We start from the raw sequence: 55,377 nt of genomic DNA, 5'->3' as shown, positions 1-55,377 counted from the left end.
GCTGCGTGTGCTGCGTGGTCTTCTTCTGCCTCGCCGGCTGCCAAGAGCTCGATTCCTGTTGACGCATCGATGATCTCTCCCGAGAAGTTTGAGGCAGAGAGAGCATCTGAAATCCATGGCTCAAGGTCAGCGCCGTTGATGACGACTGCATCCGCCTGGGAAAGGGCAAGCAGTTGCTTTGCAGAAGGGTCAAAGGAGTGTGCGCTTTGATTGGGCTGAATGAGTCCTGTCACTGTGCCCGTGTCCCCGACAACGGCACGCGTGAACTCGGTGACCTGAGTGGTGGTTGCAACTACCTGGAATTCTTCACTTTGTGCCGACGAAGATGAGCAGGCACTCAGGCTGCCGGCAATGAGCACACTGGCGGCAAGGATTCCAAGAACTTTCATACCTCGAAAGTATTCTTATTGAGAATGATTGTCAATATGAATAGTGCGATGTTCGCTTCGGGCGCGTACCCTTATATACATGGCAGTCCCCAAAGTTCTTCTGTATTACGCATTCGCACCCGTAGCTGACCCCGAGGCAGTGCGCCTGTGGCAACGCGACCTCTGCGAAGGCTTGAACCTGCGTGGACGCATCCTCATCTCCAAGCACGGCATCAACGGAACCGTCGGTGGAGACATCGACGACGTCAAGATGTATCTGCGTAAGACCAAGGAATACCCCGGCTTCAAGAAGATGGATGCCAAGTGGAGTGACGGCACCGGTCTGGACGAGAACGGCCTCAGCCTCGACTTCCCTCGTCTGAGCGTCAAGGCACGTCCAGAGATCGTGGCTTTCGGTGTTCCCGACGAGATTGAGGTCAATCACAAGGGAATCGTGGGTGGCGGTAAGAAGCTCAAGCCCCACGAGCTCGACGCATTGGTTGAAGAGCGTGGTGACGAAGTTGTCTTCTTCGACGGTCGTAATGCCTGGGAAGCAGAGATTGGCCGTTTCAAGAACGCCATCATTCCTGATGTGAAGACCACCCATGACTTCGTGCGTGAACTTGAGAGTGGCAAGTATGACCACATCAAGGACAAGCCCATCGTCACCTACTGCACCGGCGGCATCCGCTGCGAAATCTTGACCCCCATCATGAAGGCACGTGGCTTCAAGGAGATTTACCAAATTGATGGTGGCATAGTTCGCTATGGCGAAGCGCGCGGAAACCAGGGTCTGTGGGAAGGCTCGCTCTATGTTTTCGACAAGCGCATCTCGATGGACTTTGCTCCCGATGTAGCTCTGATCGGAACGTGTAAGTGCTGCGGCACCAAGTCAAACCATATGATCAACTGCGCGGACAAGATGTGCCGCGAACAAATGGTTGTCTGCGAAGAGTGTGCCGCTGTGGATGTGTTCTGTGAAGAACACTCGAAGGTTACGGCTTAACGCTCAGAGCCCGTTCGACCAGTAGGTCGACCATGGATTCGATGTTGATTTCTTCAGCAACGGCATCAACACGGAGCCCAAATGCTTCAGCATCTTTTGCGGTGCGAGGGCCAATCGCGGAAACCAGCGTCTTGGCTGGGATGTCACCGATCTGAATGGAGATCTGTTCAGCAACCGAACCTGAGGTCACCAAGATGTCGGTGATCTTGCCGGCACGCACATCGTTGATGACGCCTTCGGCAACATCAACACCGACCGAGCGGTAGGCAACAACCGACTTCACGCTGTGGCCGATACGGATGAGCCCCTCGGTCAGCACGGGAACAGCAATCTGTGAACGCAGTGTCAGAACACGAAGCGGAACGACACCACCAGTTGCTGTGGTCCATTCTTCGAGCAGACCGTGCGCCGTGTTCTCTTCGCTGGGAGCGAGGTCTGCTTTGTATCCAGCTGCAGCCAACGCGGTAGCCGTGGTTTCACCAACGCATGCCACCTTGGTGGTGGGAGGAATGACAGCCTGGTGCGCCATCAGCACATCCACCGTGGTGGCACTGGTGAGCGTAACCCAGTCGAACTCACCAGCAGCGAGTTCCTTGAGGGCAGTCTCGAGTGCGGGTGCATCATCGGTTGGTGCAAAGTTCACCATGGGTGCGATTACCGCAGATGCGCCTTTAGCGCGGAGAGCGGATGCGACAGAGTCGCCCCAAGGTCCACCGCGAGGCACAAGTACGCGATGCCCATAAAGGGGACGCGTCTCAATAGGAGAGGTAAAAGACATCGCCTCTATTGTCACCGACTGTTGCGCAAGACAACAAACTGAGAAAACAAGTTTCCGCCTTTAATGGCGGGACTGTAACCAAAAGGTTATCGACGACCCGAGCGGAATACGCCCACAATAATTGCACCTGCAAGAGCCACAGCTCCCACACCAATGCCGAGAAGAACCAGAGGCTGCTCCTGCTTCATCACCGTGAAGCGTTCCTGCAAGCGATCCTTTGCCTTACCCAATTGCTTGGGAACGTTCGCCTTGTCTTCCAGCTCATCCAATGTGGAGGAGAGCTTGTCGCGGGTGGCAGCAAGGTGTTCTTGCAGTTCAGCGTTGCTGAGTGTGGAAACAAATGAAGGCTCTGTAAAGAACTCGTCTTCTGAAACCTTAGAAAGCTTGGAGTTAGATGCCATAGTCGCCATCTCCCTTGAATGCGTGAGAGTCCTTCACAACACTGTCGAACGTCTCGGTGGGAAGAGGTGGGCTGCCCTTCTTGAACTGAAGAGCGGCAGCGCCGATCAGACCAAGAATCACCAGCAAGAGAATTCCGGAGACAGTGAGCGCTGCTGCCCAGGGTGGCATCACGAGCGCAAGCGCGAAGATGCCAGCCAGCAGCAGAGTGAAGGTGAGGAAACTCAACAGGACAAGCGCGATCACAACAAGGATTGCGCCAATGCCTAGGCTCTTGAGCTTGCGAGCCATCTCGCGCTTGAGCTGTTCAAACTCTGCGCGAACGAGGTCCATCAGAATGCCGGGCAGATCGCGCAGCAAAGTGAAGAGCGAACGCTCTTCTTTCTGAGTGCTCTCCTTGTCAGGAGAAGATGATGCAGTTGCCATGATTACTTCGCAGCAGGCTTAGGGGCTACCTTGGCAGCGGGTTCGGTCGCTGCCTTCGCAGCAGGCTTAGCTGCGGGCTTTGCTGCTGGTGCCTTCTTGGCAGCAGGCTTGTCGCCCGTGACCTGGTGGATCACGCGCTTGGCGGCGGTGATGGCTTCTTCAGCAACATCGCCGACGGCGTCCTGTGCTTGCTTGACCGACCACTGAACGGGTTCTGATTCCCAGATGTTCTGAGCTGCGGACTTGATCTGCTCGTAGCGCTTACGTCCAGCACGAGTACCAAAGACGTAGCCAATAGCTAGACCCACAATGAAAAGGAACTTGCCTCTCATGATTTCTTCCGTTCAATATGTCAAAAATCGCATATGTTGCGGTTATAGCCTAGCCCTCGAAGCTGAGAGTCCCAACGGGAGGTTTTTCAGGGTCACTCAAAAGGACTCTGCGCATGCTCAATGCGGCATGTTGAGAAGCGGGAATTGCCCGCTCTAAACCTGGGTTCTCGGAGGAAATACCCACTTCGGCAACCCGCTCGGTGTCGATGCCCTCAGGCAGCTCAACATCGCCGAAGTCTGCGAGCACGACGCCAGCTTTCTTATATCCCGATGCCAACTTCTTGGTGGGGTCAGCAACTCTGGTGACGGTGGCAGCGAAGTATTCAAGCTTGCTCGTCGCTGCCGCGGTGATTGCTTCTGTTCCGCCAGGAACAACAACACGTTGTGCAACGCGGGGGTCTTCGGCCAGAAGTTCGAGCACGCCATTACTCAACGAACCACCACGGGTCATTGCTTGAGAAAGTCCCTGCGCGACGGCGTCCACATTCAGTTCATCCGCAGGAAGACCGTAGCGCTCGAGCACAACTGGGTTGACCAGTTTCTCTAGGGCGGCATCACCCATCCGGGTGCGAACCAGTTTGCCTAGGTTGGGCTCGGTGCCGATGGTGAGCACCGGTTTGATGCGATCAAGATAAACCCGCCAGGCACCGCCCCAGCCGAGGGTCTTTCTCACACGAAGCGAGAAAGGGTTTCCAGGGATGCCACAGATTTCTTCTTCACCTGGTGCAGGGATGACGATGTCGTAGGAGACACCCAGTTGATCCAAGAGCTCGGCCACGACCCCGCCGCGGTGAGAAAAGTTAGCTGGTCCTTGATTCTCATCTGCCTGAGGGATCCAGACGTCAACCTTGAGCCCGATGCGCGCGCAATCCAATGCAGCGGCAAAGACAGCAAGGTCGCTGCCGATGGCCAGCACGTCACAGCGGTTCGCTGCCTTTGCTGCGGCCATGATGACTACCTGTTCTTATGCACCCTTGAGAGCAAGTGCGAGATACATGTGCAGGTCCTCGATGAGGATACGTTCCTGAGCCATGGTGTCGCGGTGACGCACAGTCACTGCCTTGTCCTCGAGGGATTCAAAGTCGACGGTGATGCAGAACGGAGTGCCGATCTCATCCTGGCGGCGGTAGCGGCGGCCGATAGCGCCGGAGTCATCGAAGTCGATGTTCCAGGACATGCGCAATTCCGCTGCCAGCTCCTTAGCCATGGGCGAGAGCTGCTCATTACGAGACAGAGGAAGAACAGCTGCCTTGATGGGGGCCAGACGTGGGTCAAGCTTCAAGACCGTGCGCTTGTCGGTTCCTCCCTTGGCGGTCTCGACCTCTTCTTCAACAAAGGCGTCCACGAGGAAAGCCATGAGAGAACGAGTCAGACCAGCCGCAGGTTCGATGACGTAGGGGGTCCAACGCTCGTTCTTGTTCTGGTCGAAGTAGGAGAGGTCCTTGCCGGAGTGCTCCGAGTGAGTCTTGAGGTCGAAGTCTGTGCGGTTCGCAATACCTTCAAGCTCACCGAACTCGCCGCTTTGGAAACCGAAGCGGTACTCAATGTCCACGGTGCGCTTGGAATAGTGAGAGAGCTTTTCCTTGGCGTGCTCGTAGAGACGCAGGTTTTCAGGATCAATACCCAGGTCGACATACCAGTTGAAGCGCTGGTCAATCCAGTACTGGTGCCACTCTTCGTCCGTGCCAGGCTCGACGAAGAATTCCATCTCCATCTGTTCGAACTCACGGGTGCGGAAGATGAAGTTTCCGGGAGTGATCTCGTTACGGAAGCTCTTTCCAATCTGGCCGATGCCGAAGGGAGGCTTCATGCGTGCTGCCTGCAACACGTTGGCGAAGTTCACAAAGATGCCCTGGGCAGTCTCGGGACGCAGGTAGTGCATACCTGCTTCTTCAGCCACGGGGCCGAGGTAGGTCTTGAGCAGACCAGAGAAAGGCTTGGGTTCGGTCCATGCGCCGCGAGTACCACAGTCAGGGCAGGGAACTTCTGCGAGTCCGCCTTCTGGAGCGCGGCCCTTGCGCTCTTCGAATGCCTCGATCAGGTGGTCTTCGCGGTGACGCTTGTGGCAGCTGGTGCACTCCACGAGTGGGTCAGAGAAAACCTCTACGTGACCGGATGCTTCCCACACCTTGCGGGGAAGAATGACAGACGAGTCCAGGCCGACAACATCGTCGCGGCGCTGAACCATGAAGTTCCACCACTGCTTCTTGATGTTCTCTTTGAGGGCAACACCCAAGGGGCCGTAGTCCCATGCGGAACGGGATCCGCCATAGATCTCACCGGCTTGGAAAACGAAGCCACGGTGCTGAGCGAGGGCAATTACTGAGTCAAGACGAGTGCTGGGGGCCATAACGAGCAATCTTACCGAGGACTACCAGATGCTGACGCGCTTGTCGGCGTCGAGCCAATGGTCATCAGTGGGTTGGACATCGAAAGCGTCATAGAACGCATCGATGTTGCGGATGATTTGGTTGCAACGGAATTCGTTGGGTGAGTGGGGATCAATGGCCAACAGGCGGATCACTTCTTCATCACGACCCTTCTGCTGCCAGGACTGGGCCCAGCTCAGGAAGAAGCGTTGTGCACCGGTGAGACCGTCAATCACAGGAGGCTCTTCACCCTTGAGGGAAATGAGGTAGGCCTTCCAGGCAATAGCCAGACCACCAAGGTCACCGATGTTTTCACCAATGGTGAGCTCGCCGTTCACAAAGTGGCCAGGGACCTGCTTGGGGGAAAGCTCGTTGTATTGATCAATGAGTGACGTGGTGCGCTTCTCGAATGCTTCGCGGTCAGCGTCCGTCCACCAATCGGTGAGCAAGCCATCCCCGTCAAAGCGTGAGCCCTGGTCATCAAAGCCGTGACCGATTTCGTGGCCAATGACGGCACCGATGGAGCCGTAGTTGGCTGCGTCATCCCAATCTGGGTGGAAGAAGGGGGGCTGCAGGATTGCTGCAGGGAACACAATCTCGTTGAAGCCAGGGTTGTAATAAGCATTGACGGTCTGGGGAGTCATGAACCACTCATCACGGTCAATGGGCTTGCCGATCTTGCCCAGCTCGCGCGCAAACTCGAACTCAGCAACGCGGCGCATATTGCCCACCAGGTCAGTGGGGCTCACCACGAGAGCCGAGTAGTCACGCCACTTGACGGGGTAGCCGACCTTGGGAGTGAACTTGTCGAGCTTTTCCAGTGCACGTGCTCGAGTCTCTTCGCTCATCCAATCCAGGTTGGTGATGGATTCGCGGTAAGCCTCAATCAGGTTGGAAACCAACACATCCATCTCTGCCTTGGCACGCTCAGGGAAGTGACGCTCCACATAAACGCGGCCCACTGCTTCACCCATGGATCCTTCAACCAGAGAGACACCGCGCTTCCAGCGCTCGCGCTGTTCAGGGGTTCCGGTGAGAGTGCGGCCATAGAAGTCGAAGTTTTCAGAGACAAAGGCAGCTGGAAGAAATGGGGCTGCCGAGTGGATGATGTTCCAGCTGAGCCAATCGCGCCATGCCTCGAGGTGCTCCTGGGTCAGCAGGGCGCCGAGGCCTTCGAGGAAGCTGGGTTCGCGCACCACGACAGTGTCCAAAGCGCCGGCAGGTGCTTCCAACGCGGTGAGCCAGATATCCAGGTCTGCCACGTGCTGGTCCACATCCGAGCCCACAGTTGCTTCGAGCTCAATGGCGCTGCGTGCACCCTTTGCTACGAGTTCTTTCACCTCTGCCCAGCTCATGGGGTTATAGGTGGCAACAGAGTCGCGGGTTTTCACGTTGTCCCAGTGCGCTGCGGCGAGCGCAGTCTCGAGATCAAACACGCGCTGGGCACGAACAGCGGCGTTGTCGAGGCCCGCCGTGGAGGGCAGGTGCTCTGCGGTCAGTTCAAACATGCGCTGGATGTGGCCAAGGTAGGCCTCACGAGCTGACGCGAACTTCTCCTCGCGGTAGTAGCTCTCATCAGGAAGGTTGAGACCACCCTGCTCGGTGAAAACGAGGTAGCGCTCAGGGTTCCCTGGATCGTTGTCCACGAAGAGCTCCATAAAGCCACCCACACCGTGACGCTCGAGACGAGCGACAGTGTCGAGCAGCTGGGAGATGGTGGCCACATTGCCAGCGAAGGCAAGCTGAGATTCGATGGGGGCAACTCCGAGAGATTCGATGAGTTCGGTGTCCATGAAGCTGGTGTACAGATCACCCACGGTGCGTTGCTGAGTACCTTCAGGTGCGTTCTGTCCCTCAATGATGATGTCGCGGACGGCCTTTTCTGCCTCCTCCGCGAGGATGTGGAATGAGCCATAGCGAGCCTTGTCTGCGGGAATAGGCGTGCGCTCTTCCCACTTGCCGTTCACGTGGCGATAGAGGTCATCCTGGGGACGAACCTTCTCATCAAGCTCAGTGATGTCGATTCCAGAGAGGGCAGTGTTTTCACTCATTCCACCAGCCTAGAAGTTGGCTGGGCGCACTTCGTGCATGTTCGCTGTTAGGTAGCCTGAAGTTATGGCATTTCCCCAGCTTCCCCCTTCGCTCACACTCGAGGGCAAGACTGCACTCATCACCGGTGCGGGCAGTGCCACCGGCATTGGCTTCGCTTCTGCCAAGGCGTTAGGTGAACTCGGTGCCCGTGTCATCATCACCGGTACGACCGACCGCATCCACGAGCGTGTGGGCGAACTCGAAGCACTCGATATCGACGCCGTGGGCATTGTGTGCCGCCTCGACTCGGAAGAGGGCGCTGCTGGTTTGGTCACTTCTTTAGCTAATGTTTCTGCCCAGCCCACCATCCTGGTTAACAATGCAGGCATGGTCACCGTCTCAGATGAGACCATCGCTCAAGGCAGCATCGACATGACCACTACTGAGTGGAACGACTCATTGGGGATGAACCTCACCACGGCTTTCCATGCCACCCAGACCGTGGTGCATTTCATGCGCTCTGCCAAGTGGGGTCGCATCATTAACATCACGAGCGTGTCTGGATCATCTATGGCCACTCGGGGAGACCTTGGCTATGCCGCCGCAAAGGCAGGCATGGTCGGCCTCACTCGTGGCCTTGCCGTTGACGAAGCCCACCACGGTATTACATCTAATGCCGTTGCCCCCGGGTGGATTGCCACCGGTAGCCAGCTGGAATCTGAGGCTGCCGAGGGCAGGCTGGTTCCTGCTGGGCGCAGTGGAAACCCTGACGAGATTGCCTCCGCCGTTGCGTGGCTGGCTTCTCCTGGCGCCAGCTACATCACCGGCCAGGTCATCACCGTTGATGGCGGCAACACCATTGGTGAGGAACGAGTACCCCGCGCATGAGTGAACACCCCGACGTCGTACACAACCCACCCACCACGGTTGAAGTTGATTACACCCCCGGACCCGTGCTGAAGACTGAAGGTCCTTGGACTCCTCTGCTCTGGGACATGGATGGCACCCTCCTGGACTCAGCAGTGGCCATTGTTCGTCGCTTGCGCGAGACCCTGCTGCACTTCGGTGTGACACCACCGAGCGATGACCAGCTCAAGTTCTTGATTGGTCCCCCGACCGGAACTTCATTACTTCGATTCATTGGCACAGCACGCATTGATGAATCACGTGCCTACTACCGCTCTCTGTCTGAACGTGATGGCCTCAAGGATCAACAACTCTTTCCTTGGATTCTCTCCACACTGAAGACGCTGCATGAAGCGGGCATCCCGATGGGTGTGGCCACAAGCAAGCCTCAACACGAAGCAGAGCGTCTCTGCGATGCCTATGGAATGACGCCCTACTTCACCGCAATCGTGGGCGGGAATGAAGAACGCAAGGACAAGGCCTCAGTCATTGCTGAAGTGTTGCGGCAGTTGGGCAACGACAACGCCCTGATGATTGGTGACCGTTTCTATGACACCGATGGTGCTGCACTCAATGGCATCCCCACGGTGTTGGTGCGCTGGGGCTATGCCCACGAGAAAGAGTTTGCTGGCGCGATGGCCACGGTCTCTAATGAAACCGAGTTGTTGGAACTTCTGTTGGGTTCAGGCAAAGTAGCCTAATTCTCATGCGTCTCGTTGTTGCTAAATGTTCGGTGGACTATGCCGGAAGGCTCAGTGCCCACCTCCCTTTGGCAACCCGTGTGCTCATGCTCAAGCAAGATGGCTCACTTCTTATCCACTCAGATGGTGGCTCCTATAAGCCCCTCAACTGGATGAGCCCGCCCTGCACCCTCGCCACAGAAGAGCCAGAGAAAGATCAGGCCGATGTCGGTGTGACCGAGATTTGGCGCGTGACGCATGCCAAGACAGCAGACATGCTCGTTGTGAGCATCTATGAGATTTATAACGACGTCGAACATGAGCTCGGTGAAGACCCCGGGCTCATCAAGAACGGTGTTGAAGCAGAGCTGCAAGAACTCCTCGCAGCCCAGATAGAACTCCTCGGCGAGGGTTACACCCTTGTTCGTCGTGAATACTTCACCGCGATTGGGCCGGTAGACATTCTTGCCCGCGATGAGAACGGCAACTCTGTTGCTGTGGAAATTAAACGCCGCGGAGAAATTGATGGCGTGGAACAACTCACCCGCTACCTCGAGTTGATGAACCGTGACCCCCACCTCGCACCAGTCACCGGTGTCTTTGCTGCTCAAGAAATCAAGCCACAGGCCAAGACTCTGGCTGAAGATCGTGGCATTCGAACCCTCATCCTCGATTACGACGAGATGCGGGGCATCGAAGACAAGCACGGTCGACTCTTTTAGTCCACAAGGTGGAAAAGCCTCACTCGGTTACCGTGGTTTTCAGCTCAGGCGCCTAAGCTTGCCAAGTTATGAATTCTGTCGTTACCCGCACATGGTCCTCTGTCCTCTTTGATCTGGATGGCACCATTCTGGACTCCGCCCCCGGCATCATCGATGCCTTGACGGACACCTTTAATCACTTAGGTCTACCCGTTCCTTCTCGAGAAGACTTCATGGCCTACATCGGTCCGCCACTTCTAGCCTCACTGCAAGAGCGCGCTGGTCTCTCAGAAGAGAAGGCCCGTGAGGCACTAGCGATTTATCGCAATGATTTCCGCAGAGACGGTGCTTTTGACTCCGCGATCTTCCCCGGCGTTATTGGCTTACTGGATTCGCTGCGCGATGCAGGAGTTCCCCTGGCTATTGCCACCAGCAAGCCAGAGACCCAAGCACGGCCTATCTTGGATCACTTTGGTCTCACCGACTACTTCACCGTGATTGCTGGTGCGTCAGAAGATGATGCACGCACTTCTAAAGCACATGTGGTGGGTCATGCCCTAACTGAGCTCGGTAAAGCAGGCGCAGATACCAGCCAAGCCGTTCTCATTGGTGACCGCATTTATGACGTGGAGGGCGCTGCAGCCCACAACGTTCCCACCATCATCGTGGAGTGGGGATACGGCTCACCGACTGAAGCCGTCGGTGCTATTGCCACGGTGTACTCGGCTGATCGCTTGCGTGAGCTTCTCCTAGGCAACTAGAAGTTAAACGGCTAACGGCCCCTCCCGTATTCGGGAAGGGCCGTTGCTTTTTTGGAGGCCGTGCTTGTTTTTCTAGGGGTACTTACTTGACGTTGACAGTGAAGGTGACAACCTGACCAGTGGTCTTATTGGTCAGCTCAACCTTGGTGGTTCCAGCTGCAGTTCCCTGAAGACCAGGGTTCATGACAGCGTCACCAGACTTACCACCAGCGGTGAAGGCTGCGACTGCGGGGTCTGAGATCACTGCAGACCAGTCAGCTGGGTCGGTGTCACCGGTGGTGATGTCGACAAAGCCACCGTTGCTAATGTCAATGGTTTGTCCGTCTGCGGTTGCGACGTCAATAATTGTGGGTGCCACTACCTGGCTGGTTTCGCTGGACTCGTCTGCACCAGAGCTGTCTTCGTCAGCAGCAGTTGAGCATGCCGAGAGGCTGATTGCGGTAGCAGCTGCGAGAGCGACAAATGCACTTGCTTTTGCGATGTTCTTGTTCTTCATCATGATTGCTTTTCTCCTTGGGTTGTGAAGTCTTTGCTGTGTGAGCGGGTTGCTCTTGAGACAACGTTATCTCTGTACCATTCGTTTAAGTTGGGATTTAGCTGTGTGTAGTCTGAGAGTTTTCTGGGAGCTATGTGAGTGGGTTAAACAACAAGAGGGCGCCCCCGAAGGGACGCCCTCTGTGTGTAAACCGAATTACTTCAGAAGTACCTGGATGTTGAGAACCTTGGGCTCTTCACCGGTAAAGGTAAAGGTCACGGTTGACTCGCCACCGGAGAGTGCAAGTAGACCCGCGGAGTACTGAGTGTCGTTTTCGTAAGCTGCGGCTGAGTACTCAACAACCTTGGGGTCAGAGATGTCGACAGTTACTTCTCCGTCGTTGATGCCGCCGTAGTTGATGTTGACAACCTGGCCTACAACAAGCTCCAGGGTCTGGCCGTCTATGTCCTGGTAGTTCAGTTCGATGGGAGCAACAATGTCTCCACCGATGGCTGACTGAGTGGGCTCAGGTGCGGGGGTTGCACAAGCCGAAAGACCGAAAGTTGCGACAGAAGCAATTGCTGCAACAACAGCAACCTTGCGCAGTGTGAACTTAGTCATGAAAATGACTCCTTAGTGATGAGGTGGTGCGCAACGGTGCGCACTGCAATTCTGGCAGTTAGCTGAGCAAAAGCAGACTATTGGTCGATAACGATGTGGTGAACACTTTGATGAGGGATTGCCCGTGGTCTTTATTGAGCGCCGAAGGATTAAGTGTCTATGAAGGTATTTGCTTTGGGAACTTGTTCAATTAAGCTTCATATGTAAAGCCTCTGGCCCTTCTCGCCAGAGGCTTTGCTTTTTGCTAGCGATTACCTTTAGCTCGGTTGTGCGTCTTACAAAGCAACTCGCAGTTTTCGGCCGAGGTAGCACCGCCCTTGCTCCACGCCGCAACGTGGTCGGCATCCATTTCCTCAAGCTTCCACATTTTGGCTTTGTTCGCGTCGTGCCCCAATGCACAGTGAGAACAGTTGGAACGCCCGGCATTCTGAGCGTCTTGTGTTTGCTCGGCAAACGTCGACTTCTTCGTGGCGTCGTCGAAGACCCGCACCTCAAGCAGCTTGGTTTCTTGAGAGCCGCCAAGCACGTATTCCCAGATGCCCTTGCGGTTCTTCACATATGAGTCGCCATAGAGAGCCTGCACGGCTTCAGACACCTTGCTGGGGTTGTAGGCAGTGCCATGGAACTGTTCATAAAGGCGACCCCATTCCAATCCCCGCATCTCGCTCTCCACATCAGTGAAAACGGAGGAAACCCAATCAATGACAGAAGTGAAGTAATTCTTCACTTCCGTGATCTCACGGTCATTACGGTGCTGGCTCATGTAACCGCCAATGTTGGCCTTGCCTTTGCTCACCCACTCCAGTGCACGTTCCCAGAAATCCTGACGAAGAGCAGAACCGCTGACGTAGGCACTCCACTTCATGATGTTGGAGTTCTGGCTGTTACTGAACTCTGCTTTACCTGCCGTCACAAACGGCCCTGAATACACAGCGTTGAGAAGTTCTTGGTCATTCAAAGGAACACCAACAGTGTTGATGGTCTTGAACCACTCTTTGATTTCGCTCTCGGTGCCTTCACATTCATAGACAAGAATCTCTGAGTTCAGGATGATTTCTTGTTTGTCCTTTGGGAGGCCAGAGAAATATTGCTCCATGCCACGTTCATCTTTGATAGCGAACTTGCCCGTGATGAAGCGGCCAAAGCTGGTGATGCGTTGCTGGCCATCAAGAACTTCGAGGTTGTCCTCGTGCACCTTGTTGAAATAGATCAATCCAAGTGGGTAACCCTTGAGCAGTGACTCAATCACAGCAACGTCTCTCTTGCCATCGGCATAGATGTAGTTGCGCTGGTACTCGGGCTGAATGGTTAGACGTCCTGCCAAGCCAAAAAGACCTTTACCCTCGAGCTCGTTATAGACGAAGCCTTCGGAGAGTTCCTTGACGGAGTAGTGGTTCAGGGTTGTCTTCACTTTTTTACCTGCTTGTGTTTGATGATGATGCGTTGATAAGGAACAACAACAGTTTCATCACGTCGGTAAACAAGGTTGTTCCACTTTGCGCTTATCTGGCCTTTGTTTCCCTGTGCGTAATAGTCGTCAACAAACTTCTGCCCAACAGGCTTGATTCCCAGTTCATTTGCCATGGTTTGTCCATTGCCTAATATTTCAAACTGTTCAGGGTTGTATTTACTGAGGAAACTTATTGGGACGCCCATCAATCCACTGAAGTCAGCAGGAATCGAATCTGTAAATGGAACCTCGATGGCATCAAAGTTTTCGTAATTGGTATACCCAACACCTTTGACTTCTTTGTGCTTACTGAACTTGATGTTGTCTTTTTCTGACATCAAAGAAAGTGGTTCATGGCGAAGACCATGATCCAGGTTCGTGAACCAGCGAATTCCTGGGACTCTCAGAAATACATTGCCATCCTCATCGGTCCTTCTTGATGGTGAGCGGGTGATGCTTGTTGGAGGAATTCGGAACTCTCTATCTCCTGAGTGAATAGAAGCACCAAGCCAGAGTTTGTTCTCCTTTATGAGCGGGAACACCTCTTTGTAAGTAATCGCATTCATATTGCCGAGAATCACATAGCTCTTATTTGCCTCTTCCAGCCAAGCCAGGAACTCCCTGAACAACGAAAACGGTGGGTTCGTCACAACGATGTCTGCCTCGTCACGTAACTTCGTGATCTCTTCGCTGCGGAAGTCACCGCCACCTTCGAGATATGACCACTCGAGGTCATCAAAGTTGATGACGTTGTCACCTGTCTTGTCGTGGGTGAGGGTGAAGATCTTTCCCTTGGTCTGGGTCTTCTCTGGGTCATACCCAGGACTTTCCATTTCGAACAGTGTGGGCTGGTAAGGAATAGCGTCTGGCTTGCTGTCCGGGGCATAGCTCGTGCTGATCAGTTTCTTGAGGCCTAGGGCCTCAAAGTTCTGCGCAAAGTACTTGGTGAAGTTACTCCACTCGGGGTCATCGCAAGGCAGAAGAACAGTTTTGCCCCTGAACACATCTGGGTTGAATTCCAGATAGGCATTCATTTCTTTCTGGATGTCGACGAACTGCGTATAGAACTCATCGCCTTTTGCTTTTCGAGCATTTCCCAGGTCTTCGTTGGCCACCGCATCCCCCTGATGCCGCGGCCGGCGCCGCGGTTAGGGGTTAAAAGTAGCGTTAATACCTCAGGCTTTTAAACTCTGGTTAATGAAGTGTGATGCCGGAACGCTTGAGGTATGGATTCAATTGCTTCTGCGGCGGCTCAAATACTGGGAAGCCGGCTCCGCGAACGCCGCGAAAGCCTCGGCTTAAGCCAGGAGGATGTAGCTCACATGTCTGCAATGCATGTGTCCAACTACGGCAAGATCGAGCGCGGTCGCGCGAATCCAAACTTGCACACTCTTCTGCGCATTACGAGCGTTCTCGAGGTTGACCCTGGCCTGATGATCTCTGGGCTCAGTGGCGACATGGTGACGGCAAAGCCACACAAACTGACCGCAGCCGAGCTCATCAAGGCACGACAGGGTTAGTTCAACTGTTCGACGACACCCAGCTACCAGGGTTTTTAGCTGAATGACAGTGGGTGGGTTTATATTGTTATTAGGACCAATCCACCCCCTTTGGGTGAGGGCGGCCCTAGCCGCCCCCGGGTTAAACCGGGGGCCTTTTTATGCCTGAAGTGTGACTATGGCTTTCGGCTCACCCAGTCGTACACCAGTTACTCGAGAGAGCAATGCATCTCCGTACAGGTCCCAAGAATCCTGGGGCACTATTTGCTGGACTTTTTCCGTCCCGGGATGAAGCCGCCTATAGGCGGCGTATGCGGCGAAATCCGCCATTTGAATGAAGTAGCTTGCTTGAGAGTCTCTGGAAACTGGATCTTCAACAAGATTCTTGAAAGGTCGAGCAATCAAACCTGAGCCGGTTTGAGATCCAGCTGTGAGCCGTCGTCGTGACCACCGAGCTAATTTCCGAATTGATTCATCTTCCCCGTGATCGTGTACAAGTTGAACTGTTGAGGCCCCTAAGGCATCACTCGTTCGTTCCAAGCGTTGGAACAATCGAACCCAAGATTCGTCGAACAGCTGACTACCGGTGAGGCGTCCGGATTTTGTTGCTACAACAGCAAATACGTGGAGGTATGGATTTTCAGCAACGAATTTCACGTGGCTTCTGAAAATTAGGCTGCGCTCCCCAGGAGATAAATTGAGATGTTTGAGCGTTCCAGTTCCTCGGAGCACATAATTTGCCTTCAGTTCCGACCTCATCGGTATTTTGAATTTACTTTTCAGCCTTCTTCTAAATTCAACAAACTCATCGAGGACGCCGCCCCAATGAGCGCTATTGATTACTACACAGCCCAAAGTGTAAGTAGTCGAAGACTGTTGTTTGCCAAACCCGGTATCTCCTGACTCATCGATATATGAAAGCAGGTGTCCTGGGTCGAGGTTCCTCATATCGCGAATATACCTAATGCCTCAGACAATGAGCGGTATGAAATTTATGCGGTGACTTTTCAAGAGCAAAAGAAAAATCCCCGGTATGACTACCGGGGATTTCGTTCGTGCGCGAGGGGGGACTTGAACCCCCACGCCCTTGCGGGCACTGGCACCTGAAGCCAGCGCGTCTGCCATTTCGCCACTCGCGCGAACTGGTCGAGGCTATCACGGAGTGATACCTGTGCGCCATTTGAGCACAAGAGAAGGTGGCTGACTCCCGGCGCGCATCCAGCTTGCTCCAAGCTCGCCGAGTACGATTTGGGAAGGAGTTTTACCCTGATGAAGGAGACCGGTGGGCATTCTCGACAACCTTGAGCGCGGCTTGGAGCGCGTTGTCAATGGTGCGTTCGCGAAGACGTTCCGCTCGGGCTTGCAGCCCGTAGAAATCACCGCTGCACTGCGCCGTGAGCTCGACACCAAAGCTGCCGTTGTTTCTCGCGATCGCATTCTGGTTCCTAACAACTTCACTGTTCGGTTGGCACCCGATGACTACGAACGCATGAAGGCAATGGGGGCAACGCTCACCGATGAGCTCATTCGCCTCGTGACGAAGCACGCTGCTACCCAGCACTACCAGTTCGCTGGTGGTATCAAGGTTGCTCTGCGTTCAGACCCCTCTCTTGCTGTGGGTGTGGTGCAGGTTGATTCTGAGAACGTCAGCGGCTCGGTGACTTGGGTTGCCGTGCTGGAGATTGCCGGTAAGCGCTATCCCATCTCAAAGTCGCGCACTGTGATTGGTCGTGGCACTGAAGCCGACATCACCGTTGATGACTCTGGTATTTCTCGCAAGCACGTTGAGGTGCTGTGGGATGGAACCCGGGCTCAGGCTAATGACTTGGGCTCAACCAACGGTTCTAAGCTCAACGGTCAACGCCTCGTCTCCGCCGCACTTGAAGCAGACTCGGTGATCACCATCGGCCAGACCTCGATAGTTCTTCGCTTGCTCCCCCAAGCCAGTGGTGGAGCTTCGACTCCCGCTACAGAGACTGTGCAGACACCTCGCGCTGCTGAGCCCGGTGGATTCTGGGGTCCCCGTGAGTGAGCTCACACTTCTGATCCTGCGCATTGGATTCCTCATTGCGCTGTGGGTTTTCGTCTTCTTCGTGGTCTATGCCGTGCGCAGTGATCTCTTTGGTCAGCGTGTACGCAAGATGCCCGCTGCCTCTGCCGCGCCTGCGGTCTCCCCGGATGCCAGTGCGTTCCTCACCTCGGCACAGCCACGGATTGCCGCACCGGTTTCTGCAACAGAACTCGCTCCAGCCGACGGAACACCACTGAAACTCGTTATCACCTCCGGTGCACTTCAGGGTCAGGAACTTCCTCTCCAGGGCGACGTCATCACTATTGGTCGCTCGCCTGATTCCAGCCTGGTGATTCAGGACGACTACACCTCGACCCACCATGCACGTCTGGAAACTCGTGGAGGTAGCTGGCTCCTTCGTGACCTTGACTCCACCAACGGCACAACCCTTGCTGGTGCTCGTGTGACAAGCCCCACCCCTATTCCTTTGAACACACCTATTGTTGTGGGCTCGATGACCTTTGAGGTTCGCCGCTAGGCGCCTGTTATGTCCAAGCACAGCGCAGCCGCCTCGAACGTGGGCATGGTTCGAGCATCCAATCAGGATGCTGGCTACGCAGGTACGTATCTCAGCGTTGTTGCCGACGGCATGGGTGGCCATGCTGGTGGTGACGTTGCTTCCCACCTCGTCATTCGTCACCTGCTGCAGCTGGATAAGAAATATGAGGACGTTGTCGCCGCCCAGCAAGATCTCATCGCCACGTTGCTGCAGGCCAACGACATGCTCTCTGATGTTGTCTATGAACACCCAGAGCTTGCAGGGTTAGGAACAACCGTCAGTGCCATGCTTCGGGTAGGCACACAGGTTGTCATCGCCCACATTGGTGACTCACGCATTTATCTCCTGCGCGAGGGAAACCTCTCCCAAGTCACTGTGGACCACACCTTTGTTCAGCGCTTGATTGATAGCGGACGCATCACCGAGGAAGAGGCGCACGATCACCCACGTCGCTCCGTGCTCATGCGCGTTCTTGGTGACGTGGATGCATCACCGGAACTCGACACCACTGTTCTCGATGTTGCCGAAGGTGACCGGTGGATGCTGTGCTCAGATGGTCTCACCGGTGTTGTCTATAGCGACCGGTTAAAGCCTTTCTTGATGGAAGCAGAAACCGCTGATGATGCAGCTGACACTTTGGTGCAGGCGAGCCTCACCGGTGGTGCACCAGACAATGTCACCGTGGTGGTGGTTGACATCACGGCAGGTGAACCAGAAAGTATTTCCGAACTCGTGGGATCAGCTGCCGGTCCGATGGCCGTGAAGGCGCCTGAGGCCAAGCTCATTCCCACACCCAACTTGAAGCCTCGGCCAAAGCCGAAGAAGCTACCCATCTCCACTGGTGGCATGAGTGTTCCTCCCACTGCCCTCACTGCTCAGCTCGATGCGGTCAAGGCCAAGCGCATTCGCCGTCGTGCTGTGTTGATTGGCTCCATGATCTTGGTCTTAGGTGTGATTGTGATCAGCGCCATCCTGGGTTATCGCTGGAGCCAGACCCAGTTCTATGTGGGTAGCGATACAGACTCCGTGGTGATCTATCAGGGCATCTCGCAGAACGTGGCTGGGGTGAGTTTGTCCCACGTCTATGTCGATACAGATATTCCTCTGGCATCCCTGACTGCTTACCAACAGCAGCAAATCAAGAACGGGATTCCCTTCGGTAGTTACACCGAAGCCCAAGACCTCGTTGCCTCGCTCACTTCAGGAGCCACTGGGTAATGTCTGCACCTGCTACTCCTGACTTTGTCGCCACCGGTTCCATTGGTCGACTCAAACGCGTGCGCTCCTCCCAACGCATGCGCAACGTTGAGTTGATTCTGGTTCTTGTCGCGAGCGCTATCAATGTTGCCTCCCTTGTTCTTGTGCAGTGGGGCGTGCTGGGCAAAATTGATGCCGGTCCGCTCGCCATTTGTGGACTGCTTGCTGTGCTTGTCATCGCCATTCACGTCGCCATGAGGTTTGTGGCCCCGCAAGCAGATGCCCTCATTCTCCCCGTTGCCACCGTGCTCAATGGTCTCGGTATTGCCGAGATTTACCGCATCGATTTAGCGCTGGGCAATGAAGGCTGGGATTCGCTGGCTAATAAGCAGATTGCCTGGACTGCTTTGGCATTGGGTGCGGCACTTGCCACCATCATCCTGATCAAGCACCAGCGCATTCTCCAGCGCTATACCTATGTGGCTGGTCTGTTTGCTGTGATTTTGGTTGCACTGCCCATGGTTCCCGGTCTAGGTATTTCCATCAATGGTGCTCGTGTGTGGATCCAGCTGGGTACGCTGACTTTCCAGCCGGGCGAGATTGCCAAAATTGCCTTGGCAGTCTTCTTTGCCGGCTACCTCGTTCAGCGCCGCGAAAGTCTGTCGATGGTGGGGCGCACCTTCCTCGGAATGCGCTTCCCCCGCGGCCGTGACCTCGGGCCCATTATTGTGGTCTGGGCATTGTCGATGGCCGTCATCGTATTCCAGCGTGACCTGGGAACCGGTTTGCTGTTCTTTGGCTTGTTCCTCGTCATGCTCTATGTCGCTACCGGTCGCGGCAGCTGGGTTGCCCTGGGTCTGAGCCTGGTTGGTCTCGGTGCCGTGGTGGCAAACCAAACCCTGGATTACGTCAATGGCCGCTTCGCTAACTGGTACGACGCATTCAATGACAACAACTTCTCTGCTGACGGTGGCAGCTACCAGCTGGTGCAAGGACTCTTTGGTCTAGCCCATGGAGGTGTGATCGGAACCGGTCTGGGCGAAGGAATGCCCGAAGTAACCCCGGTCTCTCAGAGTGACTACATCATTGCCAGCTTGGGTGAAGAACTCGGTCTGGCTGGAATCTTTGCCATCCTCTGCCTCTACTTACTCCTTGTCGGCCGAGGCCTTCGTATTGGTTTTGCTGGCCACGATGACTTCAGCAAGTTACTTGCTGTTGGCTTGTCTTTCACCATTGCACTGCAGTGCTTCATCGTGATTGGTGGTGTGATGCGCGTCATTCCTTTGACCGGTCTCACCACTCCTTTCCTTGCCGCCGGTGGTAGTTCACTGGTTGCTAACTGGATTATCGCTGCACTCCTGCTTCGCCTCTCTGATTCCATTCGGAGCGAGCCGAGGCTGGTGGTCGGATGAACCGGGAGCTCAAACGCGTCACCATGGTGGTGATTGGCATGTTTGTCGTGCTGTTCTTGGCGGCAAGTACGATTCAGGTCTTTACGGCAGATCTGCTCTACGCGGATTCCAGAAACACGCGCACCATCTTTGATAGCTACCGCTACAAGCGCGGCTCGATTTTGGTTGCTGGTGCACCCATTGCCGAATCTGTCCCCATCGAGGACAACTACCGATACCAGCGCACCTATCCCAACGCTGCGACCTATGCCAATGTCACCGGATATTTCACCCTGAACCAGGGCATGACCGGTATTGAAGGAACCCTCAATAACTATCTCAGCGGAAAAACTGGGTCGCAGTTCCTCAACCAGCTCAACTCCATCCTGACCGGTCAAGAACCTCAAGGAGCCACTGTTGCTTTGACGCTGGACCCTGTGATGCAGCAAGCCGCATTTGATGCTCTTGGGGACTATGAGGGTGCGGTTGTCGTGACCGAGCCCAGCACCGGCAAAATCCTCGTGATGGCATCCAAGCCAAGTTATGACCCCAACATGCTTGCCTCTCACAATGCCGACGAAGTTATTGCGACCTATGACGCCCTCAATTCAGATCCGCTTAAGCCCCTGATCAATAAGGCCATCGCAGGTGACATGAACCCTCCTGGTTCTGTGTTCAAGCTGGTCATGGTTGCCGCGGCTCTGGAATCGGGGAAATACACTCCCGAAAGCACTTTCGATAATCCTTCTCGATTCCAGCTCCCGGGCACCGACGTATTCATTCAGAACTCGACTTTCACCTCGTGTGGGCCTGGTGCCACTGTCACCCTGGCAACGGCATTGCGTTTGAGCTGCAATATTCCCTTTGCCGAACTTGGACTGGAGCTCGGTCGCAAAGCCATTTTGGAACAAGCAAAGAAATTTGGCTTCAACACCTCGTTTGATGTGCCCATGAAAGCGGCAGCGAGTGAATTCCCGGTCGTCATGAATGACCCGCAGACAGCACTGTCCTCTTTTGGACAATATGACGTCCGCGCGACCCCGCTTCAAATAGCGATGGTCTCTGCTGCGATCGCCAATGGCGGCAAGGTGATGTATCCCACCGTGCTCGACCAAATCCTCGAACCCACGCTCAAACCAATTTCCCAGTTTGAAGCGAAAGAATTCTCTCAGGCAGTTAGCCCAGAAACGTCCGCGACCATCACCCAAATGATGATCAACAACGTAGATAACAGCAATCTCATAACTAATGTGAGAATTGAGGGAGTAAAGGTCGCGGGTAAAACTGGTACGGCCCAAAATGGGGACGGGGAACCGTACACATTCTGGTTCACCGGCTTCGCTCCGGCTGATGCTCCGAGATACGCCATCACTGTTGTAATAGAAAACGGTGGCGGGCTCGGACAAAATGGTTACACCAATGACATCGCAGTGCCAATCGCAAGAACAGTCCTAGAGGCAGGGTTAAACAAATGAGACCAACAGCTGGAATGACCTTCGGCGGTCGCTATGAGCTCCAGTCGCGCATTGCCATAGGTGGCATGGGCGAGGTATGGCAAGCAACTGACCTTGTCATTGGTCGCCTCGTCGCGATCAAGATCTTGAAGGACGAGTACCTGGGTGACCCCGGCTTCCTCGAGCGCTTCCGCGCCGAAGCTCGTCACGCTGCCTTGGTGAACCACGAAGGTATTGCAAATGTCTACGACTACGGCGAGGAAGAAGGCTCTGCCTACCTCGTCATGGAACTCGTTCCCGGCGAACCTCTCTCCGCAGTCATTGAGCGTGAGAAAACTCTGTCCATTGACAAGGTCTTGGACATCATTGCCCAGACTTCTGCCGCACTGCAAGCCGCGCACAGCGCTGGCCTCGTCCACCGCGACATCAAGCCCGGCAACATGCTCATTACCCCTGAAGGCCGCGTCAAAATCACCGACTTCGGTATTGCCCGTATTGCAGATCAGGTTCCCCTGACCGCAACCGGCCAGGTCATGGGTACTGTTCAGTACCTCTCGCCTGAACAGGCCTCTGGCCACCCCGCTTCACCGTCAACTGACATTTACTCGCTCGGTATCGTCGCCTACGAATGCCTCGCAGGTAAGCGCCCCTTCACTGGTGAATCACAGGTTGCCATTGCGATGGCTCAAATCAATGAAGAGCCTCCACCACTTCCAGACACCATAGCTGAGCCCGTGCGCAACCTGGTCTACTCCTGCATTGCAAAGAAGCCCGCAGATCGTCCCGCATCTTCAGCGAACCTTGCTCGTGCAGCTCAGGCCCTACGCCGCGGAGACCTGCAAGGTGCTGCTGCTGCAGTTCCTGGTGTTCTTGGCACCACAACCACCCCATTGGACGCAACCGTGGTGATGCCACGTACTGCTGAAACCGGAGCGACAACCGTTTTGAACATCCCCGATGCACCAGAGCCCGTTCAGTCCACTGAAAAGAAGAAGCGCAGTCCCTGGACGTGGCCGCTCATTGCTCTGATCGGTGTTCTCGTTCTGGTCTTGATTGGTGCTGTTGTGGCACTGACATCTGGTGGTAACTCACCCGAGCCAAAGCCCACCGACACCACACAGTCGGCTAGCCCGACTAAGTCCAAGACGCCCACAGCCACCCCCACGGGTTCTGCAACTCCCACCGCAGCAGCTATCAACAAGGCTGACTATGTGGGCAAGTCTCTGGCAGACGCCACCGCTGCGCTGGAAAAGCTCAACATGAATGTCAATGCCGTCAAGGGAACTGCGGCACCAAGTGCTGACAAGGTGGGTATCGTCTATGACGTCAACCCAACCGGTCCCCAGGTTCCAAACGGCACCACGATTAACGTGACCTACTACGGTGATCTTCCTGTTGCGCCAGCTCCTACAGCTGCACCGAGCCTCAACGATGACAACGCGACTCCTGGTCAGGCTCTCATCGCGACCTGGGCTGGATACACCTCCTGCCCATCTGGTCACAGCTTGGAAAGCTACACCGTTCTGGTTGACGGTTCCCCCGTCTCTTCGGTTCCAAACGCAACTGCTCCGTTCACAGCACCATCAGCTTTGGGTAACCACACCATTGCATACCAGGTGACGTGTGCTGGGCTTGCTATCTCAAACAGCTCTCCTCTGACAACCTTCACCGTCTCGGCGCTGGGCTAGATTAGACACATAGTCTTATCAAGGGGAATCAGTGCCACTGAGTAACAAGGTCATTTCTGGGCGCTACCAACTCACCAAGCTCATAGGCAGCGGTGGGATGGCAGATGTCTATGTGGCGCATGATTCTGTCCTTGGACGCAAAGTTGCCATTAAGGTTCTCAATGAGGAACTTGCTGCAAACAAGAAGTTCAGCCAGCGCTTCAAGCAGGAAGCTAAGTCTGCTTCCTCAATGGATCACCCCAACATCGTCCAGGTGTTAGACGCCGGTGAGACCACTGAGACAGATGAGAATGGCGTCAAGCACACCTATGCGTTCCTCGTCATGGAATACGTGGATGGCCTGGAGCTCTCCAAACTCGTTGCCCGAGGACCCCTCAAGGTTCCTGAGGCAATTCGTGTGACAAAGGAATTGCTTTCTGCTGTTGAATTTGCCCACAACAAAGGAATCGTTCACCGCGATATCAAGCCGGACAACATCATGCTCACGCGTGCTGGCAAGGTGAAGGTTCTCGACTTCGGTATTGCCCGTGCTGTGGCAGAAACCTTTGATGACATCGCCACTACAACATCCATCTTGGGCACAGCGGCCTACTTCTCTCCTGAACAAGCTCAGGGTCAGAAGGTCGATATTCGCACAGACATCTACGCCATTGGCATCGTGCTGTTTGAAATGTTGACCGGCAAGATTCCTTTCACCGGTGACACTGCTGTTGCGGTTGCCCACCAACACATTCATGCTCACCCCCCAGCACCTAGCTCCATCAACCCCAAGGTTTCGCTTGCGCTTGACCAGGTCGTATTCACGGCATTGGCCAAGGACAAAGTTGACCGCTTTCAGACAACTGCTGAATTTGGGCGAGAGTTGCGTTTAGCAGAAGCAGCAAAGGCAACTGCGCCTAAGGCCGTGAAAGCACAGCCGGTCGTCGAGAATGACGTTGATTCTTTATTGGGTTCACCCATTTCAGAACCAGCTGCTGAAAAATCTGACTCAATTTCAGAACTCCCTGACGATTTCCTTTTCCTCTTTGGTGATGACCCCCAAACTGCCCCCACGCTGATTCAGCCTGAGCAATTCCGTCCTGAACGCAAGCGAGTCATTACTGCCGTTGCCGTTATTGCTTTGGTCTTTGGCGCTATCGCCGGTATGGGTCTCTGGGTTGCAACTTTGCAGCCGACCAATATTTTCCCCTCCTCAACCGTGACCGTTCCCACGCTCAAGAACGTTGCCGAGAAGGATGCCGTCAAAGAACTTCAAGATCTAGATCTCATTACGAGCATCGTGGTTGAGAACTCTGCACTGGTCAAAAAAGGCAAGGTCATTCGCACCGAGCCTGAAAAGGGTGCTGTGATCGACCCCGGAACACCCATTACTGTTTATGTCTCTGCGGGCAAGACCATGGTGGAAGTTCCCCAGGTTGCAGATATGACGGTGGCTGATGCCAAGGTTCAACTGGAAGCAGTTGGTTTAGTTCTTGGCACAACTACTGAAAGTCACTCTCCTTCGTATGCGGCTGGCTTGGTTATCAGCACCACACCAACGTTGGGTACGAAACTCATTCAAGGTAGCAAGGTGAACGTTCTGGTCTCAGATGGAAAGATCGAGATTCCAGACCTCAAGGGCAAGACGGTCACCGACGCCAATAACCTCCTGAGCACTCTGTCGATTACTCCCACGGTTCAGGCAGATACGACCTGCGCTAAGGCTGAACAGCCCACGGTGCGCTCACAGTCTCCTGCTCCCGGTGTGGTGTCACAGGGAACCCCTGTCACCATTGCCTACTGCGCAGGTTAGTTCCTAGCGGATGAGTGGGCTCTTCGTCAGAGCCAGTTTCGCTGCGCCCTCAAGTCCACACACTTCCAACCAGTTGCCGAGCATGGTGTAGCCGCCTTCGGTCAAGACTGACTCCGGGTGGAACTGAACGCCATAAATCGGTGCTTCGGTGTGCTGAAGTCCCATGATGACTCCCCCCGCCGTTGAGCTGGTGACGACCAGTTCAGCAGGAACTGTCTCATTCACCACGGCAAGCGAGTGGTAACGGGTTGCCGTGAAGGGTTGGGGCACGGCGGTGTACAGCGTGCTGTCGTTGTGCGTGATCAGTGACGTCTTCCCGTGCATAAGCTCTTCGGCATTGGTCACCGTTGCACCAAAAGCTTCACCAATGGCCTGGTGGCCGAGGCACACACCCAGCAGCGGAATACCTTGCTTACGTGCGGAGTGCACGGCAGCAATAGAAACACCAGCATCTGAGGGCTTACCGGGGCCTGGTGAAACCAGTACCCCGTCATACTCTGCCAGAGTGGCATCTAGCTTGGCTAGAGGAATTTGGTCATTGCGCACAACAACGGTTTCGGCACCGAGCTCCTGCAAATACCCGTTGAGGGTATACACAAAGCTGTCGTAGTTATCGATTACCAAGATCCTGGTCATTGGTTAACCGTAACCTCTCGCACGGTAATTGCCGTATCCACAGCTGGGAACACAAACATCATCAACACGGTGATCACTACTGCGGCAGTCGCCGTCAAGATCGCAATCTTGATCCAGAGGCTGCCGGGCAATACTCGCCATAACGCTGCATACATCAGGACTCCACCTTCTGCGTCTTCGCCATTTCTGCTGGAGGACCAGCAGAATGTGGTCGCCACGATTCCAAAACGCTGTAGACAATCATGCGTTCTGCAGCACCCAAGAGGGGGTTGCAGGTGGTGATAGTCAAAATGCTTTGATCACCTGGAGATTCATTCGTTCCAGGAACGGGAAGCAGAACATCCACCGCAGAAGGAAGAACAAACTCATAGTTGCGGAACGCATAGGTGTAATAGCCATCAGCGGTTTCAACGTAAATCTTGTCGCCGACTTGAAGTTTGGGTGCGTCACCAAACGGACTTCCCCAGTTGGTGCGGTGAACCGCCACCGCAAAGTTGCCTGGCTGACCTGGCCATTGAGTGTCGGGGTAATGACCGTAATATCCGTTATTCAAAATGGTTGGGAGGTCGATTCCGTTTTTCACAACGCGTGTGGAATCCGAACCCAAGCGAGGGATATAGATAGTGGCGAACTTGGCGCCTTCACCCACGCCAGCAAAGGCAGGTGCCGGGCCAAAGTCTTCATTGGCGGGTGCTGAGGCCGTTTTATCTTTATCCGTAGACCACTCTTGAGTGAGTTCTTGAGAAGCCTTGTGTTGTTGATCTGCAACAACTGCATTGTTGATCCACAACTGCCATGCCAAAAACAACAGAACTATGGCACCGAAGGTGATGAGGAGTTCGCCAACAATGCCCATGACGCGGGAGAGAGTTGCTGGCTTGAACACGTATCAACTTTACCCGTCAGAACTGACCCATCCTGTGGAGCAGCTGAAGAAAGGGTAGACTTTTGAGCACTATGGCTGCAGAAAAGAAGAAGCGCACAAAGGCTCCTCGTAACCCCGAGGCGAGCGGCGCAGACGCACCGAACCCCGTATGGTTCAAGCCCGTTATGTTCGGCTTCATGCTGATCGGCTTGGTCTGGATCATTGTGTTTTACATCAGCCAGGGAACATTGCCCATCCTGGCCCTCGGTTCCTGGAACATCCTGGTCGGATTCGGCATTGCCTTCATCGGCTTCCTGATGACCACACGGTGGCGCTAACTCTAATTACACTCGTGTAATTCTCCCCATGTGGACAACCATGTGGATAACTTTTGTTGTTAACCCTGCACAAACATGGGGGCATGAGAGAGAGCTAATGCCACAAAAACGAGCACTGTCACGCTGACTAAAGCCAGTTGAAGTCTCTTTTGGGTGTATTTCCGAGTCTGGACGAAGATAAAGCCCAGCAGGGCTCCGCCCAGCAAACCACCCAAGTGCGCTTGCCAGGAGATACTCATGCCCGGCAAAAAGCCAATGACTAAGTTGATGCCCACCAGCACTAATAACTGGGTAGTTTCGCCGCCGAGCTTACGTTGGATCACTAAGAAGGCGCCCATCAAACCAAAGATCGCTCCTGATGCACCAACAACAAAGGTGTCGTGAGGCGCCCAGAACATCACTCCCAAGGAACCAGCAAGTCCAGAAGCTAAGTAGAGGGTGAGGAAACGTGCCCTGCCGAGCAAACGCTCGAGCATTTGCCCGAAAATCCACAACGTATACATATTCAGCAAGATGTGGAAAACAAAGCCTGTTGAGTGCGTAAAAACAGAGGTAATCATGCGCCAGGGCTCATAGGGAGCCCCGACGGCTGCGTATTCGCCATAGCTATACAGCGGCGAATAGGCCAAGTAATTTGTTGCTCCTAAACCAGGAATCCACTGAATCAGATAGAACAACGCTGTGATGGCAATCAGCGAATAGGTCACGACTGGCGTTTGGTTACTGCGGCCACCCAATGCCTCACGCCCCACGCGGGGTGCACGCGCTTGTGCTTGGCCTAAACACTCAGGGCAGATCACGCCAACTGGTGCCGGAATCTGGCACTGCACACACACCGGGCGTTCGCAGCGCTGGCACCGAATAAAGGTCGGTGCATCCGGGTGGCGGTAACAGGAAGGGGCTTCCTCAGCGGTAGCCCCAAAGCCTGTTTCGTTACTCACGAAGAGTTAGACCTGCTCGATGGTGATCGACTCGATCACGACGTCATCCAGGGGGCGGTCGCGACCATCGGTCGAAACATTGCCCAGCTGGTCAACAATGGCACGGCTGGCTTCATCTTCCACAGCACCGAAGATGGTGTGCTTGCCCTGCAACCAGGTCGTGGGAGCAGTGGTGATGAAGAACTGAGAACCGTTGGTTCCCTTACCGCCATAGGTTCCAGCGTTAGCCATCGCGAGGATGTAGGGCTGGGTGAAGTTGAGCTCGGGGTGAATCTCGTCATCGAACTGGTAGCCGGGGCCACCGGTACCGGTACCGAGTGGGTCGCCACCCTGGATCATGAAGTCGGGGATGATGCGGTGGAAGACAACGCCGTTGTAGAGAGGGTCGTTGCGCTTGGCACCGGTCTTGGGGTCAGTCCACTCGATATCTCCAGTGGCGAGACCTACGAAGTTCTTCACGGTCTTAGGAGCGTGGTTTCCGTAGAGGTTGATCTTGATGGGGCCAAGAGTGGTGTTCATCGTGGCAACTGCAGTGTGAATAGACATGGCTCAATCTTTTCACACGGCGCCTCACAAAATGCTCATCGTTCGCTCACCGGGGAACAGCTCTAGTGGCATTCACAGCCAACAGTGGCAAGATGTAACTATGGCTCGCAAAAAGATGACTGAAGCAGAAGCACTCAAGGCACACGCAGAAGAACTCCTGCACGAACAGCAACGCGTTCTCGCGCACGCTGGCTCGGTAGTGCGTGAAGCAAGCCGTGAACTCGGCCGGGTCACCAGCGAAGAGGTTTTCCCTCGCGTGGCCAGAGGAACTCGCGTAGCTGCACAGACCACTCGCGACAAGCTCGTCGATGAAGTGCTCCCCACCGTTGCCTCCGTTATTGGCTCAACTCTGTCTGTCATTGACGCCGCTCGCGACAAGCGTGTGAAGGAAGTGACCAAGCAGGTTGCCAAGCTCACTGCGGGCAAGAAAGTTGTTGCCCCTGCTGCTTCGTCGAGCGCGGGTAAGTACATTGCTGCTGGTATTGGTATCGCAGCACTTCTGGGTATTGGTTACGTTGTCTGGCAGACCTTCCGCGCCGACGACGAACTCTGGGTCTCTGAAGACGAATAAGCCCTCATGGCTTTAGTCCTGCCCCAATTTCCTGTGGGGTCAGTGTTGATGCCCTACATGCCTTTGGCGTTGCGCGTATTTGAACCTCGCTATCTCAAGCTCATGGGTGACCTTGTGGGATCTGAGAACCCCATCTTTGGTGTTCCCCTCTATCCGCAACGCGTAGCTGCCGGTGAACAACCTGAACGCCTCACCATTGGCACCGTGGCTAAAGTCGAAGACTTTGGCATGACCGATGAACACCTGGGCATCACCGCCACGGGCACCAAGAGATTTGTCATTACCAAGTGGCTGGAAGCTGACCCCTATCCTCGTGCCGAGGTGGCTTACCTGCCAGATCTGGTTTGGGATGAGAAGTTTGATTCTCAAAAAATGTCTCTTGAATTAGAAGTTCGTGGACTCCTCACCCGAGCCAGTGCTTATGGCGAGATGATGTGGGAGCCAGATACGGAAGTTTCTGAAGAGCCCGTTGCTGCTATCTGGCAATTGGCGGCCATGCTCCCTGTTCCTCCTCAGGAACAGCACACCATGCTCGAATCCGAAGACCTCGAAACCCTCATCGAAACTGCGCTGGCAATCTGCGCTGGCGGTAACCGCTTCCTTGATGGTCTCGATGCCGGGGAGTCACCCCAGCGCACAGACTGACCTGCGAGATACTTGAGCAATGACCGGCTCACAGTCCCCAGAATCATGGAATGACGCTGTGTTGCGCACGCAACACCACCCTCACTTCATGCAGTCTCTGGCTTGGGCACAGTTCAAGACGGGTTCCGGTTGGGAACCCTCCGGTCAGCACTTGACCAACGCCGCCGGTGAGGAAGTTCTTGCCGTTCAAGAGTTCACTCGTCCCGCCTTTGGCTTGGGCAACTTGATCCACGCCCCCCGCGTCTCCGGCATTACGCCAGACAAGGTGAAGGTTCTCACCGAGCACGCCAAGAAGTTGCGTGGGGGTAAGAACCTCGCATACAAGATCGAGACCTATCAGCAGAGCGACCCTGAACTCATTGCTGCGTATAAGAGCAATGGCTGGGTCGAGGCCTACCCTTCTCAGTATCAGTGGTCAGTCACTGTGGATCTCACCCCTGATGAAGAAACCATGTTTGCGAACTTTGGCCCCAAGGCGCGCAACCACCTTCGCTTTGCCATGAAGGCAGACATTGAGGTCAACCGTGTTCCCTTCGAGGAAAAGAACATTGGTCAACTCCTCGAACTGGTCGGTGGCACCAAAGATCGCTCTGGGGCCTTCTTCCGTTCCGAGGATTACCTCCGCAAAGCATGGGGCACCTTCGACGAAGCAGGACAGGCTCGTCTCTACATGGCTCACCATGAGGGCACCCTCATTGCCGCAGCTGTCGTCTTCACCTTCGGCAAAAAGGCCTGGTACAAAGACGGCGGCTCTATTCGCACCCAGAAGCGCCTGCCAGCACCTCACCTCATGCAGTGGACCATCATGCGCGATCTCAAAGCCGAAGGCTTTGAAGCCTATGACCTGGGTAACGTTCCAGATCCTGAGAACATCACTGCAGGCGCTATGGAAGGCCTCTGGCACTTCAAGACCGGCTTCAACTCAAACGTCGACACCTACATGCCCGCCTTTGAGTATCCGTTGAACTCTAAGCAGAAGCTGTGGAACAAGTTCGAGACCAAGTTTCTTGGCCTTTACTCGCGCCTGCGCAAGGACTACTGGTACTAATTCCTATTCTTGCCTTGGGTCGGCTTCGTGTTTCTCAATGAGTTGAGTAACAGCCTCGAGCAATAACGGGATTTCATTCAATGCCGCGTTCATGACAATCGGCTCTGCCGTGTCCCAGTATCGGTGTGCTAAATGATCCCTCATCCCTGTGATCAATTGCCACGGGATTTCAGGTGCAGACAGTCTTTGTTCCATATCCAGACCCTTTGCTGCTTCCCCTATTTCCACAAGGCGCATTCTGATTGCATCAAAACGCAGGCCCTTATCGATATGTGGCTCGTTTGCATATTGTTGGATAACCGCACAAGCCTGCTGAATATCTAGATAACGGGCAAAAGCATCCCTAACCAAAAGGGATTGCCTCGTTCAGAACTTCCTGCTTCATGTGAGACTTGAGTCCCTCTGAAGGAATCAAATCAACCTTCACCCCAAGAAGTTCTTGAATATCACCCTCAAGTTTCATCAGCCCCAATAAGCCCATGTCGGAAGATATGTCAACAACCAAGTCGATATCACTGTCTTTTGTTGCAGTACCTCGGGCTACACTTCCAAAAATTCTCATGTTGGATACTCCCGCATTTCTGCACAGATTCATGATCTTGTTCTTGTTGCGGTGGAGAAGTCCTAAGAAATCTGGAATGGGGACAACTCGGAGTTCTAGACCAATATTCATATCGCAGCCAGCAGCTTCAACCAATTTCATTAAAGTGCTGAGAGCAGGTTCTCTACGGCCAGATTCGTAGGCGCTGATTACGCTTTGAGTTATATGAGCTCGCACAGCTAGTTCACTCTGAGTCAGATGAGCTGTGCGGCGTGCGGCCTTGAGTATTTCCGCACTTGTTATGGCCATATACAAAATATAGCGAATCGTAACTATTTTTTGGAAGCTGGGTGGTCCATTCGCATATAGACACCACCCTTCTTAAGCTCATCCAACATCTGATTCAAACGCTTAAGTCTGATCTCTGTTCGTACCGCACGAGTAATCCACGCTAAGTAATCATTACGTTGATAGGCAGGTCTGTGGTCATAGTCTGCCCTCAGCCCCGTTTGCTCGAGAGCGAGTTTCACATCTGCGGGCATCTCCACCAGTTTGCGACGAAGATTTCCATTCTTGTCACGCATCGAACGAGAAGACATTAGTCCTCAGATTGTTTGGACTTTGTGGAATTCATCCGCGAAATAAAGAGATCGAGAAGAATCAAGATAATTGCCGCCCAGGCAATCACCTGATCCACTTTGGAGCCCGAGACAATCTGGAAAATCTGTATCGCAATCAATACTCCTGCAACCGCAAGGAGTGACAAGTGAAGAATCTTTGCTATTCGTGGGCTCATGTTAATCATTGATGACAAGCGTAGTCTGAAGCTATGAACAGCGTTCTGGATTACAACTTCAACGTTCAAGGACCCAACAGGTCCATGATTGAGTTCCTGTTCCAAGAGTTTCTCCAGGCTCTACCGACCGCCGAATACAAGGTGTGGCATGGTGCACCTGTCTGGTTCTTAGATGACATTCCTGTCGTGGGATATCAGGATCACAAAGACGGTGTGAAGGTGTTGTTCTGGAGCGGTAAAGACTTCGGGGAACCTGGGCTACTAGGGATGGGAAAGCACCGTGCTGCCGGTATTACCTACAACGAAATCATTGACGTTGATATCGATGACCTTCGTCGTTATCTCAGGCTTTGCACAGAGATCATCTGGGACTACAGGTCATTGCGGCCCAAGAAGTAGCTAATTCTTTGTAGATTTCGTTCGGAAATAGCGATCTGCCAAGTACCCAACCAATGGCAAAAACAAAAGAACTGCAATAAACGCAATCCCCATCATCGCAATGATCAGGCCGTCATATGGCCCATCAGTTTCCCAGTCGGTGTTGAGGGAGGGTGTGAAATATATGAGCGCCCAAATTGTGAAAGCTAAAACAACGAGGCTTCCCCCAATAAACATTAACTTCTTAAGGCTCAGTTCCGTTCTTCCCTGGTCAAATAATGCTCTTGAAACTAGGGCCCCGATCGCCACGAAAAATACCCCCATGAATATGGGCATAAAGAATGACAATGACAAGAACAAAAGAAGCAAACCAAATTGGCCTTTGTAGCGTGCAAGAAATTTTCCAAAAGCCATAAAAATTTCGGAGAGCCCTCTCCAGAAATTTCTATCCTGCTCAATAGAGCGATATTCCGTAATCATTTCAATATGCCCCCGACTACAATCTTGCACATTAATCAAATAGCGACAAGAGTTGGAAAAGAAGAAAACACCCGCCATTCCTGGCGGGAGTTTCAATTATTGACTTCGTCGAGCTCGTCTTAGCCACAAAATCGCCACGAGCAACGCGAGCAGTCCCAGCAGCGAAAAGCTAATGAGCAACACAGAAGAGCTCATTTGAGTACTACTGTTACCTGGACTATCTGCCGCTAATTTGGTCGGGTCCTCTACCGTGATTCCATATGCAAAGCTCACAACGTTTCCTTCAGCATCAACACCGTTGATCTGAAGAGTGTGTTGTCCTGGAGTCAAGCTGGAAGGAATCTTGAACTGAGTCGATTTACTTCCGGACGAATCTGTGACTTCTTCCTTGAGCTTTGTTGGAGTGGATTGAATCCAGACAACAATCGGGCTGCCAGGCGTGAAGCCAGCGCCAGAGAAGTTGATCACGTCACCGAGCTGAGCCAAGCCTGCATTTGATGCAAAAACTAGGTTGAATTGAGTTGAACCGTTTTGGGCAACTGCAGTTGAGCCCTGCTCTGTGAGAACAGCGTCGGGGGCCGCCTGGCCATTGACCAAAATAATTGAGGTCGATGGCTGTAGTTCGATCCGCCCGTCTGCCGTCACTTGAGCAGGTGTATTTGCGATTGATCCTGCGGCAACCGGAACTGGCATGACGTTCTGAAGGATTGACCAGTCCGTAATAGCAAGAGGGTTTGCTGGAACTTGCCTCACTGTGACTACTGGACTGCTCGTAATGGTTCGAACAGGTCCAGTTGAGACTACGGGAACCACCGGAGCTGCCGGCCTAATCGGGCCAAGAACAGTTGACCATTCACCATGACGATCGGTTTCTGCGCGAACACGTACATAGTAGGTCTGACCGTTTGTGGCACCGGTTACAAGAGCTTCAGTTGCAGAACTTGCAGCATTAACGCTGGTCCATGTTGTCTGATCGGTTGAATAATCAACTGTGTAACCCGTGAGAGCCACCCCACCATTGTGAGATGGTGCAGACCAACGAACGGTGAATTGTGAGTCACCTGTATCGCGCAGTACAACTGCCGGTGCTGCTGCGTTCACAGCAGCAACAGCGTTAGTTGCACTTGTGATTGATTCGGTAGAACCCACAGCGTTAGTCTGGGTAACTTTCAAACGGATGCGGTTGCCAATTGCGGTGGTGACTCGGTACTCGTTTGTCGTAGCACCAGCAATGTCCACCCATGTGTTTCCATCTACGGAGCTCTGCCACTGGTACGTGGTGTTCGTGATGGATGCGCCGTTACTGTTCCATGTCCCGATGTTTGTGGTGAGCAATTGCTGATACGAACTGGTGCCTGAAATTGTTGGAGCGGTCACAACGATGGGCAACCCGCGAGGAGCTTGTGTTGTTCCTGAGAATGCCCAAGCACCATTCAATCCATTCAACGCACGAACTCGTACGTAGTAGCTTGTTCCATTAGTCAAGCTTGAGATCTGCTGGCTGGTCGTGAGCGATGCGGTTCTTGAAACCGTGTTCCACGTGACAGCATCAGTTGAATATTGGATTTGGTAGTCAGTAAGTGAAACACCACCGGTGTTGGAGGGGGCTGACCAAGTTACGGTGAGTCCTTGATCGCCAGGAACTACAGAAACGCTCTGTGGGCCTGTGGCTGGCGATGCAGTAACAGCTGTTGTGGCAGTTGAATAGCCAATCGTTGCGCCGACTGCGTTTGAACGAGTTACCTTTATACGAAGAAGTGCACCGATGTTGCCGTTGATAGTGAGCTGATCACTAGTTTCACCAACCAAATCGTTCCAGGTTGATCCGGAATCTGTTGAGTACTGCCACTGGTAGTTCGCGGCACCCAAAGCTCGACCGTTGGCGTTCCAAGAGCCCGCACTTGCTGAAAGCACAGAACCATAAGAGCTTTGGCCACTCACCGTAGGTACTGAGGTGTTAGTTGGAGTAGTCGCAGGAATAACTGCATCGCCAGAGATGGCATATGCACCATTACCTGCAGCAGTGACACCAGTCACGCGAACAAAGTAGCTTGTTCCGTTGGTAAGGCCAGTAATGGTGTGAGAAGTTGCAGATGCAGAAACAAGTTGGCTCAAAGTCCAGTTATCTCCATCAGTCGAGTACTCAACTCGGAATCCGGAAATAGTTCCACCATTGCTTGCTGGGATAGTCCACGACACCTGTGCTGATTGGTTTCCATAAACAGCACTCAGGCTGCCTGGTGTTGATGCAAGACCAGTCTGAATTACAGAGGTTGTGGAACTAGATGCAGTTATATAAGCGTTGCTGTTTGCACCGTTCGTCTTGGATACCTGAAGTCTGAGGTACTTTCCTACGTCATTGCTGGTTAGAACATAAGTTGAGCTGTTCGCGCCAGAAATGTTTGACCAAGAGTCCGAAGGATTCGAGCGAGACTGCCATTGGTAGGTAGTACTTGTAACTGCAGAACCGTTTGTATCCCAGCTTCCATCAGATCCAGTGAGAATTTCACCTGCAGCATTTGCGCCACCAACTGTTGGAACAGAGGTATTCGAAACTGCACCGAAGGGCATGTTGGCGTTCGATGTTGCGAGAGCTCCCCAGAAACCATTTGTCGCACTGACTCGTACGTCGTAGTTTGTTCCATTCGTCAGCGAGGTGAGCTGATAACTCGTTCCAACAACATTAGAACTAGCGGTGATCCACGTTCCTGAAGAGGATGCTTTGTACTCGACCTTGTAGCCGGTAATTGTTGAGCCACCGTTGTCGCTAGGAGCAGTCCAAGAAAGATCAATGGTCTGGTCAGTGGGCGTAACGGTTAGTGACTGAGGTGCACTCGGGAGACGAGGAAGCGTAAGGGTACTTGATGAACTGTAGGCACCGGTCATTGTCGACACTGCAGCTACGCGGAAGTAATAAGTTGTTCCTGCTGTTAGTCCTGTAATCGTCGCCGAAGTCTGTGTGGATGCAGTGTGGCTCCAGGTAGTAATACCTGAAGCAAAAGTGGATGACTGCGAGTACTGAACTTTGTAATCGGTTAGCGGATCTGAGCCTGTGTTTATTGGTGCACTCCACGAGAGTTCAACGTCACCACTTGAATTTGCAATTGCATTGAGTGCGTTTGGCTGATCGGGTGGGGTAGCAACGACAACCGTTTTCACTAAGGGAGTCATTGAATACAGAGCAGCCGAAACATTTGTATTTTGCCCCGCAGGTTTATCAAAGGTCATTGCTTCTAATAGCCATGAATTACCAGTAGGGCACTGGCCATCGTGCCATCCATACCATCCGCCACCATCAGCCCTCCGGACCAGTCCCCAAGTGTTGTTCCCAAGAAGCATCGCGCAGTTTCGTATGGTGGAAGTCGCGGGCTTAATAAGCCCTGTATTGGGTGCCGTTCGTTGCCAGTTCCAATATTCGCCATTTACAGCTGCGCCATTTGAATCCCCGCTCCAAAATTGGACACCATCAGCATCTGGTCCAACCCATTTCCAAACACCTTCAACAACATCCTCTGCGCTAATCCAAGTTTGAAGGTTTTGTGCTGCCACTAATTGCATTCCGTAAAGGTCCTCGAAGGAATATCTCAACGTCGCCAAAAAGGTGGTTGCGGGCTGACCGTCAATCTGCCCTACTGCAGCAGCAGCTGTCCTTGCAGCAGGGACTGATAGGGCATTTGTCTGTGCCGAATAGTAGTGAAATTCAACATTGTTTCCGTTGACGATTGGAATGTACTCAGAACCGTTAGAGACCCACATTGTAATAGTGTCGGTCCCTGGTGTTGGGGAAATGTATTGCAATGTTGATAAGGCAGTGTTAATGTTTGACGCTGTTCCAACAAGGCCAATCATTTGTGCTGCAGTTCCTAAAGTTTGATTACCTGAGGTCGTTGTGTAGTTGATTGTGTTTCTGATTCCCACAAGGCCTGCATAGCTAGTAACAGAGAGACTGCCTGATGAATTGCTGCTTCTAATGAGAACCCGAACATTTCCCGTGATTGACGAGCTGACACTATATCCAGTCAGTGGGGTAGCTGTGTTAAGAGATGCTTCATAATCAGCAGCTGAAGCTGGGCTTGGGGTCACCTCAAGTGCGAAGGTACTGATAATCAGTGCAACCACTGCTATGAGTGAATATAGCTTCTTTGTCATCGCTGATGTGCGTTTGATTTTCCGCACTTTCATTTTTATCTACTCCTGTTGACGCAATTTGCGTAGCTCAAAAGCGTTGAAAAACAAGGGGGATACAGCAAACCAAAATGAGCGACTCTATTCTATGGAATAGAGTCTTTTTCCGCATAATTTCAGGCGTTTATTACTTCAAAACCCAAGTAATCTAAATGCGGGGGAAGTGATTTTATGAGTAGAACAAAAAAGAATTCAGCTACAGCCTCTGCGCCCCTCGATGCGCAGTTTTGGGCACTATATGGGCTGGATGAAAACTCAGACAATCGGGGAAAGCTAGTAGCCCTTGCGATGTCTGAAATTTCTCGTAGAGGAATTCTTGACGTCAACGCGCGATCTTTGTGTGATCTTCTGGGCGTTGACTATTCGCTGGTTACCTACCACTTTGGCTCTTTCGACGGATTGCTTGCTGAAGTATTCGTCAAGGCACACGACATCTGGATTGACTGTATTCGACAAGCACTCAGCCAGGAATACAGCGACCCTGAAGAGCGATTTCGAGCAGTAATCAAGGCACAGGTTCAACGTGCAGTAACGTATGGCTCCGTCATTGGGCTTGCACACCTTCCCCACGTTTCAGAAAACGTTGAACGTATCCTTGCTGAAAAATTCCCAGAGCGTCTTGCCGATGCCGTTGCCTATGGCGTCGCTGTATCCGCGGTTTTGATCAGGGATTTTCGAACTGGCAACATGAGCCCCTTCACTCTGGAGATTTCTGACCTTCCAGTTGCGCTTCTTGAGGGAGAACTCAAAGACATAATGCCCACTGCAGCCCGGCTTCAATGGGCTCTTGTTGGTCCAACCCTGTGGATGACCGGCGCTGCTGGCGGTCAAGGGGACATCACCTCGAAGGAGAAGATGGTTCAAAGTTCAACATTGCTTGATGCATACATTGACAAACTAGTCATCAGCGCAAAAATCGAAGACTTGTAAGGCTTGAAAACAAAACACCCGCCATTTCTGGCGGGTGTTTCTTGTTGTGGAGCCTATCTAAATCCAACTCTTACCCTGATACCGCCTAAAACAAAGGAAGTAGGGTTGAGTTTGTCATATTACGCCTATTTATTACGCCAATATCTCGGGCTTCTTGCGGGTCTTCTTGACTGGTTGAGCGTCAAGCAGACCCCGAGTGAGCTCGTCATAGAGCTCAAAGAGCCTGGCAAGAATACGCTCTTCACTTGCGTCAGCTTTTAGACCTAAAACAGTCAGAACAGCCGCGTCGAGTTTGTTGTGTGCTTGGCGAAGTTCGCCAGGCATACCGTCGCGGTTGTAAAGGTCAGCGAGAGAGTTCGAGGGGTACTTCGCTCTTGCGTCGAGTACAGCTTGGGCAGCCTGCACGACTTTTTCACGGTTAGCTTCGGTTATTTCTGGGAAAGGGAAGTTGTTATAAGTAATGGTGTTGCTAATACGAACTCGACTTTCGAGCCTTCCCGAAACTGCTTTATTCCAAACGTTAAAGGGTTTGGACATGAGCAGCCCGAAAGTTGTCAGACTGCCGTCAGCAACAATAGCCACAGCATTATTGACAATAACTTCTGGGCTCATTCTGCCGATAGGGACATACTCCCTGTCCTCCGAAGAGTGAAGCGGTACGACTATGTAGTCAGTTTTGGGCTGACGGATTTCCTGGAACTCCGCTGGACGGTTGGCGTCCTTCTGCGTCATTTTCTTTGGAGAGGCTTCACGAAGAAGACGAACCTCTTTTATTCGTGAAGCCAAAGTCGTAGAAGTTCTTAAGTCTTGCGGGTCAGCACCTAAAAGCCACAAACAGTATCGTTCCTCGTTGTGGATTAACTCGCGAGCACCAATAAGCCTGCGAAGATACTTTGCGGCAACAGGGTCGGTGTTTCGGATCTCAAACGCTTCCTCTGCGGAAATGTTTGAGAGATAGCCACCGTCTGTGGGAATGTTGCCCTTCTCCATTTTTTGAGTTTCAGGGCGAAGCGGGTTTGTGCGGGAGCTGACCAAAATGTTAGGAGCGTCCAATAAATAGCCGTTGATATTGCTGGCGTTAAGTAGTTCAGGAGTGTCTTTTACGGACTTATAAACCCACAAAGGACGCTTGTTCGGTTTTGGCTTCGCAGACAGCCCGACTATGACGACATGGACTGCTGCTTTGCCGCTGGCGTCGTTGTCCCAAGCGAAAGTTCTATGAGCGAAGTCAATACCTACACCAAGCGGGTACAGCTGTCCCCAGATAACTGCGGGCTGCTCTCCTTGCGTTATTGAGTTAGTCGAAACGAAGGCAGCTCTTGCACCAGACTTTGCCGAGTGCTGGGCGGCAAGTAAGAACCAGTTTGCGACATAGTCCAGAGTGCCCGCACCAGCAATAGCCTTCCAAACTGCTTGGGTTTCAGACTTTTGCTCTGCATTTTGGAGCGACGAACCATAAAACGGCGGGTTGCCCATTATGAAAGTGTTCTCATTCATGGGACAAACTTCTGACCAGTCCGTCGTCAGAGCATTCCCATGACGAATGACCGCACTCTCCGTTAGCGGGAAGCGGTTTGGAGTTGCTCCTGTTATTTCTTCCAACGCAAGGTTCGCTTGGTGGTCAGCCAAGAACATGGCAACTCTGGCTATTTGAGAAGACCATTCCTCATACTCAATAGCGTGGAACTGGGAAAGCCTGACCTGTAAGCCAAAACTTCCGTCAAGTTGGAGCTGACCGAAGGTGTTTTCGAGCTCGTGAAGGCGAGCAAGGATTTTAAGTTCTATTTCTCGAAGGCGTTTATATGAAACGACGAGGAAGTTTCCAGAACCAGCTGCGGGGTCAAGATAGTTCGCCTGCCCCAGTTCCAGGCGAAGGCGTTTGAGAGCAGCAGCGTTGTCCCACGCTTTATGAAGTTTGTCCAAGTAGTCGTCCAAGAAAAGGGGACGAATAACTTTAAGAATGTTTGCTTCACTCGTGTAGTGCTCTCCGAGTTCCCTGCGGTCTTCCTTGCTTTTTACCGTCTGGAACATAGATCCGAAAATAGCGGGACTTATTTTTGACCAGTCGTAATAAGCGGCGTTGAGGAGAGACAGTCGCATGGCAGGAGTAAATGAGAAAACAGGCAACTGCTCTGTAAATAGCCCACCATTCACATATGGGAAGTCTTCGAGTTCAGCAGACAGCGTCTTGGGACGCGTATCTTTCGGAGTATCAAGTACCTGGAAGAGCTCCTGAATGGTTGCACCAAGTCCCGAACCGCTTTCGGGAGAGTTCTCAACAACCGTTGCAAAGAGGCCATGACCTATTCGCTTCCACATTCGCGTATCGTCGCCAAAGTTCAGAAATAAAACACGAACAAGGAAGACCGAAACCTGGTGTCCCGTATAGCCAGCTTTTTCGAACTCCACATAGAGCTCCGACATGAGCTCCGCTGCTTTGGCGTCAGCTGATACTTCTGGGCGAGCAGCAGCGTTTGCCTTATCTCCGAAAATGCTTGCGAAACGGTGAAGGTGGTCAGGAAGTTCGGCAAGAGGGAACTCAATAGTTTGTCCCGCGAGAACCTCGACGATACGGAAGTGAGCGAAGTCGCAAATGACCAACGCAGGAGGTCTGGCAACTGGGGCAAGCGAAACCAAGTAGTCCCGAGCTTGCTTTTCCGCAAGGTCAAGGTCTTTACCTGCGGACTTGTGTTCTATAAGAACAACCCCAGACCAAAAAACGTCAATAAAGTTCGTCTGACCAGTACTCGCTGAACGGACGGGGTGCTCAAACTCGATACCCGAGCCGAGAAGGTCGTCAATACCGAAAACCAGGTGAAAGAAGTCCCGCCAAAAGGACTGTGCGAGGCTTTTTTCGGAAGTTGCGGTCTTGTATTTCTCCGCGAACTGCCTTGCGGCATGTACCGAATAGTCCCCTGTTTCTTCCATATATCGAACATAGTCGAGGGCACGGACCACGAGCCGAAGGCATGTCCTGCGGAAGCAGATCCTGTTAAGAACTTGCTTCCGCAGGACAACAGCATATTAAGTAATGCTCACGCTCTGTCATGAACTGTTCTTCGTCCTCGTACCATTCAGCAGCGTTGCGGTTCTCTCATGTTTGGAGTTATTTCAGAAGTCATTAGAAGTTCGCTTCTTGGACATTTCTCCAAGAACAAAATCTATAAAGGCGTCCTTAAACTCTTCGAGAGATTTCATTTCGTAGTTCGTGAAACAAGTAAATACTTCGCCGTCTTTCAGAGAGACATTTACTGTTGCACTTCCATTCCACCGCCCTACAACTACATAACCTTCGGAGATAGTTGTTTCGCAAACGCCATAAGCAGTTGAGTTTTCATATAGTTCGACAGTCTCTGGCCCAAACATTAGGCAGCAACTTTCTCTTCGTTGGCACCGAGAAAGTGCTCTTTAAACTCTTCGAGACGGTGGCTTGCGTGTTCGTGTGCGAACAGCATTTTTACAAACACAAGATAGTGACCGTCCAAGTAGTCCATAGGAAAACCCCTTCTTTCGAGATCCATAGTCGCCTCTTCGGCAGAGGCTTCATGGACGGCTACATAGTTGCGAATAGCAGACAAGTCCAACTTTGAGAAAAGTTCTTCTGCAACTTCGGGGGTGGTCAATAGTCCGAGAGTGAAAAGTCCGCAGTATTCACAACTTGGAGAACAGCCCTCTCCATTTCCACAGGTTTTAGCAACTACCCGCATAGGCCCTTTGGCAGAAAGGTCTGACCTGTGAGCCATAACTGCTTCCGCAGTAGCTCGCATTTCCTCTTCGGCTGAAATGGGGGTGGAAGCAGCAGCGTTGCGGTTAGAAGCAGCGTTTATACGCTTCTGCAAGTTTGCTTCTTTGTTCTTAATACGGTTTTTCTTGGACATTAGTTTTCCTTACTTTTTGTTCTCCTCTATTTGAGGTTTTCCGCCAAACTTTTGTCTGGTTTGTTTTTATTATATTATTATCATATCATAAAATAATAAATATGGCAAGTTATATTGACAAAAAGTTTTAGAAATGCTAAAAATAGTTTTATGGAGGAACAACAAATGGAATATCTGCCCAAGAACGAAGTAGAGCGTCCCTACTATTCAGTAGCCGAAGCCATGTCTTTGACTGGCTATTCCGCAACAAAGTTCCGCTACGAACCCAACAAGCAAGAGCTCGACCGACTTGGGTCGGACTGCTCGGGCAGAGTATGGCGTATTCCAAGATCTGCCCTCTTGACTATGGGCTGGTTAAGTCCTGACGCACCAGAGCTTCCCGTAGATAACCGCAACACTTCTGAACAAGTCCAGGAGCGTTCTTCTGTGCTTCGTATTCGTGAGCTTGCTGAACAGGTCAAAGACCTAACAGTCGAGAGAGACGCTCTTTCACAACGAGTGGCAGTTGCGGAAGCTCGGGTCGAGGAGAAGTCTGCGGAGATAGAGCGTCTGCTTGGTCTGCTGACCGCACGCTAACTTCTTCACCTTTATGAGCGGCGAGTGCTCTCGCTAATGTCTCCCCCATTACAGAGCCGTCATTCACCGACATAAACCCTGAACGCTTTTTGAGGTATTTCTTTTTACGCTTTACATAGCGTGGCTTCACTTCACCAGTTTTAGAGTTTGTTCGCCAGACTTTGACCCTTCGAGGTTTTGACTGGGCTTTTTGCCACCGTCGAAGAGTGCGGGCTATGAAGAGAGCGTCTGCCGTATCGACCTCTACGGTTGCTAACGCTGCTTTAAGTCCGTAATACCCCCACAGGCGACCTATGGAGCCGTCATTCACCCATAGGTCAGGCGGTTGGTTCTGATATTCCTTATCTCCGAAGTTTGCTGAACCATGCTTTGTGAAATACACAGCTAACCTCTTGGGGTCAGAAGCTCTTATGCCTTCGCCGTAGTCAATACCTGTACCCGCTTTGAGGTGCTTTTTCTTTTCCTCTGGGTCGGGAGCGTTAACTATGTCTGCCCAAGTCGTAGATAACCACATACGAAATTCTGGGATCTCGGGAGGAACACAGAATATGTGTATGTGCGGAGCAGAGCGTGCTTGCCATTCCAGCTTCCAACAACCACGAAGTTTTCTATCAAACATTCGTTCATACCTTTGACGAAACAGCCTCATATGGCGTTTAGTGTCCGCTGCGGTGGGGGCTACGACTTCCCATGACTTCGGGTAAGTCAGCGTGAGCATGGCAGGAGTGGAATAACCAAACTCAAAAAGTGGGTTGTAGTCCAAGCTCGCCAGGACTGCCACCATGTTTGACCTGGACTGTTTAGTCCATTTGGTTATCGAAGTCTTCGGTTAGTTTTCAGACTTTGGAGCAGGAGAACCAAGTTTTCTCGAAACCTTCACAGAGCCAGGCGAAAGAGTTATTGAGTACCTATCTTCACCAAGTTCAGGTTCTGTTGTCCTTTCAGGAATATGTCTGACAGCGTGGTCTATCTCTTTTGGCGAGGCAAAACCAATATCTGTATCTTCACGAGCACTTATGCCACATATAACAAGCCCCTGCTCTTTGGCGTCCTTTTCGTTGTTCGTCATACCTGCTCTATCGGCAGGTATCACGAATGGGTTTCAGAACTAACTTCTTGTGTTGCTTTTCTTCCTTCTCGCACCTTCCTCGTTGCCGCACCGCTTTCACTCGGTCAGGTGCTCACTCCCAGAACGCAAAAACGGCGAGGGTTAGACCCTCGCCGTTCATGTCGTACCTTTCTCTTTTGTCGGTCTTACTCTCCCCGACGCTTTCCACGAGAGGAACTGTTTATCTGGTTCCTTACTCGCGGAGTTTTCAGAGTGTGGGTTTTGGGCCTCGCCAAAAAGACAGACCACCAACCAAACCAAACTGACGGGTCTAATGCCCAGTCTTTTCTGGTTAGGAACTCAACCTCTGGGTTAGCTCTCATAGCAGCGACAAACTTGTCTATCTCTGCGTCAGAGACGGAAGAGACGAAAAAACCGTCTTCTCCCGCACCCTGTTTCAGGAATGCAAGCGGTGGAATGAGATCTTCTTGTTGCTCGAAGTACTCACACCACAAACGCCAGACAACTCCTTTGAGGGTGGCGGTACTCATGGACATTACTTTGCGACCTCAACGCCTGAAATCTGGAAGCTCCAAGAAGTCTTGTCTGCACCAGCCTTTGACCATTTGCCACCTAAAAGGTTTAGGAGACGAATAGGTGTCAGGTCAGCTATGAGGTTTATTTTTTCTGCGTCAGCTTGTGAAGCAACGAGAGTGAATGTCTCTGTTTGTTGTGGGAGGTCTTTGTACTTCACAAGTGTGGAGACAACCCACTTGGGTGTTCCCTCGTTGTCTGTGGTTTGACGAGCAAGCTCACCAACACCGTCAGTCTTTGGAGAAATGTCCAAGAAGCGAACTTCTTTGTACATATCTGCTGCATTTAGAGGGAGGTAATAGCCATAGTTAATGGACATGAGAACCAACTTTCATTCGTATTTTTAGAAGTCATATTTTGACCTCGAAATACTTATCGGCTGGTTTTTTGAGTTTCAGGAATTTTCTGAAAAGTTTTTATTTTTTCTTTACACGGTCAGCGATAGTTTCGCCATATGCCGTGAGTGGCGTCTTCATTTGCTTCGCTGAAATGCGGGCGTAGTACTGCGTCATAGCGACACCGTTTCCAAGCATGTTCTGAATAACTTGGAACGGAACGGGTGGTTCCTGGTCTGCAAGAACAGTTGCAGCAACATGTCGAACAAGGTGGCTACGGAAGTACGGGTAGCCGTAATGGTCGAGGAGCTTGTGCCAGTCTGTGTTGTCCTGGTTCAGAGTTATCGGAGAACCGTCTTCATGAATGAAGAGTAGATCCTCAAACTCTCGCTTTGGTTTCCAGTTCGGAGATTTTGTCCAAGCGGTACGAACTTTTAGATAGTCGTTGAGTGCTTCGACAAATATCTCGGGCAAAGGAAGCATTCTGTCTTTGCCGTTCTTTGTCGCTGGCTTTATGTACCAACCTGAACCGTCAGCGTGCCTGGCTATTTGCTGACTAATAACCAGCGTGGGGTTTTTTGTTTTTAGACCCCGAATGTTCGTCAGCGATATTGCTACTCGTTCAGCTTTACGAACACCTAACAGCATGAAGAAGAAGCGGCAATAGTCTGGGTAGTTGTCCTCCCTCATTCGCTTCATAAGAGACAGGACGATATGTGCATAGCTGGGCACATTCTCGTCTGGGTCTTGTTTCAGTTCAGGTGCCTGAACGAGTGCAAGCGGGTTGCGTGAAATAAGACCCTTATCAACTGCTCTTTTCAGAGCGGTGTTCAGCGTCTTGTAAATGTTTCGACGAGCAGAGTTGCCCAACAACGGTTGGTCGCTCTCAACGCCGTTAATTTTCTTTCTTTTATTTACGAGCGTTGTACCGAATAGTTCTTCCAACTGGTCTTCGTGAAGATCCGCCAGCGGAGTATCACCGACATGGGGAACTATGTGGTGTTCGTAAAAACCTTTATATTTTCTTCGCACCGTTTCAGACAGACGACGATATTGCAGGCTTTCGTACCAGGCGTCTAACCATTCCTCAACGGTCATGCCCGAAGACTTCTTCCGCCTAACTGCGACGGTGCCTTCTGCTTCTCGTTGATAAAACTTATTTATGTTGGCTTGGAGCTTTGCTTGGGCAAGAGATTTTGTTGCTCCGTTGCCTGTAATGCGTTTGCGTTTGCCTGTTTCAGTCTTCACTTCGAGGACGGCTTGATAGAACTCATAGTCCTTTTCGCCTGGTATTTCGCGGGTTCGCAGGTACAAAGCACCTGTTCCCTTTTCCCGTCGTGGCTTGTTTTGTTCCCCCATAGCTTTCACAGTAGCTCGGAAAGCTGGGAAAGTACGCCTATTTAGCTGTAAAAATTACGCCAATAGATTACGCCTATCAAAGCGTTTTGGGTAAAGAAAAACCCCCATTTCTGGGGGTTTTTCTGGGGGGAGTGGAGCCTAGGAGAATCGAACTCCTGACCTCCTGCTTGCAAAGCAGGCGCTCTACCAATTGAGCTAAGGCCCCGATTGCTTTTACTACTTTACATCAAAATATAAAGAGCAATTGCGTGGGGCTACCAGGACTTGAACCTGGGACCTCTTCATTATCAGTGAAGCGCTCTAACCACCTGAGCTATAGCCCCGCTTAGGCAGATTCGAGACTACCGGAATCCCGGCGAATCTCTAAATCGAGCCTGAGTTTTTTTACTGCTGGTTGGTGAAACCGATAGAAAGACCACCGGTAATCTTGGCTGCTGCGTTATACAGAACTGCACAAATTGCGCCCAACACGGTGATCACAATCAGGTTGACCAGGCCAACTGCAGCAGCTGCACCCACGGTCTTTCCAATGGAAGCAATGCTGTTGATATCGAAGGAGTTATTTCCCAGAACCTCACCTGCAACGCTGTTTGCGGTCTCGAAAATACCGGTCTGAACGAAGACTAAGTAGAGAAGCAGGGTTCCCACGACAACAACGATGAATTGCGCCAGTCCGAGCAGGAATGACATTTTGAGCGCAGACATGAAGTCGACATAAACGAGCTTCAGGCGAACCTGCTTTGCCTCAGGACCCTTAGGGGCCTTGGGCTCGCTCTTGGGAAGCTTGTCTTTGAGCTTCTGTGCCAATGCGTTACTCATTTGGTGCCTCTTCCACTACAGCGTCTCCGCTGGTTGCTTCTACATCTTCTTCAACTGCATCTTCTGCAGATTCAAGATTACGCTCTGAATTGCGTGCGACGGCAAGAATCTTGTCGCCCTCTTCGAATCGAGCGAAGACAACGCCCATGGTGTCACGTCCCTTGGCAGGAACTTCGTTCACTGCCGAGCGGACAACCTTGCCGGTTTCCAGAACAACAAGAACTTCGTCTTCTTCTTCCACGATGAGAGATCCGACCAGGTCTCCGCGGTCTTCGCTGAGCTTGGCAACCTTGATACCCAGACCACCACGGTTTTGTGTGCGGTACTGATCGGCAGAGGTGCGCTTAGCGTAGCCACCCTCGGTGACGACAAAGACGAAACCTGAGTCAGATACCAACGAGGCAGAAAGCAGACTGTCTCCGCCACGGAACTTCATACCGGTCACACCAGAGGTGGAACGACCCATGGGTCGCAGTGCCTCATCGGTTGCGGTGAAGCGGATGCTCATACCCTTGCGTGAAACTAGGAGAACATCTGAGTCCGCTTCGAGAAGAAGTGCTGAGACGAGCTCGTCACCCTCGCGCAGCTTGATGGCGATGATGCCACCGGTGCGGTTGGTGTCGTACTCAGTCAGTGCGGTCTTCTTGATCAGACCATCACGAGTTGCCAGAGCAAGGTACTGAGCTGCCTGGTAGTCGCGGATGTCGAGAATCTGGGTGACCTGCTCGTCGGGAGCAAGAGCCAACAGGTTGGCAATGTGCTGACCCTTTGCGTCACGACCTGCTTCTTGAACTTCATAGGCCTTCGCGCGATAAACGCGTCCGGTGTTCGTGAAGAACAACAGCCAGTGGTGTGTAGTGGTGACGAAGAAGTGCTCGACTACGTCATCTGCACGGAGCTGTGCACCCTTGACGCCACGGCCACCACGGTGCTGACTGCGGTAGTTGTCGCTGCGGGTGCGCTTAATGTAACCACCACGGGTAACGGTGATGACCATTTCCTCTTCAGGAATGAGGTCTTCCACGTTCATGTCCCCGTCGAAGCCAGGCATGATTTCGGAGCGACGGTCATCGCCGTAACGGGCAACGATGTCGGTGAGTTCTTCCGAAACAATCTCACGCTGACGTGAAGGGCTAGCCAAGATGGCGTTGAACTCAGTGATCTGAGCTTCCAACTCGTTGGCTTCGTCGATGATCTTCTGGCGCTCGAGAGCAGCCAGACGACGCAGCTGCATCTCCAAGATGGCGCGTGCTTGAAGCTCGTCAATCTTGAGGAAGGACATCAGTCCATCGCGGGCATCTTCAACAGTGGGGCTCTTGCGAATCAGAGCAATCACTTCGTCGAGTGCATCGAGCGCGGCAAGGTAACCCTTGAGGATGTGCATACGTTCTTCTGCCTTGCGCAGACGGAACTGCGTGCGGCGAACAATGACATCAATCTGGTGCTCGACCCAGTTGGAGATGAATCCATCAATAGCGAGGGTACGAGGAATGCCATCGACGATAGCCAGCATGTTTGCGCCGAAGTTTTCCTGAAGCTGAGTCTGTTTGTAGAGGTTGTTGAGAACAACCTTGGCAACAGCATCACGCTTGAGCACAATAACCAGGCGCTGACCGGTACGACCCGAGGTCTCATCGCGGATATCCGCGATACCGGTGATCTTGCCATCCTTGACCAGCTCCGCGATCTTGATCGCGAGGTTGTCAGGGTTGACCTGGTAGGGGAGCTCGGTCACTACGAGGCAGGTGCGACCCTGTAGTTCTTCCACATTGACCACGGCACGCATCGTGATGGAACCACGACCAGTGCGGTAGGCGTCCTGGATTCCCTTGATGCCGAGAATCTGTGCACCGGTGGGGAAGTCAGGTCCCTTGATACGAGAGATGAGAGCTTCCAGCAGCTCTTCACGAGTTGCGTCAGGGTTGGCCAGTGCCCAGAGTGCACCTTCGGCAACCTCACGCAGGTTGTGAGGAGGAATGTTGGTGGCCATACCCACGGCAATACCCACCGAACCGTTGACCAGCAGGTTGGGGAAGCGCGAAGGCAGAATCGAAGGCTCTTGGGTGCGACCGTCGTAGTTGTCCTGGAAGTCGACGGTTTCTTCGTCGATGTCGCGAACCATTTCCAGCGCCAGAGGAGCCATTTTGGTTTCGGTGTAACGAGGAGCAGCTGCAGAGTCGTTACCGGCGGAGCCGAAGTTACCCTGACCGAGAGCCAGTGGGTAGCGCAGCGACCAGGGCTGAACCAGACGAACCAGTGCGTCATAAATTGCCAAGTCACCGTGTGGGTGGAATTGACCCATGACGTCACCAACGACACGAGCACACTTGGAGAATGCCTTGTCGGGGCGGTAGCCACCGTCATACATTGCGTAGATCACACGACGGTGAACGGGCTTGAGGCCGTCACGAACGTCGGGAAGTGCGCGACCCACGATCACGCTCATTGCGTAGTCGAGGTAGGAACGCTGCATCTCCAGCTGCAGGTCAACCTGCTGGATGCGGTTCTCTCCGTTTTCGTCAGTGGTGACGAGGTTGTCGTTAGATGTCAAGGAAACGCACATCCTTTGCATTCTTCTGGATGAAGTTTCGACGTGATTCCACGTCTTCACCCATCAGGGTTGAGAAAATTTCGTCGGCAGCAACTGCGTCATCCAGGGTGACCTGGAGCAGGGTGCGCGTTTCGGGGTTCATCGTGGTATCCCAGAGCTCGCGGTAATCCATCTCACCGAGACCCTTGTAACGCTGGATTCCGTTGTCCTTCGGGATCTTCTTTCCCGAAGCCAGACCCGCTTCCAGCTGACGGTCGCGCTGTTCGTCCGAGTACACATACTCGTGATCTGCATTGGACCACTTCAATCGATACAGCGGTGGTTGAGCGAGATACACATAACCAAGCTCAATCAGTGGCTTCATGTAACGGAAGAGCAGAGTAAGAAGCAAGGTGGTGATGTGCTGGCCATCAACATCCGCATCGGCCATGAGCACAATCTTGTGATACCTGGCCTTCTCAGGGTTGAAGTCTTCACCCACACCCGCACCGAATGCAGTAATCATGGCCTGGACTTCATTGTTGGCAAGTGCCTTGTCCAGTCGCGCCTTCTCCACGTTGAGGATCTTGCCTCGGAGGGGAAGGATCGCTTGGGTGTCAGGGTTGCGGCCCTGAACGGCAGAACCACCGGCGGAGTCACCCTCCACCATGAAGATTTCAGAAAGCGAAGGATCCTTGCTTGCGCAGTCCTTCAGCTTTCCGGGCATACCGCCACCTTCAAGCAGGCCCTTACGGCGAGCAGTTTCACGCGCCTTGCGGGCTGCCATACGAGCAGTTGCTGCCTGAAGTGCCTTGCGGATGATGTCCTTGGCCTGGTTGGGGTTGCGTTCGAACCAGTCACCGAGGAAGTCACCGGTAATGCGCTGAACGAATGCTTTGGCTTCGGTGTTTCCGAGCTTGGTCTTGGTCTGACCTTCGAACTGGGGTTCACCCAACTTGATGGAGACAACAGCGGTGAGGCCTTCACGGACGTCGTCACCGGACAGGTTCTCGTCCTTGTCCTTGAGAATGCCCTTTTCACGCGCGTACTTGTTGACCAAAGTGGTCATTGCCGCACGGAAACCCTCTTCGTGAGTTCCACCTTCGTGAGTGTTGATGGTGTTTGCGTAGGTGTGGACGCTTTCGCTGTAGGCGGTGGTCCACTGCATCGCAATTTCACACGAAATCTTCTTCTCGGTGTCTTCGGATTCGAAGTGAATGATCTCGTCGTGAACAATGTCGTTCTTCTTGATGCGGTTGAGGTACTCGACGTAGTCCATCAGACCGTTTTCGAACATGTACGAAACGGTGAGGGCGTTGCCTTCGTCGTCGATCTGGTTTTCATCGATCAAGGTGATGCGCAGACCCTTGTTGAGGAAGGTCATCTGCTGGAAGCGTGCGCGCAGAGTCTCGTAGTCGAACTCCACGGTTTCAAAGATGTCGGCATCTGGCCAGAACGTAATGGTGGTTCCGGTTTCAGTGGTGGCAGCGCCCTTTGCAAGGGGAGCTTCGGGAACACCAATGTTGAAGCTCTGTGTGTAGGAGAAGCCTTGGCGCTTGACTTCAACCTCGAGGTGGGATGACAGTGCGTTCACTACGGAGCTACCCACACCGTGCAGACCGCCGGAGACGGCGTATCCGCCGCCGCCGAACTTTCCACCGGCGTGGAGGACGGTAAGAACTACTTCCACCGTCGACTTACCCTCGGTAGGGTGGATGTCTACGGGAATACCGCGACCATTGTCGATGACGCGGATACTGCCGTCTTTGCGCATGAAGACTTTAATGTCGTCACAGTGGCCGGCGAGCGCCTCATCAACCGAGTTGTCGACGATCTCATAGACCAAGTGGTGAAGACCACGGGGACCGGTCGAACCGATATACATACCGGGGCGCTTGCGAACTGCTTCAAGGCCTTCAAGAACCTGAATATTACTTGCGCCGTAATCGGCTTCTGCTGCTTGCTGTTCAGATTCTGTTGACATATGTTTCGGTGGCTCCCTTACGCACTTAACGTGACCCCTCATTCTATCTTTTGGGGGCTGGGAAAACCGGGAGAAACGGGCCGTAGGCGCGTTTTTATTTAGCGCTTGACCAGAAACCTATTTCTAGCCGTAAGTATCGCGAGGACCACGCCCTGGAATTGATTTGGGGCCACGTTTCCAGCTTGGGGCGTTGGGCCCTTGAAAGCGGATTGCGGTGACGCCGGATTCTGGGTGTGATTGAAGAACTTTTGTCAGCACTTCCGTACGCATCAATCGAAGCTGTGTTGCCCACGCTGTGGATTCACATGCCACGGTCAATGTGGCGTCATCAATTCCGAGCGGAGTTGTCCTGGCAGCGATGTCTGGGCCGACAATTTCTGCCCAATCTGCCAGTAGATCTGACTTTGCTAACGGAGCCTTCCAACCCAGCTGCTGGGAGAGGTTATCCAGCACATCATCGAGACCCTTCGGGTCACGCCCGGGGGAGAAGGGCATCTCGCTGGCATGCTCTTCCGCATTACGTTTGCGAGCGCGGGCATCCCGAGAGAGTTTCACCCGGGGAGTTCCGGTGGCTTTGGACTTCAATCTGGAATACAGCGCCAATGCTTCCGATTCTTCGGGCCCCGCCGCGTCAGCGGCGTCAGGCCCATTCGCGTTAATTTCACTCATGAGCTGGGCTTTCAGTGGAAATAGTTCCCTTTTTCACGTGAAACACTTGGGTCATTAATTCAGCAGGGACGTCTTCTGCAACTGCTGCTGTAATGAAGGTCTGCTCGAAATCAGCTACGGCCTCAGCGAGGCGCTTGCGCCGAGCGGAGTCCAATTCTGCAAAAACGTCGTCCAAAATCAGGATGGGATCGCCCAAGACTGATTCACTACGCAGCAGTCTGGCCGCTGAAAGCTTGAGGGAGAGCGCATAAGACCAGGTTTCGCCATGGCTGGCATAACCCTTGGCAGGGAGATTGTTCAAACCGAACTCAACATCATCTCGGTGGGGACCCACGAGGGTCATTCCTCGTTCAATTTCTTGAATTCGCCCAGCTTCAAGCAGGTTTCTAAACTTCTCGGCATACGCAGACGCGGATTCAGGTGCATCTATAGAGGGCTTCAGTTCAATACTCACGTCATGATCTGACCCCGCTATCGCGTGATATGCCTCACCCAGTGGGCCGGAAAGATCGGAAAGTAGACGGCGGCGCTCTGCTGTGATCTCGGTGCCTAGTGTTACCAAGCGCTCATCCCAAATATCCAAAGTTCCGAGGTTTCCCGCATCGACATCTTTGACTCGCGCTGTCTTGAGGAGAGTATTTCTCTGTTTCAGGACCCGGTCATAGTCAGAAACCACCCCGGCAAGACGGGGAGTTCTTTGAATAATGAGGTCGTCCATGAATTTTCGGCGTCCCGACGGTTCCCCACGAACCAACATGAGGTCTTCCGGGGCAAAAATCACGGTCGAAATGTAGCGAGGGAAGTCTCGAAGCTTTGCATTGGCGTGGTTGACCTGGGCTTTATTGGCACCGTTGCGGTTTAACTGGGCTTCAAGCAGGATCGTGCGGCCGTCATGTGCGAGGTTTACTCGCACAATGGCCGCATCTGATCCCTGACGGATAAGAGCGGAATCGATACTGGTTCGATGTGAACCTAGGGTCGCCAAAAAATTGATGGCTTCGACAATGTTTGTTTTGCCCTGGCCGTTTGAGCCCACTAGAACAACAGAACCAAGCCCCGGCTCAATGTCTGCCGTGGCGTAGTTTCTAAAGTCGCGAAGACTGAGTGAGCTAACGTGCATCGCTCAGAATGTCACTTGATTTAGCGAAGAAGAAGGTTGGGCTGCAGAAGGTAGCGGTATGCATCTTCTGAAGGAGTGTCCTTCGAAGTCTGGCTTGTAATCAATACTGGGCCTGGCTTTGCAGGGTTTTCAACTGAAGTGAAACCAATACGAGTGAATTCAGAGTGAACTGCTCCCAGGCCATCCAGCAAGAAGTCTGGCTTGAGTGACACGACTACATCTGGGCCAGAAATAACAGCATCGATGGTTTCAGAAGCTTGTGCTTGCTCTCCACCAATAGCTTCAAGGGTCAAACCGTTGTTAGCGAAGGTAAAGCGCAGCGCAGCTTCACGTTCAACGACCAACTTCACACGACGAGTAGCTTCAATGAGCTCAGCGGTGTTTACTACTGCGTAGTTTTCAACTTTTTCAGGGAACAAGCGCTTGACGGGTGGGAAATTTCCCTTAATCAAGAGCGACGTCACGGTCTTGTTGTCTGCAGTAAACGCAATCAATTCACGATCGTCCTTGTTGGTGATCGAAATAGAGATGTTTCCGCTGTGACCGAAGGTCTTACCAATTTCCTGGATGGTTCGTGCAGGAACAAGAGCGGTGATATCTGCAACATCACCGGTTGATTCCCATGGAATATCACGGATAGCGACGCGGTAACGGTCTGTAGCAACCAGGCTCAAGGAATTTCCTGTGATTTCAAGCTGAACACCGGTAATAACTGGAGTGACATCATCGCGTGAGGCTGCAACCGCAACCTGTGCAACAGCAGAAGAGAATTCTTCAGCAGGAAGAACACCGGTTTCTCCTTCAACCTGAGGAATAGTGGGGTATTCCTCAACAGGCATGGAAAGAAGAGTGAAATTTGCTGATCCGCAGCTGACCTGAATACGAGATTCAACGGTTTCGAATGTGACAGGTGCGTTGGGAAGACGGTTGGCAATTTCAGCAAGAAGGCGGCCAGAAACCAGAACACGTCCTGGTGTCTCTACTGTCGCAGCAACTTTAGTTTGAGTCGAAACTTCGTAATCAAACGAGGAGAAAACAAGACCTTCAGTAGTTGCTTCGATCAGCACACCAGAAAGAATGGGAAGAGTAGTGCGTGCTGGGAGCATTTTGACGGCAAAAGAGACTGCTTCGCTGAGCACGTCTCTGTTTACTTGAAACTTCACCGTGGTGCCTTTCCGTAGATCCCAATTGCTGGGTCTCTCATGCTATCGCGGTTTTTTAGGCTCATTTAAGCCCCGAGGTAAAAGGTTATGGAAAGTGTTTATTTATTTAATTAACTCTTTAATCTTCTTAACGTCTGTGGATACTGTGCATAACTTCATAAGTTCAGCCCCAGTGCTTGAAACTACATCCGCGTAAGTTGTGTTTGGCCTGTGTGTGAGAACTCACAGAGATGAACTAACTACACGAGAAGAATTCTTGTTATTCACATTAAAGAATTTTTCATACACAGGTAGCTTCGGCGATTTCCCCACATATTCACAGGTTTATCCACAGGGGGAAAACCTTAGTTATTACGTGCGTATGAGCTACGTTGCTTGATTCTGGTGGTTAGTTCAGTGACCTGGTTGTAGATAGAACGACGTTCCTTCATTAATTCAGCAATCTTCTTGCAGGCGTGCATCACGGTGGTGTGATCGCGGCCACCAAAAAGCTGACCAATTTTTGGTAGTGACAGGTTCGTCATTTCACGACATAAATACATAGCAATTTGTCGCGCAGTAGCAATTGCCTGAGCCCGGGATGTACCGGTGAGCTCGTCAATACCTAAGCGGAAATAGTCCGCAGTGTTATTGATGATGTCAATGGGGGCAATGATGTCGTCTTCATCCAATGTGATGAGGTCTTTCAACACCGTTTGCACCAAGGGAAGATCCACCGCCTGCTTATTGAGGTTGGCAAACGCGGTTACGCGAATGAGTGTTCCCTCAAGCTCACGAATGTTGCTGGTGACCTTCGTGGCGATGAATTCCATGATGTCGTCAGGAACACTCAGCTTTTCACGCTCTGCCTTCTTACGAAGAATGGCAATACGCGTCTCAAGGTCAGGTGTTTGAACATCTGTAATAAGACCCCACTCAAAACGAGTACGCATACGGTCTTCAAAGCCAGTCAAGTGCTTGGGTTGAACATCGCTGGTAATCACAACTTGCTTGTTGTGGTCGTGCAACGTGTTGAAGGTGTGGAAGAAGGCTTCCTGAGTTTCAGCTTTACCTTGCAAGAACTGAATGTCATCGATCAGCAGGATGTCGATATTGCGATACCGGGACTGGAATGCAGCACCGCGGTTATTGGCAATGGAGTTAATGAAATCGTTCGTGAACTCTTCGCTACTGACATAACGAACACGAATGGTGGGATACAAACTCTGTGCATAGTGACCAATGGCGTGGAGCAAGTGGGTTTTACCCAAACCTGACTCACCATAGATAAACAAAGGGTTGTAAGCCTTCGCGGGCGCTTCAGCTACGGCAACTGCTGCCGCGTGAGCAAAGCGGTTTGAACCGCCAATAACAAAACTGTCGAAGTTATAGCGAGGGTTCAGGCGTGACTCGAGTTCACTCTCGGTAGCCATGATGGTGGGAGCAGTGACCGGGTTACGGTCCTCTTTGATTTCTTCCACTTCAACGGCAGGAGCAGATTCTTCAGTTGCGACCAGATCGGGGTTGAC

General features: G+C 52.6%; 57 protein-coding genes and 3 tRNA genes (1 of these 60 only partly in view). 20 read left to right on the top strand and 40 right to left on the bottom strand.

Going from position 1 to position 55,377, the window contains the following annotated elements; all coding sequences use genetic code 11:
- Nucleotides 1–389: the beginning of a metal ABC transporter substrate-binding protein gene (locus RR877_RS02065; protein WP_332550523.1), read on the bottom strand. The gene continues 595 nt to the left of window position 1, outside the view; 389 of the gene's 984 nt are visible here — the first part of the coding sequence; its start codon is at nt 387–389; its stop codon lies beyond the left edge, outside the window.
- 79 nt (nt 390–468) lie between these two features.
- On the opposite strand from RR877_RS02065, the gene RR877_RS02060 reads away from it, so the two are divergent.
- Nucleotides 469–1,374: a rhodanese-related sulfurtransferase gene (locus RR877_RS02060; protein WP_332550522.1), complete on the top strand. Its 906-nt coding sequence runs from the start codon at nt 469–471 to the stop codon at nt 1,372–1,374.
- Here RR877_RS02060 and RR877_RS02055 read toward each other — a convergent pair.
- From RR877_RS02055 to RR877_RS02025, 7 genes are all read right to left on the bottom strand, one after another.
- Entirely contained in the window at nt 1,364–2,152 is a 789-nt protein-coding gene (locus tag RR877_RS02055) for a uroporphyrinogen-III synthase (protein ID WP_332550521.1), read from the bottom strand. The genes RR877_RS02060 and RR877_RS02055 overlap by 11 nt on opposite strands.
- A gap of 86 nt (nt 2,153–2,238) precedes the next feature.
- The gene (locus RR877_RS02050) at nt 2,239–2,553 is read right to left on the bottom strand and encodes a DUF3618 domain-containing protein (RefSeq protein WP_280795821.1); all 315 of its coding nucleotides are present in this window, start codon (nt 2,551–2,553) and stop codon (nt 2,239–2,241) included.
- Nucleotides 2,543–2,977, bottom strand: a complete 435-nt coding sequence (locus tag RR877_RS02045; RefSeq protein ID WP_332550520.1) for a phage holin family protein — start codon at nt 2,975–2,977, stop codon at nt 2,543–2,545. The genes RR877_RS02050 and RR877_RS02045 overlap by 11 nt, the downstream gene beginning before the upstream one ends.
- Before the next feature lie 2 nt (nt 2,978–2,979).
- Complete coding sequence (locus tag RR877_RS02040; RefSeq protein WP_162532716.1) at nt 2,980–3,309, bottom strand: YtxH domain-containing protein; 330 nt, start codon at nt 3,307–3,309, stop codon at nt 2,980–2,982.
- A 49-nt stretch (nt 3,310–3,358) separates the two neighbouring features.
- Nucleotides 3,359–4,258, bottom strand: coding sequence for a hypothetical protein (locus RR877_RS02035; protein ID WP_332550519.1), 900 nt, complete (start codon nt 4,256–4,258; stop codon nt 3,359–3,361).
- A 15-nt stretch (nt 4,259–4,273) separates the two neighbouring features.
- Nucleotides 4,274–5,659: a glycine--tRNA ligase gene (locus RR877_RS02030; protein WP_332550518.1), complete on the bottom strand. Its 1,386-nt coding sequence runs from the start codon at nt 5,657–5,659 to the stop codon at nt 4,274–4,276.
- A gap of 21 nt (nt 5,660–5,680) precedes the next feature.
- Entirely contained in the window at nt 5,681–7,729 is a 2,049-nt protein-coding gene (locus tag RR877_RS02025) for a M13-type metalloendopeptidase (protein ID WP_332550517.1), read from the bottom strand.
- 64 nt (nt 7,730–7,793) lie between these two features.
- On the opposite strand from RR877_RS02025, the gene RR877_RS02020 reads away from it, so the two are divergent.
- From RR877_RS02020 to RR877_RS02005, 4 genes are all read left to right on the top strand, one after another.
- Nucleotides 7,794–8,597 carry an SDR family NAD(P)-dependent oxidoreductase gene (locus RR877_RS02020; RefSeq protein ID WP_332550516.1) on the top strand — a complete coding sequence of 268 codons (804 nt, stop codon included), beginning with the start codon at nt 7,794–7,796 and terminating at the stop codon, nt 8,595–8,597.
- Nucleotides 8,594–9,316 (top strand): HAD-IA family hydrolase, encoded by a 723-nt coding sequence (locus RR877_RS02015; protein WP_332550515.1) that lies wholly within the window; start codon nt 8,594–8,596, stop codon nt 9,314–9,316. Before RR877_RS02020 ends, RR877_RS02015 begins: the two co-directional genes overlap by 4 nt.
- 5 nt (nt 9,317–9,321) lie before the next feature.
- Nucleotides 9,322–10,017: an endonuclease NucS gene (nucS, locus tag RR877_RS02010; protein WP_110234768.1), complete on the top strand. Its 696-nt coding sequence runs from the start codon at nt 9,322–9,324 to the stop codon at nt 10,015–10,017.
- 68 nt (nt 10,018–10,085) lie between these two features.
- The gene (locus RR877_RS02005) at nt 10,086–10,757 is read left to right on the top strand and encodes an HAD hydrolase-like protein (protein WP_332627637.1); all 672 of its coding nucleotides are present in this window, start codon (nt 10,086–10,088) and stop codon (nt 10,755–10,757) included.
- 82 nt (nt 10,758–10,839) lie between these two features.
- On the opposite strand, the gene RR877_RS02000 is transcribed toward RR877_RS02005, so the two are convergent.
- The 4 genes from RR877_RS02000 to RR877_RS01985 all read right to left on the bottom strand — a co-directional run bounded on the left by RR877_RS02000 (nt 10,840) and on the right by RR877_RS01985 (nt 14,418).
- Nucleotides 10,840–11,256, bottom strand: a complete 417-nt coding sequence (locus tag RR877_RS02000) for a hypothetical protein (protein WP_280800701.1) — start codon at nt 11,254–11,256, stop codon at nt 10,840–10,842.
- A gap of 192 nt (nt 11,257–11,448) precedes the next feature.
- Entirely contained in the window at nt 11,449–11,853 is a 405-nt protein-coding gene (locus RR877_RS01995; protein ID WP_280795815.1) for a hypothetical protein, read from the bottom strand.
- Between the two features lie 244 nt (nt 11,854–12,097).
- The gene (locus RR877_RS01990) at nt 12,098–13,264 is read right to left on the bottom strand and encodes a DUF262 domain-containing protein (RefSeq protein ID WP_332550512.1); all 1,167 of its coding nucleotides are present in this window, start codon (nt 13,262–13,264) and stop codon (nt 12,098–12,100) included.
- Nucleotides 13,261–14,418: an adenine-specific methyltransferase EcoRI family protein gene (locus tag RR877_RS01985; protein WP_332550511.1), complete on the bottom strand. Its 1,158-nt coding sequence runs from the start codon at nt 14,416–14,418 to the stop codon at nt 13,261–13,263. Before RR877_RS01985 ends, RR877_RS01990 begins: the two co-directional genes overlap by 4 nt.
- A gap of 111 nt (nt 14,419–14,529) precedes the next feature.
- On the opposite strand from RR877_RS01985, the gene RR877_RS01980 reads away from it, so the two are divergent.
- Complete coding sequence (locus tag RR877_RS01980; RefSeq protein ID WP_332550510.1) at nt 14,530–14,823, top strand: helix-turn-helix transcriptional regulator; 294 nt, start codon at nt 14,530–14,532, stop codon at nt 14,821–14,823.
- 138 nt (nt 14,824–14,961) lie between these two features.
- Here RR877_RS01980 and RR877_RS01975 read toward each other — a convergent pair whose 3' ends face one another.
- Together RR877_RS01975 and RR877_RS01970 are read right to left on the bottom strand one after the other, a co-directional pair.
- A complete protein-coding gene (locus RR877_RS01975) occupies nt 14,962–15,750 on the bottom strand; it encodes a DUF3800 domain-containing protein (protein WP_332550509.1) in 789 nt (262 codons plus the stop codon).
- Nucleotides 15,751–15,858: 108 nt separating this feature from the next.
- Nucleotides 15,859–15,941 (bottom strand) — tRNA-Leu (locus tag RR877_RS01970).
- A gap of 143 nt (nt 15,942–16,084) precedes the next feature.
- Between RR877_RS01970 and RR877_RS01965 the strand changes: the two genes are divergently transcribed.
- From RR877_RS01965 to pknB, 7 genes are read left to right on the top strand one after another with little or no spacing between them, the layout of a single operon-like run.
- Complete coding sequence (locus RR877_RS01965; protein ID WP_280800699.1) at nt 16,085–16,834, top strand: DUF3662 and FHA domain-containing protein; 750 nt, start codon at nt 16,085–16,087, stop codon at nt 16,832–16,834.
- Nucleotides 16,827–17,351 carry an FHA domain-containing protein gene (locus RR877_RS01960; RefSeq protein ID WP_277494518.1) on the top strand — a complete coding sequence of 175 codons (525 nt, stop codon included), beginning with the start codon at nt 16,827–16,829 and terminating at the stop codon, nt 17,349–17,351. The genes RR877_RS01965 and RR877_RS01960 overlap by 8 nt, the downstream gene beginning before the upstream one ends.
- Before the next feature lie 9 nt (nt 17,352–17,360).
- On the top strand, nt 17,361–18,590 hold the full coding sequence (locus tag RR877_RS01955) for a protein phosphatase 2C domain-containing protein (RefSeq protein WP_332627636.1): 1,230 nt from the start codon (nt 17,361–17,363) through the stop codon (nt 18,588–18,590).
- On the top strand, nt 18,590–19,981 hold the full coding sequence (locus tag RR877_RS01950) for an FtsW/RodA/SpoVE family cell cycle protein (RefSeq protein ID WP_332550507.1): 1,392 nt from the start codon (nt 18,590–18,592) through the stop codon (nt 19,979–19,981). The genes RR877_RS01955 and RR877_RS01950 overlap by 1 nt, the downstream gene beginning before the upstream one ends.
- Nucleotides 19,978–21,435 carry a penicillin-binding transpeptidase domain-containing protein gene (locus tag RR877_RS01945; protein ID WP_332550506.1) on the top strand — a complete coding sequence of 486 codons (1,458 nt, stop codon included), beginning with the start codon at nt 19,978–19,980 and terminating at the stop codon, nt 21,433–21,435. Before RR877_RS01950 ends, RR877_RS01945 begins: the two co-directional genes overlap by 4 nt.
- The gene (locus RR877_RS01940) at nt 21,432–23,102 is read left to right on the top strand and encodes a protein kinase (RefSeq protein ID WP_110234788.1); all 1,671 of its coding nucleotides are present in this window, start codon (nt 21,432–21,434) and stop codon (nt 23,100–23,102) included. The genes RR877_RS01945 and RR877_RS01940 overlap by 4 nt, the downstream gene beginning before the upstream one ends.
- 31 nt (nt 23,103–23,133) lie before the next feature.
- Nucleotides 23,134–24,894 carry a Stk1 family PASTA domain-containing Ser/Thr kinase gene (gene pknB, locus RR877_RS01935; protein WP_332627635.1) on the top strand — a complete coding sequence of 587 codons (1,761 nt, stop codon included), beginning with the start codon at nt 23,134–23,136 and terminating at the stop codon, nt 24,892–24,894.
- Nucleotides 24,895–24,897: 3 nt separating this feature from the next.
- Here the strand turns inward: pknB and RR877_RS01930 are convergent, their stop codons facing one another.
- From RR877_RS01930 to RR877_RS01920, 3 genes are read right to left on the bottom strand one after another with little or no spacing between them, the layout of a single operon-like run.
- Entirely contained in the window at nt 24,898–25,530 is a 633-nt protein-coding gene (locus RR877_RS01930; RefSeq protein ID WP_332627633.1) for a gamma-glutamyl-gamma-aminobutyrate hydrolase family protein, read from the bottom strand.
- On the bottom strand, nt 25,527–25,685 hold the full coding sequence (locus RR877_RS01925) for a hypothetical protein (RefSeq protein ID WP_204163616.1): 159 nt from the start codon (nt 25,683–25,685) through the stop codon (nt 25,527–25,529). The genes RR877_RS01930 and RR877_RS01925 overlap by 4 nt, the downstream gene beginning before the upstream one ends.
- A complete protein-coding gene (locus RR877_RS01920) occupies nt 25,685–26,416 on the bottom strand; it encodes a class E sortase (protein WP_332550503.1) in 732 nt (243 codons plus the stop codon). Before RR877_RS01920 ends, RR877_RS01925 begins: the two co-directional genes overlap by 1 nt.
- A gap of 71 nt (nt 26,417–26,487) precedes the next feature.
- Here RR877_RS01920 and RR877_RS01915 point away from each other — a divergent pair, with 71 nt between their 5' ends.
- A complete protein-coding gene (locus RR877_RS01915) occupies nt 26,488–26,733 on the top strand; it encodes a cell division protein CrgA (protein WP_110234792.1) in 246 nt (81 codons plus the stop codon).
- A gap of 59 nt (nt 26,734–26,792) precedes the next feature.
- On the opposite strand, the gene RR877_RS01910 is transcribed toward RR877_RS01915, so the two are convergent.
- Entirely contained in the window at nt 26,793–27,674 is an 882-nt protein-coding gene (locus RR877_RS01910; protein ID WP_332550502.1) for a rhomboid family intramembrane serine protease, read from the bottom strand.
- Between the two features lie 6 nt (nt 27,675–27,680).
- Complete coding sequence (locus RR877_RS01905; RefSeq protein WP_110234794.1) at nt 27,681–28,220, bottom strand: peptidylprolyl isomerase; 540 nt, start codon at nt 28,218–28,220, stop codon at nt 27,681–27,683.
- Nucleotides 28,221–28,320: 100 nt separating this feature from the next.
- Between RR877_RS01905 and RR877_RS01900 the strand changes: the two genes are divergently transcribed.
- The 3 genes from RR877_RS01900 to RR877_RS01890 are packed head-to-tail and all read left to right on the top strand — an operon-like array spanning nt 28,321 to nt 30,484.
- Nucleotides 28,321–28,791, top strand: a complete 471-nt coding sequence (locus RR877_RS01900) for a hypothetical protein (RefSeq protein WP_332550501.1) — start codon at nt 28,321–28,323, stop codon at nt 28,789–28,791.
- 6 nt (nt 28,792–28,797) lie between these two features.
- A complete protein-coding gene (locus tag RR877_RS01895; protein ID WP_332550500.1) occupies nt 28,798–29,436 on the top strand; it encodes an LON peptidase substrate-binding domain-containing protein in 639 nt (212 codons plus the stop codon).
- Between the two features lie 19 nt (nt 29,437–29,455).
- Nucleotides 29,456–30,484, top strand: a complete 1,029-nt coding sequence (locus RR877_RS01890; protein WP_332550499.1) for a peptidoglycan bridge formation glycyltransferase FemA/FemB family protein — start codon at nt 29,456–29,458, stop codon at nt 30,482–30,484.
- Nucleotides 30,485–30,487: 3 nt separating this feature from the next.
- Here RR877_RS01890 and RR877_RS01885 read toward each other — a convergent pair whose 3' ends face one another.
- The 4 genes from RR877_RS01885 to RR877_RS01870 are packed head-to-tail and all read right to left on the bottom strand — an operon-like array spanning nt 30,488 to nt 31,830.
- A complete protein-coding gene (locus RR877_RS01885) occupies nt 30,488–30,835 on the bottom strand; it encodes a HepT-like ribonuclease domain-containing protein (RefSeq protein WP_332550498.1) in 348 nt (115 codons plus the stop codon).
- Nucleotides 30,828–31,334 carry a nucleotidyltransferase domain-containing protein gene (locus tag RR877_RS01880; RefSeq protein ID WP_332550497.1) on the bottom strand — a complete coding sequence of 169 codons (507 nt, stop codon included), beginning with the start codon at nt 31,332–31,334 and terminating at the stop codon, nt 30,828–30,830. Before RR877_RS01880 ends, RR877_RS01885 begins: the two co-directional genes overlap by 8 nt.
- 23 nt (nt 31,335–31,357) lie before the next feature.
- Nucleotides 31,358–31,624, bottom strand: a complete 267-nt coding sequence (locus RR877_RS01875; RefSeq protein ID WP_332550496.1) for a YdeI/OmpD-associated family protein — start codon at nt 31,622–31,624, stop codon at nt 31,358–31,360.
- Complete coding sequence (locus tag RR877_RS01870) at nt 31,624–31,830, bottom strand: hypothetical protein (RefSeq protein ID WP_332550495.1); 207 nt, start codon at nt 31,828–31,830, stop codon at nt 31,624–31,626. Before RR877_RS01870 ends, RR877_RS01875 begins: the two co-directional genes overlap by 1 nt.
- Before the next feature lie 24 nt (nt 31,831–31,854).
- Here RR877_RS01870 and RR877_RS01865 point away from each other — a divergent pair, with 24 nt between their 5' ends.
- Complete coding sequence (locus tag RR877_RS01865; RefSeq protein ID WP_332550494.1) at nt 31,855–32,220, top strand: DUF1801 domain-containing protein; 366 nt, start codon at nt 31,855–31,857, stop codon at nt 32,218–32,220.
- Here RR877_RS01865 and RR877_RS01860 read toward each other — a convergent pair whose 3' ends face one another.
- A complete protein-coding gene (locus tag RR877_RS01860; RefSeq protein ID WP_332627631.1) occupies nt 32,221–32,757 on the bottom strand; it encodes a hypothetical protein in 537 nt (178 codons plus the stop codon).
- 18 nt (nt 32,758–32,775) lie between these two features.
- Nucleotides 32,776–36,435 carry a fibronectin type III domain-containing protein gene (locus tag RR877_RS01855; RefSeq protein ID WP_332550492.1) on the bottom strand — a complete coding sequence of 1,220 codons (3,660 nt, stop codon included), beginning with the start codon at nt 36,433–36,435 and terminating at the stop codon, nt 32,776–32,778.
- 717 nt (nt 36,436–37,152) lie between these two features.
- Here RR877_RS01855 and RR877_RS01850 point away from each other — a divergent pair.
- Nucleotides 37,153–37,794 (top strand): hypothetical protein, encoded by a 642-nt coding sequence (locus RR877_RS01850; protein ID WP_332550491.1) that lies wholly within the window; start codon nt 37,153–37,155, stop codon nt 37,792–37,794.
- 132 nt (nt 37,795–37,926) lie between these two features.
- Here the strand turns inward: RR877_RS01850 and RR877_RS01845 are convergent, their stop codons facing one another.
- A complete protein-coding gene (locus tag RR877_RS01845) occupies nt 37,927–40,752 on the bottom strand; it encodes a DNA methyltransferase (protein WP_332618970.1) in 2,826 nt (941 codons plus the stop codon).
- A gap of 407 nt (nt 40,753–41,159) precedes the next feature.
- On the bottom strand, nt 41,160–41,672 hold the full coding sequence (locus RR877_RS01840; RefSeq protein WP_332618971.1) for a hypothetical protein: 513 nt from the start codon (nt 41,670–41,672) through the stop codon (nt 41,160–41,162).
- A 150-nt stretch (nt 41,673–41,822) separates the two neighbouring features.
- Here RR877_RS01840 and RR877_RS01835 point away from each other — a divergent pair, with 150 nt between their 5' ends.
- Nucleotides 41,823–42,248 carry a hypothetical protein gene (locus RR877_RS01835; protein ID WP_332627630.1) on the top strand — a complete coding sequence of 142 codons (426 nt, stop codon included), beginning with the start codon at nt 41,823–41,825 and terminating at the stop codon, nt 42,246–42,248.
- Nucleotides 42,249–43,077: 829 nt separating this feature from the next.
- Here the strand turns inward: RR877_RS01835 and RR877_RS01830 are convergent.
- The 13 genes from RR877_RS01830 to dnaA form a co-directional block, all read right to left on the bottom strand.
- Nucleotides 43,078–43,317, bottom strand: coding sequence for a hypothetical protein (locus RR877_RS01830; RefSeq protein ID WP_332627629.1), 240 nt, complete (start codon nt 43,315–43,317; stop codon nt 43,078–43,080).
- A gap of 185 nt (nt 43,318–43,502) precedes the next feature.
- Entirely contained in the window at nt 43,503–43,847 is a 345-nt protein-coding gene (locus RR877_RS01825; protein ID WP_332618973.1) for a hypothetical protein, read from the bottom strand.
- 5 nt (nt 43,848–43,852) lie between these two features.
- Complete coding sequence (locus RR877_RS01820) at nt 43,853–44,209, bottom strand: hypothetical protein (RefSeq protein ID WP_332618974.1); 357 nt, start codon at nt 44,207–44,209, stop codon at nt 43,853–43,855.
- Nucleotides 44,210–44,306: 97 nt separating this feature from the next.
- Complete coding sequence (locus RR877_RS01815; protein ID WP_332618975.1) at nt 44,307–45,584, bottom strand: tyrosine-type recombinase/integrase; 1,278 nt, start codon at nt 45,582–45,584, stop codon at nt 44,307–44,309.
- Between the two features lie 132 nt (nt 45,585–45,716).
- Nucleotides 45,717–45,789 (bottom strand) — tRNA-Ala (locus RR877_RS01810).
- Nucleotides 45,790–45,833: 44 nt separating this feature from the next.
- Nucleotides 45,834–45,907, bottom strand: a tRNA-Ile gene (locus tag RR877_RS01805).
- Between the two features lie 61 nt (nt 45,908–45,968).
- Nucleotides 45,969–46,403 carry a DUF3566 domain-containing protein gene (locus RR877_RS01800; RefSeq protein WP_332550596.1) on the bottom strand — a complete coding sequence of 145 codons (435 nt, stop codon included), beginning with the start codon at nt 46,401–46,403 and terminating at the stop codon, nt 45,969–45,971.
- Nucleotides 46,396–48,954 (bottom strand): DNA gyrase subunit A, encoded by a 2,559-nt coding sequence (gyrA, locus tag RR877_RS01795; protein WP_332550597.1) that lies wholly within the window; start codon nt 48,952–48,954, stop codon nt 46,396–46,398. Before gyrA ends, RR877_RS01800 begins: the two co-directional genes overlap by 8 nt.
- A complete protein-coding gene (gene gyrB, locus RR877_RS01790; RefSeq protein WP_332618976.1) occupies nt 48,944–50,917 on the bottom strand; it encodes a DNA topoisomerase (ATP-hydrolyzing) subunit B in 1,974 nt (657 codons plus the stop codon). The genes gyrA and gyrB overlap by 11 nt, the downstream gene beginning before the upstream one ends.
- A 123-nt stretch (nt 50,918–51,040) precedes the next feature.
- Complete coding sequence (locus RR877_RS01785) at nt 51,041–51,586, bottom strand: DciA family protein (protein ID WP_110234807.1); 546 nt, start codon at nt 51,584–51,586, stop codon at nt 51,041–51,043.
- Nucleotides 51,579–52,706 (bottom strand): DNA replication/repair protein RecF, encoded by a 1,128-nt coding sequence (gene recF, locus RR877_RS01780; RefSeq protein ID WP_332618977.1) that lies wholly within the window; start codon nt 52,704–52,706, stop codon nt 51,579–51,581. The genes RR877_RS01785 and recF overlap by 8 nt, the downstream gene beginning before the upstream one ends.
- Nucleotides 52,707–52,726: 20 nt before the next feature.
- Nucleotides 52,727–53,869, bottom strand: coding sequence for a DNA polymerase III subunit beta (gene dnaN, locus RR877_RS01775; protein ID WP_110234809.1), 1,143 nt, complete (start codon nt 53,867–53,869; stop codon nt 52,727–52,729).
- A 344-nt stretch (nt 53,870–54,213) separates the two neighbouring features.
- Nucleotides 54,214–55,377, bottom strand: a 1,164-nt coding sequence (gene dnaA / locus RR877_RS01770) for a chromosomal replication initiator protein DnaA (protein WP_332627628.1), incomplete at its 5' end; no start/stop codon positions are given.

Source organism: Aurantimicrobium sp., from assembly GCF_036667855.1.
In the GTDB taxonomy this organism is placed as follows: Bacteria; Actinomycetota; Actinomycetes; order Actinomycetales; family Microbacteriaceae; genus Aurantimicrobium.
The sequence above is the reverse complement of the archived record's forward strand: the minus strand, read 5'-3'. Positions and strand labels throughout refer to the sequence as shown.

What these genes read in the sequence shown, in the direction of transcription:
- RR877_RS02060 (WP_332550522.1), top strand. Translation starts at nt 469, where the DNA reads ATGGCAGTCCCCAAAGTTCTTCTGTATTACGCATTCGCACCCGTAGCT.
- RR877_RS02055 (WP_332550521.1), bottom strand. Translation starts at nt 2,152, where the DNA reads ATGTCTTTTACCTCTCCTATTGAGACGCGTCCCCTTTATGGGCATCGC.
- RR877_RS02050 (WP_280795821.1), bottom strand. Translation starts at nt 2,553, where the DNA reads ATGGCATCTAACTCCAAGCTTTCTAAGGTTTCAGAAGACGAGTTCTTT.
- RR877_RS02045 (WP_332550520.1), bottom strand. Translation starts at nt 2,977, where the DNA reads ATGGCAACTGCATCATCTTCTCCTGACAAGGAGAGCACTCAGAAAGAA.
- RR877_RS02040 (WP_162532716.1), bottom strand. Translation starts at nt 3,309, where the DNA reads ATGAGAGGCAAGTTCCTTTTCATTGTGGGTCTAGCTATTGGCTACGTC.
- RR877_RS02035 (WP_332550519.1), bottom strand. Translation starts at nt 4,258, where the DNA reads ATGGCCGCAGCAAAGGCAGCGAACCGCTGTGACGTGCTGGCCATCGGC.
- RR877_RS02030 (WP_332550518.1), bottom strand. Translation starts at nt 5,659, where the DNA reads ATGGCCCCCAGCACTCGTCTTGACTCAGTAATTGCCCTCGCTCAGCAC.
- RR877_RS02025 (WP_332550517.1), bottom strand. Translation starts at nt 7,729, where the DNA reads ATGAGTGAAAACACTGCCCTCTCTGGAATCGACATCACTGAGCTTGAT.
- RR877_RS02020 (WP_332550516.1), top strand. Translation starts at nt 7,794, where the DNA reads ATGGCATTTCCCCAGCTTCCCCCTTCGCTCACACTCGAGGGCAAGACT.
- RR877_RS02015 (WP_332550515.1), top strand. Translation starts at nt 8,594, where the DNA reads ATGAGTGAACACCCCGACGTCGTACACAACCCACCCACCACGGTTGAA.
- nucS (WP_110234768.1), top strand. Translation starts at nt 9,322, where the DNA reads ATGCGTCTCGTTGTTGCTAAATGTTCGGTGGACTATGCCGGAAGGCTC.
- RR877_RS02005 (WP_332627637.1), top strand. Translation starts at nt 10,086, where the DNA reads ATGAATTCTGTCGTTACCCGCACATGGTCCTCTGTCCTCTTTGATCTG.
- RR877_RS02000 (WP_280800701.1), bottom strand. Translation starts at nt 11,256, where the DNA reads ATGATGAAGAACAAGAACATCGCAAAAGCAAGTGCATTTGTCGCTCTC.
- RR877_RS01995 (WP_280795815.1), bottom strand. Translation starts at nt 11,853, where the DNA reads ATGACTAAGTTCACACTGCGCAAGGTTGCTGTTGTTGCAGCAATTGCT.
- RR877_RS01980 (WP_332550510.1), top strand. Translation starts at nt 14,530, where the DNA reads ATGGATTCAATTGCTTCTGCGGCGGCTCAAATACTGGGAAGCCGGCTC.
- RR877_RS01975 (WP_332550509.1), bottom strand. Translation starts at nt 15,750, where the DNA reads ATGAGGAACCTCGACCCAGGACACCTGCTTTCATATATCGATGAGTCA.
- RR877_RS01955 (WP_332627636.1), top strand. Translation starts at nt 17,361, where the DNA reads ATGTCCAAGCACAGCGCAGCCGCCTCGAACGTGGGCATGGTTCGAGCA.
- RR877_RS01950 (WP_332550507.1), top strand. Translation starts at nt 18,590, where the DNA reads ATGTCTGCACCTGCTACTCCTGACTTTGTCGCCACCGGTTCCATTGGT.
- RR877_RS01945 (WP_332550506.1), top strand. Translation starts at nt 19,978, where the DNA reads ATGAACCGGGAGCTCAAACGCGTCACCATGGTGGTGATTGGCATGTTT.
- RR877_RS01940 (WP_110234788.1), top strand. Translation starts at nt 21,432, where the DNA reads ATGAGACCAACAGCTGGAATGACCTTCGGCGGTCGCTATGAGCTCCAG.
- RR877_RS01930 (WP_332627633.1), bottom strand. Translation starts at nt 25,530, where the DNA reads ATGACCAGGATCTTGGTAATCGATAACTACGACAGCTTTGTGTATACC.
- RR877_RS01925 (WP_204163616.1), bottom strand. Translation starts at nt 25,685, where the DNA reads ATGTATGCAGCGTTATGGCGAGTATTGCCCGGCAGCCTCTGGATCAAG.
- RR877_RS01915 (WP_110234792.1), top strand. Translation starts at nt 26,488, where the DNA reads ATGGCTGCAGAAAAGAAGAAGCGCACAAAGGCTCCTCGTAACCCCGAG.
- RR877_RS01905 (WP_110234794.1), bottom strand. Translation starts at nt 28,220, where the DNA reads ATGTCTATTCACACTGCAGTTGCCACGATGAACACCACTCTTGGCCCC.
- RR877_RS01900 (WP_332550501.1), top strand. Translation starts at nt 28,321, where the DNA reads ATGGCTCGCAAAAAGATGACTGAAGCAGAAGCACTCAAGGCACACGCA.
- RR877_RS01895 (WP_332550500.1), top strand. Translation starts at nt 28,798, where the DNA reads ATGGCTTTAGTCCTGCCCCAATTTCCTGTGGGGTCAGTGTTGATGCCC.
- RR877_RS01890 (WP_332550499.1), top strand. Translation starts at nt 29,456, where the DNA reads ATGACCGGCTCACAGTCCCCAGAATCATGGAATGACGCTGTGTTGCGC.
- RR877_RS01880 (WP_332550497.1), bottom strand. Translation starts at nt 31,334, where the DNA reads ATGGCCATAACAAGTGCGGAAATACTCAAGGCCGCACGCCGCACAGCT.
- RR877_RS01875 (WP_332550496.1), bottom strand. Translation starts at nt 31,624, where the DNA reads ATGTCTTCTCGTTCGATGCGTGACAAGAATGGAAATCTTCGTCGCAAA.
- RR877_RS01870 (WP_332550495.1), bottom strand. Translation starts at nt 31,830, where the DNA reads ATGATTAACATGAGCCCACGAATAGCAAAGATTCTTCACTTGTCACTC.
- RR877_RS01865 (WP_332550494.1), top strand. Translation starts at nt 31,855, where the DNA reads ATGAACAGCGTTCTGGATTACAACTTCAACGTTCAAGGACCCAACAGG.
- RR877_RS01860 (WP_332627631.1), bottom strand. Translation starts at nt 32,757, where the DNA reads ATGGCGGGTGTTTTCTTCTTTTCCAACTCTTGTCGCTATTTGATTAAT.
- RR877_RS01855 (WP_332550492.1), bottom strand. Translation starts at nt 36,435, where the DNA reads ATGTGGGTCTCTAACGGTTCTGAGTACATTCCAATCGTCAACGGAAAC.
- RR877_RS01850 (WP_332550491.1), top strand. Translation starts at nt 37,153, where the DNA reads ATGTCTGAAATTTCTCGTAGAGGAATTCTTGACGTCAACGCGCGATCT.
- RR877_RS01840 (WP_332618971.1), bottom strand. Translation starts at nt 41,672, where the DNA reads ATGTCCAAGAAAAACCGTATTAAGAACAAAGAAGCAAACTTGCAGAAG.
- RR877_RS01835 (WP_332627630.1), top strand. Translation starts at nt 41,823, where the DNA reads ATGGAGGAACAACAAATGGAATATCTGCCCAAGAACGAAGTAGAGCGT.
- RR877_RS01830 (WP_332627629.1), bottom strand. Translation starts at nt 43,317, where the DNA reads ATGACGAACAACGAAAAGGACGCCAAAGAGCAGGGGCTTGTTATATGT.
- RR877_RS01825 (WP_332618973.1), bottom strand. Translation starts at nt 43,847, where the DNA reads ATGAGTACCGCCACCCTCAAAGGAGTTGTCTGGCGTTTGTGGTGTGAG.
- RR877_RS01820 (WP_332618974.1), bottom strand. Translation starts at nt 44,209, where the DNA reads ATGTCCATTAACTATGGCTATTACCTCCCTCTAAATGCAGCAGATATG.
- RR877_RS01815 (WP_332618975.1), bottom strand. Translation starts at nt 45,584, where the DNA reads ATGGGGGAACAAAACAAGCCACGACGGGAAAAGGGAACAGGTGCTTTG.
- RR877_RS01800 (WP_332550596.1), bottom strand. Translation starts at nt 46,403, where the DNA reads ATGAGTAACGCATTGGCACAGAAGCTCAAAGACAAGCTTCCCAAGAGC.
- gyrB (WP_332618976.1), bottom strand. Translation starts at nt 50,917, where the DNA reads ATGTCAACAGAATCTGAACAGCAAGCAGCAGAAGCCGATTACGGCGCA.
- RR877_RS01785 (WP_110234807.1), bottom strand. Translation starts at nt 51,586, where the DNA reads ATGAGTGAAATTAACGCGAATGGGCCTGACGCCGCTGACGCGGCGGGG.
- recF (WP_332618977.1), bottom strand. Translation starts at nt 52,706, where the DNA reads ATGCACGTTAGCTCACTCAGTCTTCGCGACTTTAGAAACTACGCCACG.